This is a genomic window from Glycomyces buryatensis (assembly GCF_004912275.1).
Taxonomy (GTDB): domain Bacteria; phylum Actinomycetota; class Actinomycetes; order Mycobacteriales; family Micromonosporaceae; genus Glycomyces; species Glycomyces buryatensis.
This window is the reverse complement of the sequence record NZ_STGY01000051.1, coordinates 2825-60495: the sequence shown is the minus strand read 5'-3', so window position 1 is coordinate 60495 and position 57671 is coordinate 2825. Positions and strand designations below refer to the sequence as shown.

Genomic DNA, 57671 nt, shown 5'->3' with positions numbered 1-57671 from the left:
ACCGTCCTCGGCCTCGTAGACGGCGGGTTCGAGGACGTCGCCCGGTTCCACGGCGAGGCGGTCGACCGTCAGGCCCTCGGCGCCGTGCACCACGATCTTGTTGATGCCGCCCAGGAGGAAGGCGTCGACGGTGCCGTCCGATCCGTTCGGCGCGGTTTCGCCGTTGACGTCGATTTCGGCCGTGCCGTCGCCGGTGGTGTCGAGTTCGAGTCTGGCGCCGGCGTCGTCGGGCGAGTAGACCCAGAATGTGGCCGTGGCGCCGTCCGGCACGGAGGCCGCGCCGGGGCCGGAGCCGTCGTGGTCCTCGTACACCGTGTTCGCTCCGCCTTCGAGCTCGGCGAATTCGGCCTCGTACACGTCCATCTTGTGGTCGGGGTTCGCCAGTGACAGGTCGATCTTGTCGACCAGGGTGTCGCCCGCGATGGCGCCGTCTCCCGCGATGCTGGTGGTGGACAACGTGATGGTGTGTTCACCGGCGTCGAGATCGACGTGGGTGTCGACGTGGTCCCACACCACCCACTTGTAGCCCAACGGCAGGAACAGTTCCTGCTCGGTCTCGGCGTCGCCGTCCACCGTGAGGAAGAGGTTGGTCGGGCCCTGTTCGGCCACTTCAGGATCGGTATTGAGGGTGCTGGTGAAGGCGCTGAGGTCGTAGGTGCCGTCCTGGGGCACGTTCACGTCGAATGCGAGCCCGTTCTCGGTTCCGGTCCGCATGCCGCCGACGTTGTATCCGCCGGAGGTGTAGAACTTGCCGACGTCGCCGGGCGAGCCCTCGGGGCCGTTGATGTTCAGTCCCTCGCCGACGAATCCGGCGTCCTCCGCCTCGTACGTCGCCTCCCATGTGGTGCGCGGCTCGGCCGCCTCTCCCGGCGTCACGGACGGCGTGAGGATCACCTCGTAGGAGGACTCGGCGTCGAGTTCGGGGAGGTCGCCCGCGCCGAATTCGAGTCGGGCCGCGCCATCGGTGACGGGCAGGTCGAGTTCGGCGATCGGGGCCGGCGCCGCCGAGTCGCCGATCTGGCCGCTCCAGCCGATCTCGCGGACGGCCGCGTGAACGGTGTCCCCGAAGACGTCCGTGGGGACATTGTCGAGTGCGACCGTGGAGGCTCCGTCACCGCCGCCGAGGAGCACGCGGGCCTGCCGCTGCTCGCTGTCGAGTGTGGCGACGCCCTGGAGGGTGTAGCTGGTTCCGGGCTGCGGCGGTGTGACTTCCACCGTGGAGCCGCTCATCTGGCTGTAGGCGTTCAGCAGCCACCACTGGCCGTTGGCCCGGTTGGCCTGCACGGCCGAGTCGGACAGGTTGCCGTCGATGTTCCAGTACGCGATGTCGCCGTACACTTTGGAGTCTTCGAGCGCGGAGATCCACTGGATCATCTGGCCAGGAACCGAAGTGTGGTAGTTGAAGGCGTATTCGCTGATATTGATCGGCAGCTCGGTGCCCTCGTGTTCGGTGCCGGCGAAGAACTCGGCCTCCCAGCCGCGGTACTTGTCGACGTTCGCCCGGATCTTGGCCGGGTCGGAGAGTTCGTGCCAGACCATCGCGTCGGGGACGGTCCCGGCCTCGATGGTGTGCTCCATGAAGCCGTAGACCTGGTCGTAGAGCACGCTGGTGTTCGGCCCGCCGATCCGCGCGTCGGGCAGGACCGAGTGGATCACCTCGTAGGCGCGGTCCCAGGCGGCGAAGTAGTCCTGCGGGTCGTCGAGCCAGCTGGTGCCGTTGTAGCTCCATTCGCCGGTGCCGAACATATTGCCCTCGGGCTCGTTGAAGGGCATGAACACGACGTTGTCGCGCTGCTCCTCGGGCACCGTGGCGACCTGTTCGGCCTGGTCCCGGATCTTCTCGAGGTAGATGTCGAGCTTTTCCTCGGGGGTGTCGCCCGGCCATTGGTAGGGGAAGCCGCGGTGGATGTCGGTCATGTAGACGTAGACGTCCCCATTGGACGACTCGACCAGGGGTCCGAGGACTTCGAGGGCATCGGCGCCGGGGTGCTGCGGGCCGTCCTGGGCCTTGGTCGCGACGGTCTGGAGGTCGATGCCGTCGATGAGGTTCTCGGAGGGCAGGCCCTCGTCGTAGAGGCCGTAGAGGGTTCCGGAGGCGCCGCCCAGGAAGTCTCCAGTCGGCTTGGCCAGGTCGACCGTGACGGCGTTCTCGAGCACCTCGACGGCCGCCGACACCGCCAGGTCATGGCCGATCACCTTGCCCGACACGGTGAACGAACCCGCCCGGGCGTACTGCTCGGCCGGAATCTCGTCCCAGTCGATGCCGACCGTGCGGCCGATGCCGTCGCTGAAGGACGCCGGGGCCGCGGCGGGCAGCTCGGGAGCCTCGCCCGCGAGTGTCTGTACCTCGAACTCGGCCTGGTCCAGCGATTCCAGCGCCGGCAGTTCGCCGCCGTAGATCTCGGCGACCTGCGCGGCATCGAATGCGGTGTCGTAGACCTGGAATTCATCGATCGCGCCGTCGTAGAACGGGTGCCCGCCCCAGAAGGCCTTGCCGATGAAGCCGGAGGTCGACCCGTTCGGGTCGTGCATCACCGCGTCGAGGTCGAGTTGCGCCGCGGTCCGGCCGACCTCGACGCCATTGAGGTAGTAGACGATCTGTTCACCGTCGATCGCTGTGACGGCCTGGACCCACTGCCCGGTCGGCAGCTTGCCGGTGCCCGAGACCCCGACCTCGCTGCTGCCGTTCACCGGCTTGATCGAGGAGCGGTTCTTGCCGTCGCTCTGGAACGAGGGCGTCGCGAAGGTGGCGGTGTCCTTGTCGCGGCCGAGGTTGTAGATCCATTGGAAGTCGGCGCCGCCGTCCCATCGCAGCCAGGTCGCGATCGTCATGCCCTCCAGGCCCTCGAAGAGTCCGTGCGGGACTTCGACATAGGGCGAGGTGGCAGAAGTGGACCCGCCGCCGGTCAGCTCAAGAGCGGAGGAGCCGTCCGTCCGGCCGGCCACCAGGGGCGCCCGCTCGGGATTGACGAGCGTGCCGTCCAGACCCGAGGGCGAGAGGTCGTCCACGGTCCCGCCGTCGACTTGTCCATCCTCAAAGGAGTAGGAGAGGATCAGGTGGTCGTCAAGGTCCGCTGCCGCAGCGGCATCCGCCGCCAGCGGGACGATGACGGCCGCGGCCATGACCGCCGCCGTCGCCAATCCCGTGGCCCGCATCGCCGTGGGCGCCCGCAGTCCCGCGGCTCTCGCGGCCGGTCGTCTTCGTACGTTCATTGCGCCTCGCTCTCATCGTTGAGAAGTCCGCCCGAAGCCGATGGAGGGGTGCTGCGTGGTCACGAATCATCCCAAAGCCCTCAGCGAACCGGTTCGCTGATCACCATACCGGCCCCAATCGAACCTGGCAAGACCATGAGCCGGGACCATGGGCCGAGGCGCCGACGAAAGCCGGCGTCTCACGTCCGAACAATGAATGGGCGATAGGCACGAAAAAACCCGACTCCCTCAATTGAGGAAATCGGGTTCTAACCGTTTTTCTATAGTAGCGGGAGGCGGATTTGAACCACCGACCTCCAGGTTATGAGCGGCCAAGACACAACTTTTCTTAACGTTGGACGGTGGCCGTTTTCCGGACTAATTTCCTTCCTCACCTGCTGTTTTGAAGCAAGTTCAGTGCTGAAACGCACTGAGCCAGATCGATCCGTACTGATCCGTCTGAGCAACAAAACTGCAACAAGGAAGGATCCCGGATGGGACGCTGCATCAAACGCACGAACGACAACGGCAAGCCCCGATTCCTCGCCATGTACACCGACGCGCAAGGCGAGCGCCGCTCCGCCGGCACCTTCGCCACCCGAAAGGAAGCCGACCAGGCATGGCAGGACGCCGAGGCCAAGATCCGAGCTGGCAGAGGCAACCATCTCACCCGCGGCCGGAAGCGGTTCCGCGAATACACTGAGGAGATCTGGCTGCCGAACCTCACCGTCGAGGTCAAGACCCGCGAGAACTACACCTACAACCTCTACGCCCACCTCATGGACTTCTTCGGTGAGAAGCAGATGGTCAACATCTACGCCACCGACATCAAGGAATGGCAGTCGCGCCTCAAGCAGCAGGGCATCACCGCCGCGAACCGGAAGAAGCTCAAGCAGCTCCTCAGCTCGATCCTGAGCGCCGCCGTCGACGACGAGTACCTCGGCGCGAACTCATGCATGCTCGTCAAGGGCGAGCGCGTGGAGAAGAAGCCGCTGGAGATCATCTCCCCCGAGCAGTTCGACGTCTTCCACCAGGCCCTGCCGGACGAGATGTCGAAGCTGCTCGTGGAGACGGCGATCGAAACCGGAATGCGCTGGGGAGAACTCACCGAATTGCGCGCCCAGGACTTCGACCCCGACCGCAGCGCCTTCACCGTCCGCCGCGCCGTCCTACAGGTCAGTCCCGCCTTCCACCCCGAAGGCAAGCGATTCTTCGTCAAGAACTACCCCAAGAACGGCAAATACCGCTTCATCAAGATCGCGGGCGCCCTCCGCGACAAGATCCAGTCCCACATCAAAGAGCACAACCTCGCCAAGGACGACCTCCTGTTCTGGTACACCGGCACCATCCCGACCAAACCCGAGAACACCACGACACCCGACTTCGGTCACCTCGGCTTCACCGAACCCAACACCGGCGGATTCACCTACGCCCACGGCACCATGAGCGCCTACACCGCTGGGCGCTGTCGGTGCGAACACTGCCGAGGTGCCATGGCCGCCTACCGGCGACGGCGCCGCGCGGGCGGCAAGGACCGACCCCGACAACGCCGCGTCTGGGACACCGACGGCCACATCCCCAACCAGTGGTTCCGCAACCAGATCATCAAACCCGCCCTCGCCGAAGCCGACCTCCCGGTCGACATCCGCATGCACCTACTGCGCCACGCCCACGCCTCATGGCTCCTCAACGGCGGCGCCGACCTCGTCGTCGTGAAAGAACGACTCGGCCACGGCAGCATCGTCACCACCGAGCGCTACCTCCACACCATCGACAACGCCGACGAGACCGCCCTGACAGCACTCGACAAGGTCCGCAAGCAGTACCGACCGGACGGCCATGAAACGACCGCTCCTGCCGCGACCACTGTCGAGGAGCTAGGCTTGCTGTCGAACGGCGAACTGTTCGGTCAGATCGCGAAACTACAGGCCGAAATGGCCAAACGGCTCGGCAGCGATGCCTGGGGAGCGGCGTGATGTGGCCCTTCAAACGAAGGAGGCCCGGCTCCGGGGCCGCACCGGAAAACAACGCATACCCGCATGCAAAGCAGCAGGTCGATTCTCCCAATCCCGCGTTCATCGAGGTGCTGCCGATCAGGCCGGGCCTGATCTACCCGGACCTGTTGCGGGAGATCGTCTGGGGCTCGAACCTGCGCGGCATCCTCTCGAAAGCCGATTGGGATCGGGTTCTCATCCCGGTCCGCGAAACCAGTGGCATGCTCTCGGTGAACTGCCGCTGGTGCTCCGGCATCTGCGTGCGGTCAACTGTTGGAACGATGTCGAAATCCGGCTCTCACTAGAAAATGCCGAGTTGCGCTTCGCATGGCGCCGGAAGTACGAGTGGGATCTCGACCTGTCCCTGATGACGGGCCAGATCCGTATCGAGGGCCATCCGAGGCTCGTGATCCCCGCCAAGGACCGTGCGCGGCTCGGCAACTTCTTCTACAAGCGCTGAAGCCGACTGCTGCCACACCCGCTATCGCGGGACAGAGAATGTCGCATTCGTTGTCCCCCAATAGCCTCAGCTTGCCCCGACCGACCGTAAGAGCTGGCGGCCGGCCCACAATGCCGACAACGGCAGTGCGGTGAAATCGGGCCCGAATGGTCTGAGCTGGTCGCCGAGGTAGATCACGTATCCGGCCTTGAACCGTTCGCCCAGGCGTTCCTTCATCCACCGCAGATGTTTGAACGCGTCATCGCGGACGGTCGCGGCGGCCTTGACCTCGATGCCAATGACGGTCCCGTCGCGGCGTTCGAGGAGGAAGTCGACTTCTCGGCCGTCGCGGTCGCGGAAGAACGACAACTCGGCCCGGACCGCGCTGGTCGCCAGCTGGCGGGTGAGTTCGGTGAACACGAAGGTCTCGACCAGCGGCCCGGCGAGTTCATGGCCGGGCTGTGCGAGCGCGCCGGGTTCGGCGCCGAGAAGCGCAGCGGCCAGGCCGGAGTCAGTGACGTAGGACTTCGGGGTCTTGACCAGTTTGGAGGTCAGATTCGTCGACCACGGCGGCAGATTGCCGGTGAGGTAGACGATGTCGAGGTAGCCGAGGTAGTCGCGAACTGTGGCGTGGTTGAGTTCGAGGCTCCGCGCGAAGTCAGCCATCACGAGACCCGACCCGGTCCGGGCGGCGATGAGTCGCAGCAGGCGCGGGATGAGGTCGGCGCGGCGGATGTCGGCGAACGCGGCGACGTCGCGGAGGACGACCGTGGAGACGTAACCTTCGAACCAGTCGCCCCGGAGGCGGGCCGACCCGATCCGGACGGCTTCGGGGTAGCCGCCAGCGCAGATCAGATCGAAATAGTCCGCGCGTTTCCACACGGAGGCAAGCGGCAAGGCGCGGAGCGCTTCGGGTTCGAACAGCAGCGCTGGTGCGTCGATGTCGGCTCGGGTCCGCTCTGCGGCGCTGAGGGGCCACAGGTCGACGAACACCGCCCGGCCCGCCAGTGACTCCGACAGGGTCGGTACGGTCAGGAACCGGGTCGAACCCGAGAGCACGAACTGGCCAGCGGCGTCGTCGAGGTCCACGAGGCGTTTGATGGCGATGAGCAAGTCATCACCGCCACGCTGTACCTCGTCGATGATCCGCGGAGACGCCCCGAACTCGGCGAACCCGGTCGGGTCGGCGCGCACGGTCTGCAGGGTGGTGGCATCGTCGAGGGTGTTGAACGTGCCGCCGCGCCCCTGGTGCAGCAGCCGCAGGAGCGTAGTCTTCCCCGCCTGGCGCGGACCGCCCACGATGACGATCCGGAAGGCGTCCAAGCGCTCGTTCAGTCCAGCGAGAGCGCGGCGGGGCAGCAGTGGTGACATAATCGAAGCGTATACGACAACATCCTCATTCAAGTAACAGATTTGTCGATGGATTGGCAGGAGGTTCGTCGATCTGACAGTCGTGAGTTCGTCGGATCAGTCTCCGTCTACGCCGCCTCACCGGCGATGGCTGATGCTCTATTCGGAAGGAGCCGCGCATGGAACGCACCGGCCCACTGAACGACCGCCAACTCGAGGCCCTGCAACTCGTGGGCTCTGGAGACGACCTCAGCAGCACCGAGCGGGAACCTCTGCGGATCACCGCGCGGGCGTTGGAGTCGCGTGGCCTGGTGTCCATCAGCAAAAGCACTGGGCAGTGGCGAGCGACGATCACCGCCGACGGGCGTTTCTACCTCGAGCACGGCTACCATCCTGACGCTCGCCGGACCTCGAAGGACTCGGGGCGAACGACGGAGGAGGCTCGCACCGTTCCCTCTCCCGGGAAGGCCGTAAAGCCCCGCAAGACCCGTGAGATCCCCACGGAGATCCCCCGGGACCGTCGCGCGGACGCCATCGGGCTGATCAATCGCCTGTCCTCGGAGCGCACCGTCCGCCTTCCCGCCTTGAGCGAATCCGAGTTCGCCCGATGGCGCAAGACCGTCGACCACGCCAAGCGCAACGGTCTCGTGCCGGAAGGCCACCACATCGAATTCATCGGCAGCGCCGACACCAGTGCGACCATCAGACTGATCGCCGCCGTCCACCCCAATGCCGCCCGCAAACACGCCCAAGGACTCGAGCCGGTACCCGTTCCGGAACGATTGCAGCGCCCCCACCCGGTCGTGGCCCGCCTCCGTGATGACGTCGATCGCCTGACCATGCCCAAGGATCTCCGTCGTCGCAGTCTGCTGATCTTTCAGGCGATCGCCTCGGCCGCCCACGATCGTGGGTGGAAGGTCCGCGACCAACCGGTCGACCAGCGCCACCACTACGGCTCCGGAAGCCGCCGCAGGTATGACCGCAGAGAGGGAGCGGTCCAGGTTGGGATCGACGGATTCACCTACGCGGTCACGATCGATCAGGAGTTCCCCCAATCCGAGAACCCGATCAAGGCCAAGAACCTGAAGCTCGAATTGCCGTACTCCAGTTACGGCCAGCACAAATGGGCCGACCGCAAGACGATGACGTTGGAGGATCGCCTACCCGAAGTCATGGATGGGCTCGCCAAGAGCGCTGCAGGGGACCGCAGAAGCGCTATCGCCGCGGAGAAGGCCAAGGTCGAGCGGCAGCGTCAGTGGGAGACGGTCATGGCCAATGCGAAGGTTCAAGCCCTGGAGCACCACTACGCTTCCGCGCTCGAGCAGCAATCTCAAGCGTTCGAACGCTTCAAGAGGCTCACAGCGTATTGCGACCTACTTGAGGAGCGACTCCAAGAAGAGGAGGCCGACCACCCCGACAACGATGCTGCACGGCAGTGGCTGGCATGGGCCCGCACCTTTGCCGATTCGACCGATCCGCTCCGAACACTGCCGGCAATGCCGACTGCTCCAGAGTTCAAAGCCGAGGATCTCAAACCGTTCCTGGGCCGTTGGAGCCCTTACGGTCCCGAAAGCAGTTACGGCCGGAGATGAACGTCCAAATCGGCCCACCATGCACACCGGAGCTGTGAGTCCACAATTGGTTATGATGGCCGGCATGGCCGACACCCCCGACGCCTACGAGCAGATGTCCTTGGCTCGACTGCGTCAGATTGCCGAGAAACGCCCCGTCCGAAACTTGTACCTGCGTAAGGCCGAACTCATCGATGAACTCCGGACCTTGGATCAGCGGGTGGCGAACGGTGAGCCCGAAGATCATGTCGCTCACGCCTCCTGGAAGGTGGACCGCTCGATCGAGAAGTTCCGCGAGCATAGCCTTCAGGAGGGCCTCGACGAAGCGGAGCGCCGGATCAGAGACCTGCTGGAGCGACCCCAGCACAGTGCGTCGTTTCAGGCGGGTGTGCGGGCGGCGATCGCGGTCATGCGTTGGAAGGAAGGCCCCAGCGACGAGGACTGGGGCTCCTACGTCGACAGGCTGGCCGACCTGCTGTCACCCCTGGCATGGGCGGGGTGGGAGATCCCGGAGTCCTACGACAGCGATTTCGATTTCGAGCACGGGCCCTTCCTGTTCGGGTTTCTCACCCGCACGAACATGGTCATCACTGTCGGGTACGAAGTCAACGGCAACCGCCTGACGCTGGGACCCGATGAAGCCGTCAGCTTCGATTCTGACCTCGACATGCTTGACGATGTACTCGAGATCCACCCCAGCCCCGGCGGCGAGGGCCGTGCCGAGGTCGAAGCGATCGCAGGAGCGCACGGGCTGCTCGACCCCACACGACTCAAAGCCGCTGAGACCAGCGACGTGAGCACCGAGAAACTCCTCGGCCAGCTCTATAGCGAATTCGTGTTCGCTTCGGCGCAGCGGTCGAGCGGACTGCCGATCGAAACGATCCTCGACGACGCATCCCTGAAGCCGTACCTGGGGTTGGCCTGCTTCACCGCCGGCCACGGAGTGGTGCCGGACCTGGTTCCCAGCGCCGTAGCGCTCGGGATAGCCACATGGTGCTGGCGCAATAACACCGCTGTCGAGGCGCATCATCTACCCTCGGACGTCCTCATGGCCCGCGTGAACATCGCAGCCACTAAGGCGGTGCAGGATCTCATCGACCCGTATGAGGGCGTCGACTGGGAAGCAGTGGAACAGGCCCTGACAAGTGAGACCTGGCAGCTTGCAGACGGGCGCAGGATTTCAGCCTTGTTCGGTGACGGCTGGAATGAAGTAAAGCGAACGGTCCGCGACCAGGTCCGGTCCTGGAGGCGGCTCGATGAGGAAGTACTCGGTCCCGAAGCGACCATGCGGCTCTTCAGCGTCGGCGGCGCGACGAGCTACTCCGACCGGTGGTGGGGGCAGGGGCGGTGGACTGGGATCTGTCGGCGGGTCATCCTCGACGCGCAAACTGCGGGAATCCCACTGCCGTCCCCGTTCGATGAGCAAGGAGCGGAGTCGTTCATCGACGCCGCCGCCGACCCCGACAACTTGACAGATGCGGTCCTCGACTGGCTCATCGAAGTGCCGCCGCACGGTACCGCTGAATCGGACGGGCTCCGCTTTCACCAGGCGGCTCGGCCGATAGTCCGCGAGTTTGAACTCTTCGAGTTCACAAGCTGGGGTGATTCGGAGGACGACATCGAGCAGACGTAACGCTGCTCGGTCCGCCAGATCGGCCAGTAGCCTCGGCATGAGGCGTTCCTCCATGACAGCGCGGCCTCGGGTTCGCATCGCGTCGGTGAGTTCGTCGTCCCAGGGGCAGGCGGCTTCGCTGCCGTTCAGCTCGATTCCCGCTTCCGTCTCTCGATAGTCGCCGGCGCTCATGCGCCATGGAGTGGCCCTCGGATAGCGCTGCAATGCCGTGGCGCAGATTCGCAGTCCGGTCCAGTCGAAGTCGTTACGCCAGTGGATATTCGCTGTGTCGCCGGCGGCGAGGAGCCGGTGTGCGGCGGCGGAGGGGAATCCTTCGGTGCAGATCAGGGGCGGGCAGTCCGGACCGAGGGCACGGGCGGCTTCTCGCAGGATGGCGGGGTTCTCGGTGACGAACAGTTCCCGAGCATCAACGACAAGGGGCGCGAGTCGCAGTTGATGCAGGGTGATGCGCATCGGGATGCCGACTGCGGCCGCTTCAGTCAGCCACCGCCCTACCAGTCCCCCTTCGGCGGGCACGTTGAGGACGAGGACTTGGCTCGCAAGGTCGTCGGGCACGACGCCGGCCCATTCGAGGAGATCCCGTTCGGCTTCAGCTCCTCGCGGCGGGGTCATGCCACTCCAGGCGGCCAACGCGCTCATGAGGAGCGACCGGGTTCGTCCATTCGCGAGTGCTTTCGTGTCACCGAGGACGCGTTCGGCGAACGCGGGGAGCGGTTCATCATCGGCGGGCAGGGCGTCGAGTGCCGTGCAGATGTCGGTCAGGTTCCTGCCTTCGGTGACGAGTCGGGTAAGGCCGCCGCTAGTGGTGAGCTTGTCGAGCCAGGCGTCATACCAGAGGCTGCCGTGGTGTCGGCTTCGCTCGGCGGCGGTTCGGATCACGGCGACGGCGATTTGCCGGATTTCCGCTTCGGCACGTCGATCGCGGGGCGCTGCTCCGGTGACCGACGTGATGGTCTCGGTCAGGTCCATGCCGTGTGCGACGGTGAAGTAGGCATCGAGGTCGGCGAGTGCGACGCGGATGCGGGCAACATCGGTGTCACGGTGTTTGCCGGTGACGCCGATCAGGAGGCGGCGTTCGGTTTCGGTCGGGTCGCTGATCGAGATGGTGCGGCTGCCGCGTTCAATGCCGGCGCGGGCGCTGGTCAGGATCCGCATCCATCCTGGACTGTCGATGGGTCGGTTCACGGGCGGTCTCCGGATGGGACTCTACGGGTTTCGGGGGAGCCGAGCGCGGCCGCGAGGGTGCCGTCGGCGTCGTATTCCTCTTCTTCGCCGTTCCAGACCATGAGAACCGATGAGACGGTGTTGTCGAGCGCGGAGTGGGCGAGGTCGTAGTGGGCGACGCCTGGCACGGATTCGAAGGTGGCCCATAGGTCGAAGCCGGTCATGAACAGTTGCAAGTCGAACTGGCCGGCCAGGCTCATGAGTTCGGATCGGCCTTGTTCGTCGACGCCGGCGAATGCTTCGTCGAGAGCAATCATGCGGGGCGCATCGTCGCGGGCGGAGGCGAAGACGGCGTTGGCGGCGGCGAACAAAGGCAGGTGGAGGGACACGGACTGCTCGCCGCCGGAGAGCAGGGAGTGGATCGATCGGGTGAGAGTCTGCGTCTTACCTCCCGGCCGGTACAGCGTGAACGAGAAGCGCCGCCAGCGCCGGTAGTCGAGGACCTCGGCCATGAGCTCCCGGTAGGGGGTCTCGGGGGATTCGGCCCGGGCTTGCTTGATGCGGTCGGAGAAATGGCTTCGCAGTTCGGCGAATCTGGGCCCGAGCTGTGCGGGCGCGCTGTCGAAGATCGCGGCGATTTTCCGCTGCTCGTCGTCGATGCGCTTGTCGTCGAGGGTCCAGGAGACGCCGACGGTGAGTCCGGAGGACATCTTCCTGGTGCGCATGTGTTTGTCCATGTCGCGCACGAGGTCTCTGGCGTCGATGACGCGGTCGTGGATCTGGAGGGCGAGTTCGGTGAGGAGGGTGTCTTCCAGGACCCGTTGTTCGGCCTCGGAGAGCAGCGCTTCCTGTTCGCGAAGTTGCGCGCGTATGCGGTCGGCGAAGTAGACGACGGGGGCGAGGCCTTCGTCGTCGGCGATCTTGACGACGAAGACGCCTTCTTCGGTGTCCCATTCGACGCGGTAGTCGAGTCCGGAGGCGGGGAGTCGGTCCACGAGGGACTCGAGGGATCGGCTGAGTCGGGTGGCGCTCTGCTTGAGCGAGTTCTCGGTGGGGGTGAGGCCTTCGGTCGCGACTAGAATGGCCTGGTGGAGTGCGGTGACGGCCTGCGGCAGGTCGGCGCTTTCCTCGGTGCGTGTTTCGGCAGGGGGCCAACGTAGGTCGGTCGGGCATCCGAGGAGTTTGAGGCGGTCGGGTTGCGCGAAGGGCCGCAGCCGTAGTGCAGTGGCGGCGGCTTCAGCGGCGGCGGTCGCGACGTTCGATTCGGCGCCGGTGTGCCGTTCTTGGAGTTTGGCGTGTTCGCGGTCGGTGTTCTTGGCACGTTGTTCGGCTTTCGCGGCTGCTGCCGCGGCTGCTTTGATGGCCTGCTCGGTGGCGGCGATCCGGCGCAGGATCTCGTCGGCCTCGGCTCCGGAGGTCTCTTGAATAGACTCGTATTCGGCGTTGACGAGGGCCCAGCGCTCGGCGGCCTCTTCGAGATCACCGTCGGCGGTGTCACGTTCCTCGGAGGCGCGGCGGAGGTGCTCCTCGGCTTCGGTGATCCGGGCGCGGGCGCCGTCGGCCTTCGCGCGCTCGGAGCGGTGCTTGCCTGCGGCCGATTCGAAGCGTTGCACGTTGGCGCGCACGGTTTCGAGGCGGTCGGCGGGCAAGGCGCGTTCGGTGCAGACGGTGTGCAACCGCTGAGCGGCCTCGCTTTGCATCTGGATCGCGTCATCAAGAGCTCCCTTGGCACGTTTGACCGCCCGGTGCTTTTCGGCAGCGATTCCGGCGGCGGTCGCGGCCGCCTGGACCGCGGTGAGCAGCGTCCCTTGGAGAGGGAGGTTGTCGAGCGCGGCCGCGAACCGAGACAGGAGCCGGGCGGTGGCCTCGATCCGGGAGGTCACCTCGCCGAGCCGGATGGCGAGTTCGCTGAGCCGCGTGTCGATCTCGTCAATACGGGCGGCACGTCGGGCAGCTCTGGCGGAGGCGCCGATGAATTCGGGTTCAGGCTTGGTGTACCGGCCGAGGAGCACGGTGTTCGCGAATCGGCCCTGGCGGTCGATCGCGGGCCCGAGCCCTGGACTCGCCATGTTGTCGCTCACCGCTATCGAGGCAAGGATGTCGGTGATCATGGAGTGCGGGAGCGGCGCGTCCGGCTCGGGAACGAGGTAGTCGGCGAGGGTCAGTCCCGCCGGTCGCGCGGACGGCGACAGGGGCCGCAGATGAACGTCGGATTCGTCGCCGCCGGGGCCCTCTGCGCCGATCCAGGCGTCAATGACGCCTGCCGCTTCCAAGGCAGCTTCGATGGCGGCCTCGTCGGCTACGTCGATGCCTTCGGCGAAGTCCACCGCCCGCCACAGCGGTGCTCCGGGCTGCCCTGTGCGGTCGGCGGTTCGTGTGCGCGGCGCCGGTGGTGCGTCGTCGTGCTCAGCCTCGATCGCGGCGCGTTCGGTGCCCAGTCCGGCCGTGTCGGCTTCGATCGCCTCCTTGTCGTGGCGGTCGCGTTCCTGTCCGCGAAGTCGGCGGTCCCTGGCGTTGGCGGTGAGCTTTTCGGCGGCGTGGCGCAATCCGCGGCTGTCCGGGTGGCCCAGTTCGGTGACCGCCGCGTCCAGTACCGGGCGCACGGAGCCGATGCCGAAGTCGTCGAAAAGGCCGCGGTGTTCCTCGGCCCATGTGGCGGTGGCCTCACGGAGTCGGTCGCGTTCGGTCTCGACCGCGACGGACGCATTCTCCGCGGTCTGCTCGGCCTGTTCGGCTTCTCGTTCGGCTTCGCCGTGGCGCCGTTCGGCGCGCTCACGTTCGTCCACTGCGGTCTGCAGATGCCGCCCGGCGTCTTCCACTGCCGTGATGTCGCTGCGTCGTTCGATGAGTGCGACCTCTGCGGCGCGGTCGGGGTCAGCGGTCTCGGCTTCCCACGTGATGCCCGACGCTTCCGCGGTGGCCATCATGTCGGCGGCGTGCCACTCGACGGCCGCTGCAATCTCGCTGAGCGCACCGCGGCGATGCTTGACCTCGGTTTCGCTGTCGGTCTCCCGTTTCCGGGCGTCGGCGGCTCGCTTCTCGGCTTTGCTGCGGGCGGTCGCCAGGTCGCCGACTCGGGCGCGCAGCTGGTCGAGTGTCGCGACCGACTTGTACGCCTCGTTCTCCTTCAATCCGGTGAGGACGCCGCGGAGGCGTTCAGGCTCGCCGCGAAGTTCCCGGTGTGCGGCCTCGGCTTGTTCGGCCGTTGTTCTGGCGGCTTCGACGGCTTCGGCAAGGTCTGCGAGGTCGCCCCGCGCTGCGGTGCTGGTGTCGAGACGGGTGGCGACGTCGAGTGCGGCCGCTCGGGAGTGGGTGCGCAGGTAGGTCGTATACACGCCGAGGAAGTCGGTGACGGCCTCGTCGGCGTCTTTGAGGCCTTCCAAGACGGCGGCGACCTGCTCCATGTCCTCGAAGGACCGGGCGGCCTTGGCAACAAGCCGATCGTCGAGCGGCCTGAGCCCGGCCGAGAGTGTGTCCGACAGGTCGTCGGGTTTGAGGTCCTTGGCCAGTTGCGGGCGCCGCAAGGTGATCACGAGATCGAGCATCTGCTCGTACCGGTCCTGGGCGAGTCCGAACAGAGCGGCGTTGACTTTCTCGCGGTGCTCGCGGGACGTGTCCACCACGGATTCCGCGCCGAGCGCGTCCGTCAACTGCTTCTTGGACAGGGGCCGGTCCTGCTCGTCGAGAAGCCCGAAATCGACCCCGATCCGGCCTCGTGTGGTGAAATGCCAGCGTGGCACCTTGTCCTGGTGTCGGTGGCCACGAAGACCGATGCCGATCGTTTGGTAGGCGCCATCGCGTTCGAACTCCATCCAGACGTAGCCCTGGTTGACCTCCTGGCCCCGGTATAGCAGATTCGACTTCATTCCGCGGTCACGGCTAGCGAACGGGTTGAGCCGGGCAGCATCGATGCGGCCGTCAAACAAGAACGGGAACAACAGCTCCAGTGCCTTCGTCTTTCCCGATCCGTTGGGGCCGCGCAGGACCAGCCAGCCGTCGACGAAGCTGAACTCCTCGTCGCGGTAGTCCCAGAGGTTGATGATGCCAGCCCGGGTCGGCCGGTAGCGCTCGGTCATCGGTTCGCCTTCCCGGTCAGAACAGGGTCTCGTGCCGCGGTTTGAACTCGGCCACGGTGTTGCGGTAGCGGCCGGCCGCGGGCTCGACGAGCACACCGCCGTCGACGCGCCGCGCCAGTCCGAACCTGGTGAGCAGATCGACCGCTTCCCAGCACAGCCGGGCGGGGTTGGCGTGCCAATCTGCCCCGAATGCTTTTCCATAGCGCGCCAGGATCATCACTGTCGACTGCTGGAGGAACGCGTCGGTGACGAACGGCGCGTCGGCAGCGGGCCCGCGGGATGATTCGACGGCGTCGGCGTCGTCCACAGTCAACGTGTCCGGAAGGTCCACTCGGGAGCCTGCGGGAAGGGCACTGTCGATCCGGGACGCGAGGCGCTCCGAGGCGGACGCTGCGGGGTAGGCGACGGTCCGCACCGGATGATCGGGGTCGGCGGCCGCGTCGCAGGCCTCCACCGAGAGCAGGATCGCCGCCTGCGCTACCGCACCGGTTCCCGGGAACTGCTCGACAGAGAACCGCACCGTGTCGATCAAGGTGACTCCTTCAGCCCTGCGCTCCAGTCGAAGGCCCGTGAGCCGCTCGATGTCGGCGGCGAACACCGGGGAGCGCAGATGGTTGGCGACGCTGTCCGCGCAATCGTGGAAGTAGACGACTGGGTTCTCGACTACTGCGCGACGGGCGGCCCGCCCCGCTTCACGGCGCCGTTCGTTGTCGCTGCGTGCTTCGGGTCGGACATGCAGGTCCTTGACGCCGGTGATCGACTGCAAGGTCCTGCCCGGCCGCCAGAGCGCGAAAAGCGCATCGCGGTCGACGTCGTAAAGGGCCTCTCCAGTATCCGGGTTTGCGGCCCATGAGCTGGTCGAACCGTCAGCAACGGTGACGACGCCCCGTTCCTCAAGCCAGGTCACCGCGTCGTAGAACGCCCGTTTGTGGTTGATGTCCTGCTGGTCGAAGCCCAAGCCGTCGATGCGGGAAGCGTCGGCGCCGACGGAACGGGCCAGTTCACTCACCATTGTCTGAAGCCCGGCCCGGCCCAGGACGGCCAGCGTGAGAGCGAGGTAGGCGTAGCGTCGCCGGTCGAAGATGCGGGCAGGGCCGCCGCCCTCGGGTTTGACGAAGGCGGAGCGGGCGTCGTCCAGTGTGTCCTTGGCTCGGATGAGCCGGGCTATTGCTCCACGAAGTTCGAGCCGGTAACCGAAAGCCTCGGCGAGATCGGCTCGCAACGTCACCGCGTATTTGCGAACCTGCGGGAGCGCCTTCGAGTCCGGGTGGTTCTCGGTGATGTACCCGTGCTTCAGCAGGAGCCGGAGCGCCCGCTGGTATTCGTCGAGTCGCCCATCGGAGACCGCGGTCGCGAAGCGGCTCATCGGCGGCCTCCCGCCGTGATCGTGAGGCGAACGCCGTCGAGGTGCAAGGACCCGGACTTGCAGGCGACGGTCGTCCGGCCTCCAAGGTCGGGTTCGAGTCGCAGCCGGATGCCATGGGCGGTGGCCGAGATCGGGTGGTTCAGGGGGCCGTTCCGGGAGGCCAGCGCCGCGTCAAGCAGGCGCAGCAGTAGCGCGGTCTGCGCCTCGGTGAGGACGGGGCCGGCGAATCCGTCACGGGTCTGCTCAACCAGTTCGGCCGCAGCGGCGGTCCGTCTCGCGTTGTCCGTGAGTTGACGTTCGCGCAGACGTCGGCGTTCGGCGTCGTTGCGCTGCAGCTTGCCGGCGTTGCCGTTCCGGCTGCCTGGTTCGCGTCCTTTCTCGGTCAGGGTTCGTGACAGCTCGACTGCCGGAGCATCCCACCAGGACTTGGCGGTCGAGATCGCCTCGTGGTCCTCGTGGGCGACGCTGAGATGTCGAGGTCCCCCGAGCCCGAACACCGCGTCGAACAGAGCGTGGGCCGCTCTTTCCGTGGGCGCGGCATTGAGCCAGGCGGCGAGGTGCCGCAGCTGCGATTCCCGGCTGACGCCGCCACGCGTCGCCTCGGTCAGCCGGCGGAGCATCGAGGTGATGTCGCCGATGGCGGTCACAGTGGCGTCGGCGAGCCGCCCGGCCTCGCTGCGGCCGCCGACCGACGAAGGGGCCAGCCACGATTTGAGGCCTTCCCAGCGGTGGTTCCAGTCTTCGAGTCGCTCACCCATCGACGTGAACAACCGGTCGTCGGCGTCGGCGGCGTGCTGGATGAGCTGGTAGGGGCCGGTCTGTTCGACCTTCATGACCGCTTCGGCCAGCAGCGGCGAATAGAGTTGCAGCTCAGTATGGAAGTCGCGCAGGTGGGTGAGCAGGGCGTCCTTGTGCGACAGGAAGATCTGCGGAGAGGCCTCCTGCGTGCGGGCAAGGTCGGCGAGCATCGTGTAAAAGCGCGCGGCGCGATCGACAATGTCCGCAAGCGCTTTGTCGAGCCGGTTGAACCTGCTGTACACCTCGATGGAGTCGCCTGAGGCGTTGGCCGCGGCCAACGCCTCCAGGTCAGCGAGGAGCTCTCGGAACACGGTCCGGGACAGGCCCTCTTCACCGACACGAGCGTGGATCACCCGCTCCACCGCCTGATGGGCGATCCATCCGGCTTCGGTGAAGCAGTAGACCGAGTGGCGGTTGCGGTATTCCGCGAGCGACGCCGCGCGGGTGGCGTCCTCGGTGCGGTCAAGGACTTTCCAGTCATGGAGCTGGTCAAGTTTGACCAGGAGGTCGAGTTCGGCGGGGTCGGGGCATTCGGGATGTCGTTCACACAGCTGGAGCAGCGCCGCCGCCACTTCTTTGTTGGACAGGACGACTTGGTAGCCCGTGCGAGCCGACTCCATTGCCAGGAGGATCCAACGGTAGGCGGCCCGGTCCGGGCTGGAGGCGTAGGAGAACAGGCGCATGCGATCGTCGAGCTCGATCGCGTCGAGCCCGAAGGCGGCTCCGGCACCCTCTTCCATGGCCACACTCCGCAGGCAGTATGCAACACTCGGCCACCCACGTTACCCCGGGAAGTAGCGAAGGTGTGACCGAGCTGTCGGGGACTGATCCCGAGCCGACTGCAGAAGCGTGGAAGAGCCCTCCACGAGCTGTTGTTCTTCGGATGGGCAGACCAGTCTTGTCCTTGCCGGGAACCTGAGATTCAAGCCATTCGGGCGAGGACCAGGTCGAAGGCTTCGACGCCGACGACTGGGATGCCGTATTGACGGGCCTTCTTCGCCTTGCCCGACATCGAGTCGGCGTCCGCGGCGCAGACCAGCGCGGTCTTCTTGGTGACGGTCACGGCGACCTGGAGTCCGGCCTGCTCGAAGCGCTGGCGCCAGTAGTCCTTGGTCTCGGTGAACGTGCCTGTGAGGACCAAGATGTCGCCCCTTCTGAGTGCGAAGGCGCGCGCTGTGGGGTCGGGCCCGTGCCGGCTGCTGCAGCACGCAGTGCGGCGTCGACGGCCTCTGCTCCGAGTTCCAGGAGCGCAGCGACCTGTTCGAGGTCGGCGCACTCAGCCTCGTTGACCACACCGTCCTCCAGCGCGGCGACAGCGAGTGCCGCGAGGTAGCCGCGGTGGAGTTCGGTGGCGGTGGTGCGGTCAATGCCCATATCGGCAGCGATGCGCAGCAGCTCCTCACCTTCGGTAGCGCTGATGTGGCGGTCGACCAGGGCCCGATCAAGCTGCGCGAGGTACATGTCGGCCTGCGGCGGGTCGGGAACGACGGGTAGGCGGTCGACCATCCGTGATAGGAACGACTTGGAGGTTTCACCGTTGCCGCGGTGCACCGACTCGGCACGTCCGGTCTCCAAGGCCGGCCAGGTAGCAACTTGCGCGAAGGCCGACAGCGCCGCCCATGGCGGGACCGGACCGGCGTCGCGAAGGTAGCGCTCGAAGAGCTCGGCGGTGGCCATGACGTCGGAGAGTGCGTGGTGGGGGTGGTCGTTCTCAATGCCGTACGCCGCGCAACATGCTTCCAGGCCGCGACCGGCACCGGGCAGGAAGTGTCCGGCCCACGACATGGTGCAGACACCGTACGCGGCCAGGTCGGGGATCTGGAGGTCCAGGCGCTGAAACTCGCTTGCGAGCATGCGCGAGTCGAATGCGATGTTGTGGACCACCGGCACGCGTCCGAGCATCATGGAAGCGATGTCGCCGGCGTTCCGGTCAAACGTGGGGGCAGACAGTACTTCGGCCGCGCGGATGCCGTGGCGGTCCTGCAGCCCGAGGTCCCGTTCGGGATTGACCAACGTCTCCCAGGTCGCGGTGACGCGACCTGCCGCGTCGAGCTGGGCGATCGCGACCTCGATGACCCGGTCCTTGTTGTACAGCCCCGTCGTCTCCAGGTCGATCACGGCATACATCAGCAGGTCCCTTCATCATCGGAGCACGTCCAACATATCGGTCGGGAAGATCTCACGTCTTGTGGTCTCCGAGCGGAACCACCCACCATTGCCGAGCAACGTCGTCGGGCCGGAGCATCAGCGGTGGCCGTGCCGCCCACTGCCGTACCGACGGAAAGGCCAAGTCAATGGGCGCGTTCGATTCGATCCGGTTTCAGTACTGGCTCGTTGATTCCGTTGTTCAACTTCGCGAATCGCCGGGTCTTCAGATCGTCACCGTTGGTACTTCTCCGCCTTCGACGCAAGCGGGCACGGTCACACTCGTGGTTGCGTCCACCTACCAGCTCTGTTGCATCCGTTCGGGAGGGCTTGCGAACTGCTCCGCGAGTTTCCGAAGTTTCGCAGCGGTGCCTCCATCGAAACCGATCGCGATTGCGGCCACCGCCTCCAGGAGGTCGTGCTTTTCGCCGTCGGGTCGGTCTCTCACGAACTCGTAGAGAACCTCTGCGATCCGGATCGAGGGCGCGTCCGGTCGCATCCCCTCGACCGCGCGGATGAGCTCGACCACCTCCTCAGCGACCCTGCGAGTGCCGATGTCGGGCCGGGCCAGCAGGAGATGGGACGCGAGCCTACCCGGATCGCTGAAGACCTGGCGGTGAAAGAGCTCAGCACGTATGACTTCGGCAACTGCCGTGCTGCCCGCGAGATCACGGGCGGCACGGAGCGCGACGTGATCGGCGGTCTTCCTGAGGCCATCGCCGTCCGAATGGATGGTCGCCGTGATGCTCCTGACGAGGAGGCCCCGCACAACACCCGTCCTCCGGGCGACCGCAGCTTCGACTGCGATCCTGGCGGCATCCGGCCTGTCGAGTGGAAAGCCGGAGGAGGCCTTGTCGGCCAGCGCCTGGACGTGTCCGTAGGCCATGGCCCGCGCCTGCTCGAGCCGGACCCTGCGGGGGCGTCGAATCGTGATGGTGATTTCACTGTCGAACCGCAGGTCCGTGTCGACGCTGAGCAGTTGCAGCCGGAGCGGGGGCAGTACATGCTCGCGTTTGCGAAGCGGCGCAGGCGGTTCTGACCTATTCTCCGATCTGTTCTCAATCATTCGCATCGTTGCTGCGGGTATCTGTCTTCGTGTCCAAATTGAAGAAGTCATCGGACATCGCCGTGAGCTGCTCGGCGAGTCGCTTCGCTTGAACCGGGTCGGCTTCGGTCTGCTCTTCCCAGTTGTCCACTGCGATGATGAGGTTGCGGGGTGCGGTCCTCCAGTCGGCCTCGGTCGCGATGATCGATCGCCGCAGCATCTCGGTTAGGTCGTCGGCGCCGGAGGTGCGGACCGCCCCGTCGAGCCACAGCTGGATCGTCGCGCCGAAGTCCTTCGGCTTGCGGTAACGCAGTGCCGAGCCCCAGAGTTTCGCGGTGTGATGCAGGTGCTCAGGGGAGGCGAGCCCGTGCTGCTGCAGCGCCGGGATGCCGATCTCCTCGTCGATGACGCGTGCCGTCTCCAGGAAGAATCGCAGATTGCGGTCAACGATACTCTTCGACGGGGATTCAATCTGCTTCGCGAGGTCGCTGATGAGTGCGTTGGCGTGCTTCGGGTCTCGCGTGAGCATGGCGCAGGCCTGGAGGAGCGCTTCACTCTCAGCCATGTCGTCATGCGCGACCAGGTGCCTGATACGGACCAGGGCGTGATTGGGATAGGCAGACATGAATGCCTCGTCACCGCATACCGTAGCGACGGCTTCACGGAGGCCCAGCTCGGTGCTCTTGCTACTCGCCCAGGTGAGCATCTCGGTGCGGACTTCACGGCCGACATTCTCGTGCTGCGCAGCACGAAGCAGCAGCCGAACCGCGGCCTTCGCCGTCGCCGGATCCGCGGAGAGCGTCTCGATCGTGCTGGAAAGCACGGACCGGTCGCGGTGCTGCGATGCCAGTTGGATGGCGAAGTCGCCGATGCGCTTCTCAAGCGACGCGGCGGCTTCAGGCCGGTCGGCTCGTCGGCTCAGACAGCCGACCATCCACCTCACGAACTGCGGGCGCTCCTTCCGGCGGTCCTGCCAGTAGTACCAGAGCACGGCGTCGTCGAGTCCCGGAAGGTCGAACTCGACCCGGTCGTCGACGATGCGGGCCATCGCCCGCTTGGTGAGCAAGCGGGCGCCCCGTCCTTCGAAGGGGCGCAGTTCGGTCGATTCCTTGTAATCGGGATCTCGCAGCAGCCTGCTCTCATCGATCACCTCGTCGACTGGTTCGGTCGCCAGGACCGCGGCGGCGATCTGGAACGCGGCGAGTTCGGCATCGCCCTCGTTCGCCGTGTTCCAGTCGGTGAGCACGTCGTCCCAGGACTTGAAGCCTTCCAGCACGAGTTGCCGTACGACCCATTCGTCTTCACCGATGGGGTTCTCGGCGTCCTTCGCAAAGAGCGGGTTCTCGCGGTACTTCTCCCGGTGCGCCGCGCGCTCGGGCTCGGTCAGCCTGATCCAGGACTCGCTGACTTCACGCACGACCTCGGCAAAGCGGACGGCCTCGGCCGGGGGCAGGTCGTCGAGGAGCCTCTGCGCGGCTGTGAACGCTTCCCAGCCCGACGGATTCCCGACGGCCGGCGGGTGACTGTCGAGGCGTTTGCACACCAGCGCTGACCGGTCCAAGCGGAGGGCGTCGGCGTGGAGGTCGATGACGAAGGAGAAGGTCTTGACGAGGTCATCGGGCACCTCGAACCGGGGCACGACCGCGATCAGGACAGAATGCTGCCTGACGAGGGCCGGGGCGAGCGCTTCGAGTCTGCGCAGGTACGTGCCGGCGTCGGCCCGGAACCCATCCGCATCGGTCAGGTCGACCAGCCATGCGGTTTCCGGCGACCAGGCGAGGCGGTCGCCGGTCAGGTCGGTCTTCGACATCGCGCCGATGCCTTTGAACTCCAGGTCCTCCCGAGCGCAGAGCAGCGCCTCGGCGGTCAGGTCCCGCCCGTGATCGGCGTCCGCTGCGAGGACCATGAGGCTGCGCGTGGCGGCTGCGACGTCCTGGAGCAGTTCGCCGAAGCCGTTCGGCGCGACGAAGTCGTTCTTGACCCGGTCGCGGATCGCCTTCTCGTCGAGTTCGATGACGCCGAGGTCTCGCACCGTGTTGAAGGTGTTCGCGACGCCAGTGACGCTTCCTTCGTTGTGTTCGACGTTGATGTCCACCGCTGCGGAGGCTTCTTCAACGCTTTCGGTTTCGGAGGAGGCGACTGGTTCGAGGTGTTCGTCCACTAGGGATTCCAATGTTTCCACTGGGCTGGATAGCGGGATTCGCAGCTGCTCCATGCGATCAGGCAGATAATGCTCCACGTCCTGCTGCGATTCAGCGGGCGGAAGCGGGCTCGAGCGAGGCCATTCGGCTGCGAGCGGAGCGATCGGGATGCGGAGCTGGTCGTCCGGGGAAATGCCGGGCTGGTCGTAAGTCATCGGTGCTGCCTGTTCAGGTAGTGTAGAGCGGTAGCGGCGTTCAGGAAACGGGTTCCACCTGGGAGTCACCGGCGTTCCTCGTACTCGATGCCTACGACCGAGCCGTCCGGGCCGATACTCCGGCCGCGCTGCTCCATGTCAACCTCGGGAAGTTTCGTGCCGGTTGCCTTGAGCCCGACGAGTTTGCCGTCGATACGGTCGAATTCCTGCTTGAACCGGGTGCCCGACGACGCGCGGCCCGCCTCGCCCGCGAACGTGATGGTGATGCCGAACGCCTGCTCCAGTACGTCGCGCATCAGCAGCAGGTCCGAGACGAGGTTCGGGTACGCGGCCGGAGTGAGCTCGGAGTTGAGGTCGTAGCTTCGCGAGATGTGGTCGAGGACCGCAGCGAGCCGGTCTCCGGCCAGTTCGAGGTCTCCCCTAGTAGCCAGGAGCTCACCGATCTCGCCGTCGAGGTGCGCGGCGAGCACCTGCACCGGTTCGGGATCGAGAGGCAGCGGGCCGGCGATGAAGTCGCGGACCGTCTCCGTGATCGAGAGCACGGACCGGAAGAGGGTCGAGACGGTTTCGGGCTCGCCGAATGGGCCGAGATTCATTTGGGTCCTTCCTTGTTGCAACACAATGGCTTGATTCGGCAGTAGTCGCTTGGGGCCAATCCGCCGGAGTTCCCCTGTGGATGCCGACGGCGTCCGAGATCCAAAGAGTCCGGACCGTCCCGCCAGATACGTGACTGAATGCGAGGTGTTCGTCACATTTAAGGTGACTACCTGGAAGCACTTCTTCACTCGTGATGACTATGCTTCAGTCCCTTGGTATCTCACGGCCAGACGACCTCGATGGAGAAGGTGCGCCCTTGAACGAAGTGTTGGAGGAGCTCCACGCGCAGCGGCAGTTCGGGCCCAAAGCGCTCGAACTGCTGCTCAAGCTGGCGGAGAGCGAACTGCACCGCTTCCCCGAATTGCAGCGCGACAAGTCGAAGGACCACGTGGACTTCGCACTGGAGTTCTTCGGGAAATCTGGCAAAGCGCTGGTCACCGACGTCCTGGCCCGAGCGGAGGACGACAACGCGGTCGGTCGCATGATGCGCCGGTACCTGCGCAACCGGATGATCGACAAGGCCAGACAAGGCCCTCGAGGACGCCTGCGGGAAACGCTCCGCAAGAGACTCGAACGCGACCCCCGCTTCAAGCGCGTCCCGGGCACGTCCTTCTGGCAGCTCGCGGACGGCCCGTCAACGGCCTCCAAAACCGATCCGAACTCCCTGATTCAAGTCGCTCGCGAATGCCGCGTTTCCCCCGTGGGCCGGCATGGCAGCGGCACGTCGCAGCCGCGACTGGGAAAGACCGGCGAGATCGAGGCACTGCTGATCGCAGTGTTCGAGGCCGCGAAGGGCTCCTTGGACGACGAGAAGGTCACGACGGTCGTCGCGGCCCGGCTGCCCCTCCAAGTCCGGCCCGAGCACCTCCCCTTGGGACCGGGCGATGACTTCCCCTCAGCGGCACCGACTCCTGAAGAACAAGTTATCGCCGACGAAGAAGCTGCCCGGAACACCCTGGAAGCCCACCGCGTCTACGCCTCGCTGACGGGGATCGAGCGTCGGCTTGTACCGGCGATCACCGATCCCGCCGAAGCCTCGAAGATCCTCGGCAAGAAGCGGTCGAGCACCGCGGTGAAGATCAAGCAGCTCAAAGCCAAACTCGTGGAGCTGGCGGGCGACGCCGCAGCAGCACGTGGCACCCTCGGCCCGCTGCTCGAACTGTGCAGGGAAGCCTCCAGCTCCTCCGCAAGCAGCCTGGACGGACCGGTCGCGGTCCCGTCAGACCCGGTAGAAAGGCAGGCGCGATGACGACGGCAAGCGCACGGCAGCAACTGATCGAACTGGCCCGGCAGACGACCGCGCCACCAATGGTATACAGGACCACTTCCCCCCGCAACGACATCGACAGCCCGGACTTCGACGTCGCACCCGGTCAGCTCTGGATCGGACGGCAGGAATCATCGAGCGAACTGCTGATCGTCCTCGACGTGCACCGTGACCAGCGCACCGTGGCGGCCGCCCCAATCACCATCGAACCCGGCATCGAAACCGGAGACGCCGTCGTTTTGGCACCGAGCGTCTCACCGCTGGAGACGGCGACGGCGGTCTGGACCGGCCTGGTCCGCGACATACCGGTCCGGGTACTCGCCCGTCCTCTGGGAACACTTGGCGAGTCGTTGACCGGCTTCCTCAGGCTGGCCGCGGCGAACGGCGCGACATCCGCACCCGATCTCGGTGCACGCCCGGGCACACCGGATTTCGACCTCTACTCCCCCAGCGTCACCGCGCAGGCGGCCATTGAGGACCGCTTCGAGGAATGGGCGTCGAGCCTGGAGCCGCTGCCGGACTCGGAGACACCGGTCGAACCGGTGACCGCAAAGCTTCCCGTCGGACTCGCCGATGTCATCGCGATCCTCCGGGTTCCGCAGGCGACCGCCATGGCGATCCTGCGGCGGGAGCGACCACTCGACCCTCAGGAGCTGGAACGGCTCGCAAGCGCCACCGGCATACCCGAATCCGAGATCCAGCCGTTCGTACCGGACTTGCCACCCTCACTCCTGACCGAACTGGAGCAGCCCCGATGGCGCCGGCTCGTCGAGGCCGAAGCCGCGGCTTCGGGCACCGATGAGCGAGCTGCACGGCAGACGCTGGGCCGGGAGGCGTACGCGCTGGCCGCGAGGCAGCGAGGCGATGAAGACAGTGTTTGGCGCGGCAGAGTCAGGATGCTCTCGCTCGCCCGGCTCGACGAACACCCGACCGAGCGGTGAAGCGGTATGCGGATGCCCACGATCCACAATGCCGCCCAGGCCCAGGCCGGTGCGATGCTGAACCACCTGGACCAAGTCGCACCCGGTGCCGCCGCACGACTCGCCGATGACCCGTTCACCGAGCTCGCCTCCTGGGAGGGCATCCGCGTCAAACGCGTGCCCGAACTCGAAGGCACCACCGCAGGCAGCTGCTCCGTCAGCGGTGCGTACTCGACCAGGACCGCACCACCCGCATTGGTCGTCGCCGAGTCGCTGTCGCCGAGACGACAGCGCTTCACGCTCCTGCACGAACTGGGACACCACCTCCAGCAGAACGACCTCACCCTCGGCGAGGCCGCACTCGAACACGACGATTCCAAGACGTTCGAGGACGCCGCCTGCGATGCGTTCGCCGCCGCCGTACTCCTGCCCGAGCCGCTGGCGTCAGCCGTCATCGAGGAGCACGGCGCCACGGTGGAGACCGCGCTGGAGCTGTACAGTCGCACCTCGGCTTCCCGAGCGGCCATCTGCGTCCGGCTGGCCGCCGCGATGCAGCGACCAGGCGTGGCCGCCGTCATCGAGGAGTCCGGAACCGTCAGCTTCGCAGCCGCCCACGGCCGGATCTACCCGCCCGCGCGCGGCTCCGACCAGCGAGCGAACCCACTCGTCAAGGCCTCCTTGACGAACACGTCGTCCGCCGCGGTCATCCGCCACGGTAACGCGCTGATCCGGTACTCGACCGGACAGGACTCGGCCCCGCTCTACGGACAGGCGGCGTGGTGCGACGGACTCCTGCTCGCCGTGATGTACGAGTTCGACGCCCCCTGGCTCCCTTTCTCGCCGCCGCGGGAGCGCCAGAGCCACGACGTCGACGAGTCGACCGAGTGCGGTGTCTGCACCGCCTGCTTCACCGCTGCCGACTGGTGCGGGCAATGCCGGGAACCGCGCTGCCCAGAGGGGCACTGCGGCTGTACCCGCGACGCCGAACGCATCTGCCCAGGGTGCTTTCTACTGAGGCACCCTGCACAGTTCGCGACCGGGTTCGGCTTGTGCGTCGACTGCTGTTCCTGATGCCGCTGTGGACGAATCCTCGTCTGTCCCGTTAGTCCGAGTGACGGCGGGATAGTCCCGGCGCCACGTTCCAAGGAGGACGGCATGGGAAAGACGGCTGACATGCTGGCAGCGATCCGCAAGCAGATCGACGCAGAAGACAAGCCCCTGGCGGAAGTTCGGCTACGCCTCGCCATCGTGCGCACGGCCGCGCTCGAATTCGAAGGCGCGCTGAGCACGTACGCGAGCGGGTCGCTCGCCGCACACACAATGAACCACCCGGTGACCGACGGCGACGGCGGCCTGGTCCTCGACCGGCGCTGCTTCCCGCGGCTCGGCCCCGAAGGCGGCGGCGAAAACCCGCAGCAGATCGTCGACGCCCTGCGCTTGCAAATCGGGCCGCTGGTCCGCGAGACCTACCCCAACGCGAGGGTCGGCATCTCCAAACGCGGCCCCAAGTTCACGTTCGGTTCCCCGGTCAACGGCCAGGACCCGACCGTCGACCTGGTGGTGGCGCTGACCCGCCGCGAAGGCAGCGGCCTGTGGATCCCCAACCTCAAGAAGGGCACTTGGGAACCGTCCCACCCCGAAGGCCATGTGGCGCTGCTGAACTCCGGGACGCCTTCGCACCGCTCGATCCGCAGGAAGATCATCCGACTCGCCAAAGCCTGGAACAAGCAGTACACCGAACCGGGCGTCTCCTCGTTCATGCTCTCGGTCTGGGCGTACGAGTTCGTCACGCCCGGCATGGGAGTCGCGGACGGCCTGCTGGCCCTATTCAAGGGGGCTGCGCAGCGGATCAAAGCGCACCAGGCCACGCCCGACCCGGTCGGGGTCTCGGCGAACCTCAAACTGCTCATGCCCGCCGGCACCGTCCAGGTTCGGCTCCGAAAAGCCGCTGAGGGACTCCAGGACGCGCTTAGCGACGACAGCGACACCGACAAAGTCGCAAGCGCGCTCGCCGCCGTCTTCCCTCACTACGTGACCCCGCCGAAGTCCCGGCAACTCGCCGAGACGGCAGCGCTCTTGTCGCGCCGGACCACCATCCCGGCGCCCGCGCTCGGCGTGAGCGGCTCACCCGTCCTGATCCCCCCGACCCGCTCCTACGGGGAGGCGTAGTGGCAAGACCCGCCCGACAACCACCACCTTGGTTCGTCGACCCCGCGAACCGCCTCCGATTCCTCCGAACACTCGAACTGGACTGCCCGGAAGCGCGAATCACCGCGCCCCGCCGCGAGTTCCGCGGCAGATTCGCGGTCTCGACGAGGATCGAACCGACCGGCGTCGATCAGCGGGCCATCGTGATTGTCTTCACTCTCGGCAGGCCCGAGGAGCCGAAGGTGTTCGCCGACGGTCCCACCGATTCGCCGCACCGGTATGGGGACGGAAGCCTTTGCATGTGGTTCCCTTATGATCCACCTGAAGCGCGCTGGCACCGCTCCAACGGTCCGACAGCCCTACTCGGGCATATCGCAGCCCACCTCATCAAAGAGGAGTACCACCGGCAGACCGGAAGGTGGCCCGGGGCCGAAGCAGCGCACTGACGCTCTGCCCCCCACCTCGGATGGTCTGGATGATCACTGGAATCGTCACCAGTGCGGTCGTAGTCGCGCTCCTCACCGGCATCGTGAACATCAGCCTTGCCTGGCGGAAGAGCCGCAGTGAGGAGCGCGACCGGATTCGCACCGTCTTCGCCGAAGCATTTGCGGCGTACACCGAGTACCGCGAGTACCCGTACGCGATCCGCCGTAGGAACGCCGACAGCCCTGGCGAGGAACGTATCCGCATCTCTGAGAAGGTCCGAGAGACCCAGGAGCGGCTCAGTTACTACCTCGCCTGGGCCTGGACCGAGTCAACGGCAGTCGGCGAGGCCTATAGCGACCTGGTCTCAGCTACAAGAAGGATCGCGGGCGGCGCGATGCGAGAGGCTTGGCAGGCGCCTCCCATCACCGAAGACCGCGAGATGAACATCCCCGCCGCCCTCGTCGATCTCGCTGCGCTCGCCAGGTACGAGGAGTCGTTCATGGCCGCGGTTCACATGCACCTGCTGACGTTCACGCCATGGCCCGTCCGCGTGCTCAGAGCTCTTCGGAGTAGACGACACTCCCTAAAGGCCCTGAGTTCCAGTCAACGTCCCGTTCCGCAAGAGAATTCTCTCAGCACTGGCGAAGCCCCGGCCGCCGGCTGAGCCCCGATATGCCCCAAGCTACGGGTCAGGGCTGCTGCTGACGCAGGAGCCATCGAAAAGGTCCTATTCCGCCAGAACGCCGGAAGAGCTTGAGGCTTCCTAACTTCCACGCATCCGTTTGATAGCCGATGAAGTAACGTACGCATGCTTCCACAACAGACATCCAATGATAAAACATGCGACTCGTCGCTCGCATCATGTTAAGGTCGAAACCCCCATCAGCTCATCCACGTGAGCCTGACCGCAGTTGCCTGAGCCGGACCCGTCGTTCACCTTCCCTGGAACCGTCTGACCGAGCAAATTTGCCAATCACCCCTGGAGTCCTCCGGCGCTCCCGGACCTGAGACGAAGGTGAACAGACCAACGATGAACGCAACCTCGAACCCATCGGCGCCCTCTGCCAAAGCCTGGCTGGTCAGATCCGGCGCCAACCTGCAAGATGAGCAGACAATGCTCGACGAAGGCTTCGTGGCTATCCGCTGGGACCGGGTACCCGATTTGGGCCACTTCCCATACCGGGAGGAGCTTGATGACATCGTCGCTGACGAGTATCCGGAGGAAGCTCAGTCGACTCGGCGAATCTGGGTCGGCGAGTTGTGGCGGTTCGGCTCTGAGATTCGCAGCGAGGATTACATCGTGATGCCGCTCAAATACACCGGGGACCGGCTCATGATCGGTCAGGCGTCGAACGGTTACGAGTACTGCGCTGATGCCCCGTCTGGCCTTCGGCACCGGATCCGAGTCCGCTGGGTCCGGGACATAGAACGCGATGTTCCGCGACCCGACCTGCGGGCGAGTCTCCGTTCACTTCTAGCGGTCTGCCAGCTCAGCCGGAACGATTCTGCAACAAGAATCGCCGAAATCGCGCAGCTTGGAACCGATCCTGGCCACCCTGGCGAGCCCGAACCGGCGAAGGTCGACGACCTCCTCCAGCGAGCCGTTTCAGCACCGGCGGAAACTCCTGTGTCACTGAGCATTCGCCATCTCCTAGAGCACTGGGGCTTCGAACGGCGCACCGTAGCCGCGGTCGAGTCTGTCAAGGCCGACCTCGCCCAGTTCGGATTGACGACGAGACCTCCCTTTACCGAAGGGAGTGTTGACCGTACCGTCGACATCGTCCCGAACCGCACAGAACCGGACGATACCGCACCGGAAGTGGATGAAGACGTCGAAGACGTGGTCGAGCCCGAACCGTTGACCCGCCAACTCGGAACCCTGCCTTCGGCAGTCGTGTCGGTCGCCTCCACAGAATCGTTGACGTACGCCTGGACGCTCATGGCACAGCATGGATTTTCGCAGCTCCCAGTCATCGATGGGAACCTGTACCGCGGAACAATCACCTGCCAGTCCATAGCTGATGCAGCGCTTCGTCGCCCAGGAGATGCCACTATCTCGGATGCCCTGGTTCAGGCGCGAGTCGTGGACTTCGACGCCGAGCTGCTTGAAGTCATCGCTGTGCTGGAGACCAACGACTTCATTCTCGTTCAGAATCAGGCTCGAAGTATCACCGGCATTATGACCGCAGCTGACCTCGCGATCCAGTTCGGCACGCTAGCTCAACCGTTCCTCCTGGTCGAGGAGATAGAGCGACGGCTCCGCCAGGCGATCGATGAGGTGTTCACCTCAAGCGAGATCCGCGCGGCCTTCAAGGGGAACAGCCGGATCAAATCCGCATCCGATCTCTCCTTCAACGGATATCGGATCCTAGTCGAGGACAGCAAGCGCTGGGAGCAACTGGGCTGGCATTGGGATCGAGCCCTCTTCTGCGACAACATGGCCAAAGCCAACAAGATCCGGAATGAAATCGCCCACTTTGCCACCGACCCGCTCACATCCAGCCAGCTTAAAATCCTGACCAGTCTTCTCGAGCAGCTCCGAAGGGTCACCCCGAATTGACCCAGCACTCTCGTCCCGTCCAAGAGCATGTCTCAGTGGGGGGAGGTGAGGGCGGCGAAGGCGAAGCACTTGTGCGCGATCTGATGCAGACGCCGAAAAAGCCGGCAAGGCCGCCTGGCGACACTGCTAGCACACGCGGTGGTTCAGAGTTCCAGAGGCAATCCGCGATCTCGGCAGGCGTCGGTGGTCCATGCTGCTGGACTGCCGTCCTCGTTGGATTCCGGGATACTAGCGAATTGGTACGTGTAGGCGTCGTCTGGTAGCGGTGTGACGCGGACGAGCCGGTCCTCTCCGCCGTCTACAGGGCGGAGCAGGATCCATTGCCGGTCGGTGACAGGCTCGACCAGGCTAGCCGCATAGACGCGCTCTTGACACAGTCCCAGCGGGTCGTCTTGGAGATCGCTGCGGGCCATGGTGATCGGACGAAGTCCCTCGGGGTTGAGGTTCTCGAAGTCGCCAGGTAGCACGTACCCGTATCGTGCCGCTTCGACGCCCTTGTCCTCCATCCGCTGTTCCCAATGGGCCATAGCCGCAATCGGTACCAGCAGCCCCGCCAAGAGCGCGAGCATCATGGTAAAGAACTTCCTGCGGCGGCTTCCAAGCGTAACCGAGCACACATACTGGGCCAGAGTGCTCGCGGCATCTGCAGGATTCCCGACACTGGACCGCTCACCTCGGTGAACGAGCCATCGCGGACCTGCCAACATCGCGACCACAGTAGCGAGAGCTTGGATCAAAGCGGCCGCGGGCCCGGGCTCTCGAAAGAATCCGGTGAGTCCGAGCGTGAGCGCCAGGAACACTCCGATGAACACCATGTTGAGCTCGACCCTTCGCGGTCGGTGCCGCTCGGAATCGTTCGATGGCGCCAAGCTGCGCAAGGCAGCAGGAAGGTGCGCCAGCGCGGCAACGAATATTCCGAGAATGTGGCCGGTAATCATCACTTCGGCCAGTCCACCGGACGACGGCCAGTCGAAGAACGCCACAGCGATCACAACGACGAGCACCGTATAGGTGGTCAGAGGGTGCTCTTTGCGGAAAATGCTGTAGACCGCCACCGCGCCCGCCCAGATGCACGCGAGCACCAGTGCGACCAAGAATCCGAACGTAATGGCGAGCCGCAGCAGCGGGACCAGGGCCTCCTCGAATCCGAGGGACAGGTCGGACAGGTTCAATCCGATGCCGTAGTAGAAGCGGTCGTACCCGCCGAGCAACGCAGCATAGAACCACATTGCGAGGCCGGTTCCGGCGACACCGAGCAGGCCCCGGCTCACGGCGAACCGACTCGGTTCCGGTGATGGCGGCGGAGTCTTGGTGTTGACGAGGGTCATTGTCGAAATTCCGTTCGATGAAAAGGCAGTAGTTGAACGTGCGACCGCCTGGATAACGACCTGGAGGTGAGTGGTTCAAATTCCGCGGGATAGCCGAGCTTCACGATCGACAACTCAGATGATTTACACCTTTCCTCCCGGAACGAACCCGGAAGGAGAAGTGACACAGATTACTTCTGATGGAATTTCAGGACGGGCGTCGCCTGCGTCTCCATAATCGAGAGTTGCAACAAAGCAGCAACAAGAGAAGGAAAAACCCGGCTCCTCATCCGAGGAAACCGGGTCTGACCTGGTCTTACTTTGTAGCGGGAGGCGGATTTGAACCACCGACCTCCAGGTTATGAGCCTGGCGAGCTACCGAGCTGCTCTATCCCGCGCCGTATATACAAAGCTTACATCATGCGTTAAAGCCTGTGCCAACGAGGGTTCGGTGAGCGCAGTCACTACGCATCCGCCGTCCATTTCGCGCATACGATGCGCACAAGTGGGCCGATCCCCCGGTGCCGGCCAAGGTGTTCGACTCCGCGCCCGCTCACTGCTCGCGCTCCACGGTGTACCAGCGGGTCAGGCGCTCCAGGATCGCGGCGAGGACGCCGGTTTCCATGGCTTTCTGGAGACTGCCCTCGCTGAATCGTTCACGGCGGATCACCACCGTGGCGACGCGGGCGGCGAAGGCGGGGCCGGCCGCCGCGATGGCAGCGGGGTCCCGGTATTGCGGGTTCTCCTGGAACCAAGCAGGCCAGTTGAACGAGGTGACGGCATCGACCTCGTACAGCTGGTGGTGGATCGCACCGATCGCGGGGCTGTAGTTCGGGTACGGAAAATGGAGCGGCTCGTCCGGCGTCCCCTGACCGGTGGACCATTCGACTTCCATGTCGGCGTCGGTGAGATGGTTCGCGAGCTCGATCAGCCGCTCCCACGCCTCGGCGGGAGCGGCGGCCAGACCGGCGACGATGTCGTCGTCGGTCGGCTCGGAAGAGTCCGCGGTCATTGGCTCAGAAGCCGAGGCGCTCGAGCATCTTCGGGTCGCGCTGCCAGTCCTTCGCGACGCGGACGTGCAGGTCGAGGTAGACGCGGCCGTCGATGAGCTGGGCGATGCCCTTGCGGGCCTTGGTGCCCACGCGCTTGAGGCGGGCGCCGCCCTTGCCGATGATGATGCCCTTCTGGCTCGGGCGCTCGACGTAGATCTCGGCCCAGATCTTCTTCCGCGGGCCGCCGTCGCTCATCTCGTCCTCGACGTCCTCGATGACCACGGCGAGGGAGTGCGGAAGCTCGTCGCGGACGCCTTCGAGGGCGGCCTCGCGAATGAGCTCGGCCATCATGACCCGCTCGGGGTCCTCGGTGATCATCCCGTCCGGGTACAGCTGCGGAGACTCGGGCAGGTGGCTGCCGAGGACCTTGACCAGCTCGTCCAGGTTCTCGCCGGTCTTGGCGGAGACGGGGACGACATCGGCGAAGTCGGCCAGTTCGTTCACGTTCGTCAGGTGACGCATCAGCGCGTCCTTGCCGACGAGGTCGATCTTGGTGACCACCGCGACGACCTTGGCCTTCAGCGAGGCGATCTCGTTGGCGATGAACTTGTCGCCGGGGCCGGGCTTCTCGTTGGCCGGCAGGCACAGCCCGATGACATCCACTTCGGACCAGGTCGAGCGGACCAGGTCGTTCAGCCGCTCCCCCAGGAGGGTGCGCGGGCGGTGCAGTCCGGGCGTGTCGACCAGGATGAGCTGGGACTCGGGCCGGTGCAGGATCGCGCGGACGATGTGGCGCGTGGTCTGCGGACGGTTCGAGGTGATGGCGATCTTCTGGCCCATGATGGCGTTCGTCAGCGTGGACTTGCCCGCGTTGGGGCGGCCCACGAAGCAGGCGAAGCCGGCGTGGAAGGCGCCCAGCGTGGAGTCGGTGCGTTCGGCGTCGATGGGTTGTGAGTCGTTGTCAGACAAGGCGAGTGACCTCTTTTCGGATGACCGAGTAGACGGTGACGTCGGCGGCGATCTCTCGCGCGGCCTTGACGCCGTCCTCGTCGGGTTCGGTCCCGAAGACCACGGCGGCCTCGAGTGTGTCGGCCCCGGCCGCGAAGGCCTGGGCCACTGCGGCTTGGAGCGCCGAGAGGCGCAGCGAAGCCAGGTCGACCGCCGCCGAGGCATAGGTGCGGCCGATGCCGTCGCGGACTGCCGCGCCGGTGGTCTGCTGAACCCGTCCGGCCGCCCCTCGGGCGAGCGTGACGAGCTTCGCGTCCTCGGCGTCGAGCGCTTCGACGGTCAGGTCAGACATTGATCTTGTGCCTCTCATCGTTCGTGGCGGCCGCGTCGCGCGCGGCGGTGTCATCGGCCTCGGGCAGCCGGGAGATCCGCACCGTCTCGATGCGGTTGCGGCGGCCAACGGTACCCTCCGCGGTCAGTTCGAGACCGGCAAGGAGGGCGCGGTCACCGGCGAGCGGGACCTTGCCCAGTTCGCGGGCGAGCAGGCCGGCGACGGTGTCGACGTCGGCCTCGGGCAGGTCCACGGCGAACAGCTCGGCGAGGTCCTCGACCGAGAGCCGGGCGGTGACCCGCGCCGTCCGGTCGTCCAGCCACGCGACCGGCGGCAGCTCGTTGTCGTACTCGTCGGTGATCTCGCCGACGATCTCCTCCAGGATGTCCTCGATGGTGACCAGGCCGGCGGTGCCGCCGTACTCGTCCACGACCATCGCGATGTGGATGCGCGCGGTCTGCATCTCGCGCAGCAGGTCGTCCACGGGTTTGGAGTCGGGGACGAAGGACACCGAGCGCATCACCTCGGAGACCGGCGGGTTGACGCCTGCTTCCAGGCGGGCGAGGTCCTTGAGATAGGCCACGCCGCGCACGTCGTCCAGGTCCTCGCCGACCACGGGGATCCGCGAGAAGCCCGAGCGCAGTGCGACCTGCTCGGCCTCGGCCGCGGAGACGTCGGAGTCGACCCACACCATCGCGGTGCGCGGCACCATGACCTCGCGGGCGACGGTGTCGCCGAGGGCGAAGACGGACTCGATCATGTCCCGCTCGTCGTGGTCGACGGTGCCCGAGGCCTCGGCGGCGTCGACCATCTCGCGGATCTCGATCTGGGAGGTCGCGAACGGCCCCTCGCGGAAACCGCGGCCGGGCGTGACGGCATTGCCCACCAGGATGAGCAGCCGTGCCAGCGGACCGAGCGCGACGCCGAGGAGGTAGACCGGGCCGGACGCGGCCAGCGCGATCGGGTAGGCGTGCTGGCGGCCGATGGTGCGGGGGCCGACGCCGATGGCCACGAAGGACACGACGGTCATGATGGCGGCGGCGACGGCGACCGCGGCCCAGGATTCGTCCCAGGTCTCGAAGGCGACGACGGCGACCAGTGCGATGGCGGCGGCCTCGCAGGCGACTCGCAGCAGTATGAGCAGGTTGAGGTATTTGGGCAGGTCCTCGGTGATGCGCACGAGGACGGGGGCGCCGCGGCGGTGCTGTTCGGCCAGTTCGGCCGAGCGGGCGGGCGAGACTTCGGTGAGCGCGGAGTCGACCATCGCGGCGAGTCCGGCGAGTGCGATGAGTGCGGCGGCTGCCACCAGGAGCGCGTATGAGACGCCCATGAGTTCGTCCTAACTCTCTGCGGCCGAAGCGGCCCGCTGTTTGGCGCGCCAGGCGTCGAGGAGCCGGTTCTGGAGTCCGAACATCTCTTTGGCCTGTTCGGGTTCGGCGTGGTCGTAGCCGAGGATGTGGAGAACGCCGTGCACGGTGAGCATGTGGAGCTCGTCGGCGGTGGAGTGCCCGGCCTCTTTGGCCTGGGTCTCGGCGACGTCGGGCGAGAGCACGAGGTCGCCGAGCACGGGCGTGCCCGGCTCGGAGGAGTCCGGGCGGGCGGGCATGGCGTCGTCCATGGGGAAGGAGAGCACGTCGGTGGGCCCGGTGCCGCCCATCCAGCGGCGATTGAGCTCGGTCATGTGCTCGATGTCCACGATGAGGATCGAGAGTTCGGCGAGCGGGTTGACGCCCATCTCGTTCAGGGCGAAGTCGGCTACGGCGCAGATGCCGTTCTCGTCGACTTCGGTGCCGGACTCGTTAATGATCTCGATTCCCACTGTTTCCTCTGTGTCGTTTTCCCTGGTCACCCTTTTTGGCGTCCCATTTCTCGTAGGCATTCACGATATCGCTGACCAGCTGGTGCCGGACGACATCGTTGGCGTTGAGCATGGTGAAGTGGACGTCCTCAACCCCGTCCAGGATGTGCCGCACGACGCGGAGCCCGGAGGTGGCGTTGCCGGGCAGGTCGATCTGGGTGATGTCGCCGGTCACGACGATCTTGGACCCGAATCCGAGCCTGGTGAGGAACATCTTCATCTGCTCGGGCGTGGTGTTTTGAGCTTCATCGAGAATGATAAATGCATCATTAAGTGTTCTACCCCTCATGTACGCCAGGGGGGCGACCTCGATCGTGCCGGCCTCCATGAGTTTGGGGATGGAGGCGGGGTCGATCATGTCGTGGAGCGCGTCGTAGAGCGGGCGCAGGTAGGGGTCGATCTTCTCGCCGAGGGTGCCGGGGAGGAAGCCGAGTTTCTCGCCGGCTTCGACGGCGGGGCGGGTGAGGATGATCCGGGTGACTTCCTTGGCCTGGAGGGCCTGGACGGCCTTGGCCATGGCGAGGTAGGTCTTGCCGGTGCCGGCGGGTCCGATGCCGAAGACGATGGTGTGGCTGTCGATCGCTTCGACGTAGCGCTGCTGTCCGAGGGTCTTGGGGCGGATATTGCGGCCGCGCCGGGAGACGATGTTCTTGGTGAGCACGTCGACCGGCCGCTCCTGGGGAGCGCTCTCGATCATGTCCTCGGCTCGTCGGATGATGTCGGTATCGACGTTCTCGCCGTTTTCAACCAAGGCGAGCAGCTCCTTCACAAGGCGTTCGGCGGAATGGATTTCACCGTTGACGCCGGTGAGGGTGATGGTGTCTCCCCGGACGTGGACGTCGACTCCGGGGTGGCGGCGCTCGATGTAGCGCAGGTTCTCGTCCGCGCGTCCGAGCAGGGCCATGAGCGCCTGCTGGTCGCTGACGGTGATCGTGGAGGTGATCCGGCCGGTTTCAGCTCGATCCGTCATAGGCTTCGCCCGCGAAGGGCTGTTCGCCACCTGCTTCCCCTGGGAGTCCGGCGACGGCCCCTCGGCCGTCGCTTGTGATGCCTCAATGGTAGTTCCTGGCTACGACACAAGACAACGCGTAATCGCTCACGCGCGGCGGTCTCAGACCGCCAGCATCGGTCCGAGCGGTTTGCCGCCGAAGACGTGGAAGTGGACGTGGAAGACCTCTTGGCCCGCGTTCGCGCCGGAGTTGGCCAGCAGGCGCCAGCCGGACTCGGTGGCGCCGTCGGCATCGGCGACGTCGGCGGCGACGGCGAGGACCTCCCCGGCCAGCGCGGGGTCGGCGCGCGAGAGCTCGGCGACGTTCGCGTAGTGGTCTTTGGGAATGACCAGGACGTGTGTGGGCGCCTTCGGGTTGAGGTCCCGGAAGGCCAGGACGCGCTCGGTCTCGCGGACCTTCGTGGAGGGGATGTCCCCGGCGACGATCTTGCAGAACAGGCAATCTGAGTCGTTCATGCCCGAAACCTTACCTACCAGCGGCTGAAGCGGGCCTGAAGGACGGCCGCGGCGGCGGGTCCGGCGGTGGAGGTGCGGAGGACGGTGTCACCCAGGCGGATCGGTTCCCCGAACTCTTTGAGTGCGGAGAGTTCGTCGGGGCTGATGGAGCCTTCGGGGCCGATGACGATCGCGACTTCGCCGGTCGGGGCGAGCTCGACCTTGGACAGTGGCAGCCTCGCCGCTTCGTGGAGGACGAGGACTTGGGCGGCCTGGCGGAGGCGGGTGATGAGCTGTTTGGTGGTGTGGAGTTCGGCGACGTGGGCGAGGCGGGCGCGGCGGGCCTGTTTGGAGGCTTCGCGGGCGGTGGAGACCCATTTGCCGCGGGCCTTGTCGCCGCGCGGGCCCTTCCACTGGACGATGGAGCGGGAGGCGGCCCACGGGATGATCTCGTCTACGCCGATCTCGGTGAGCATCTGGACGGCCCGCTCGCCGCGGTCGCCCTTGGGGAGGGCCTGGACGACGGTGAGTTTCGGGTCGGGGGCGGGGAGGGTGCGCCGGGCGAGGATTTCGAGGCGCAGCGAGCCGCGTTCGACGGTGGTCACGCGGGCGTCGGCGAGGCCGCCGGCGCCGTCGGAGAGCAGCAGCGTCTCGCCGGGTTGGAGGCGCTGCACGTCGGCGGCGTGGTGCCCTTCGGGCCCGTCGAGGGTGTATTCGCCTTCGCCGGGAAGGGCTTCGACGAGGAAGACCGGATCGCTCACCTGGGTCCTGTTCCGTTGCTGGTTGCTGACCGGGGCAAGCCTAACGGAGGAAGTCGTGCGCGCGGTCCCAGCGGATGCGCGCGGTGGCGTGGCGGTACATCTCGCCGCCGAGGACGCCCTGCTTCCGCTTGAGGAAGCCCTGCGGGAGGTGGAACGGGGCGAGGTCGATGTAGCCGTCCTTGTCGGACGGCGGGCTCCACCAGGAGGCGTCGACCGGGACGCGCCAGTGGGCCTCCCGGGGCGCCTGGGTCGTGCACTTGAGCACCCAGTAGCCGGTGCCGGAGTAGCCGATGATCAGGCAGGGCCTTTCCTTCAACTGCGAGGGGTCGTCCTGGTGCGGGAAGTCGGCCCACCAGCGCTCGGTGACCTGCGGGCCGTCCGGTGGGGGCGGCACGTCCCGCCGTGCCTCGCGGGTCCCAGATGTCGACCGGTACAAGTGGACGACAAAGATGGCGATCACGCCGACTACGGCGATCAGGCAGAGGGTTCCGGTGAGGGATTCGATGAGGTTGTTCATCACCGCACCGGAGTGTAGCAGCGTTCGCGTTCGGGCGGAATACGCGCGAGCGGCGACGATCGCCGCTTTGCGGCGATCGTCGCCGTTCAGGCGTGGCCGTTAAACGCATCTCTCATTCTTGAAAAAAAACCGGAACCGGTTTTGATCTCCCGGATCTCTTCGTCGCGGAGGATGGCGAGCTTCTTGAGCAGTTCTTCCTGTTCGGCGTCGACCTTGGTGGGCGTTCGCACGTCGAGTTCGACGTAGAGGTCGCCGCGGATGCCGCCGCCGCGGAGCTTCGGGACGCCTTGGCCGCGGACCTTCTTGACGGTGCCGGGCTGGGTGCCGGCCGCGACGTCGACCTCGACCTGCTCGTCCAGGGTGTGGACGTTGAGTTTGGTGCCGAGGGCGGCCTGGGTCATGGGGACGCGGACGCGGCAGTGCAGGTCGGCGCCTTCGCGGGTGAAGATCTCGTGGGGCTTCTCGTGGACTTCGACGTAGAGGTCGCCGGCGGGGCCGCCGCCGGGGCCGACTTCGCCTTCGCCGGAGAGGCGGATGCGCATGCCGTCCTCGACGCCCGCGGGGACCTTGACGGTGATGCGCCGACGCGAGCGGACGCGGCCTTCGCCGCCGCACTTGCGGCACGGGTCGGTGATGATGCTGCCGTAGCCGGAGCAGGCCGAGCAGGGGCGGGCGGTGCGGACCTGGCCGAGGATCGTGCGCTGCACGACGTGGACCTCTCCGGAGCCGCCGCAGGTGGTGCAGGTCTGGGGGTCGGCGTCGCCCTCGGTGCAGGAGCCTTCGCATTCGTCGCAGAGGACGGCGGTGTCGACGGCGAGGGTCGACTCGGTGCCGAAGGCGACTTCTTCGAGGTCGAGGTCGAGGCGCAGCAGCGCGTCGTTGCCGGCGCGGGTGCGCGAGCGGGGCCCGCGCCTGCCGAATCCGCCCATGGATCCACCGAAGAAGGCGTCCATGATGTCTTCGAAGCCCATGAACGGCTGCCCGGGCGCCCCGCCGCCGCCGGCCATGCGGTCGAACGGGTCGCCGCCGGCGTCGACGATCGCGCGCTTCTGGGGGTCCATGAGGACCTCGAAGGCGGCGTTGATCTCCTGGAGCCGCGCCTCGGCGTCGGGCTCGTCGCTGACGTCGGGGTGGTATTTGCGCGCCAGCTTGCGGTACGCCTTCTTGAGCTCGTCCTCGGTGGCGTTCTTCTCCACACCCAGGATGCCGTAGTAGTCCTTTGCCACGTGCGCTCTCATTGTCCCTTTGTCAGCGGTTCTGTTCCAAAATCTCGGACACGTACCGGGCGACGGCGCGGACAGCCGCGATCGTGCCCGGATAGTCCATGCGGGTGGGCCCGAGCACACCCATGTGCCCGACGACGGCGCCGGGACCGTACCCGGCGGCGACGACGGCAGTCTCGCGGAAGTCGGCGATCTCGTTCTCGTCGCCGATGCGGACGGTGAGGAGGGCGCCGGAGCCGGCGTCGGTGCGGCCGAGCAGCTGCATGAGCACGACCTCCTCCTCCAGGGCTTCGAGGATGGGCCGAAGCGAGCCGGCGAAGTACCCGCCGTTGCGGGTCAGGTTCGCGGCTCCGGCGACGGCGACGCGCTCCTCGGTGCGGGAGACGACGGTGTCCAGCAGGACCCGCGCGAGCGCCGAGGTGGTGGTCTTGAGTTCGGGCCGGGCCAGTTCGGTCAGGCTGCCGATGGCCTTGGGGGCGTCGGTGAGCGGCTTGCCCTGGAGCTGCTCGTTGATGAGGCGGCGCAGTTCGAGCACGTCGCCCTCGCCGAGTTCGGCGGGCGCCTCGAACTGGCGCTGCTCGACCCGGCCGGTGTCGGTGATCATGACGAGCATGAGCCGCTGCGGGGAGAGCGAGACGAGTTCGAGATGGCGCACCGCGGAGCGGTTCAGGCTCGGGTACTGGACGACGGCGACCTGGTGGGTCAACTGGGCGAGCAGCCTGGTCGTGCGGGTGACGACGTCGTCGAGGTCGATGGCCTCGGCGAGGAAGCGGTGCACGGCGCGCCGCTCGGCGACCGAGAGCGGCTTGATCTTGCCGAGCCGGTCCACGAACAGCCGGTAGCCCTTGACGGTCGGGATGCGCCCGGCCGAGGTGTGCGGCTGGTGAATGTAGCCGGCCTCTTCGAGGTAGGCCATGTCGTTGCGGACGGTCGCGGCCGACACCCCGAGGGCGTGGCGCTGCGCGACGGCCTTGGACCCGACCGGTTCCTGCGTGGCGACGTAGTCCTCGACGATGGCACGCAGCACTTCAAGCTTGCGATCGTCCATCGCGCCACGTCCCTTCGCTCAGTACCGATGCAGTTGGTGCTCACCGTGCCGGACTCCAGTTTGGCACTCCCCGGCTAGGAGTGCCAGTCCAGGGGCGGCCGGGGCGCGCCGCGAGTGGCGTCAAGCACTCGGTATGACGAGTGCGCCGTCGTCGTCGACAGTCACTCCCGCGTCCCCGAAATCCCCGGCCAGGTCGTTGAGCGAGGCGATCGCGGTGCCCTCGGAGTCCAGTTGCGGGTTGCCGTCCGAGTCCATCTTGCTGGGCACGATCTGGCCGCTCTGGATGGCGCCCTCCTCGTCCAGGGTCACCTTGAGGATCCCGGAGATGCCGAGGGGCCCGTCGATGCTGAACAGGTTCTGGCCGCCTCCGAAGTTGCCCAGCGAGTAGGCGATGAGCTTGCCGTTGTAGACCTCCATGCCGCGCAGGACGTGCGGTCCGTGGCCGACGACGAGGTCGGCGCCGGCGTCGACGCAGGCGTGCGTGAACGCCCGGGTGTCGCCGCGGTCCTCACCGAAGTAGATCTCGGAGCCCTCGGGGGTGTGCTGCTGGTCGGAGCCTTCGGCACCCAGGTGGGCGGTGGCGACGACCAGGTCGGCCTGGGACTTCGCCTCCGCCACCAGCGCGGCGACCGCTTCGAGGTCGCGCACGTCGGTGTAGAAGTCGTAGGGCGCGAAACCGACGATGCCGACGGTGAGGCCGTTCTCGACCTCGACGTAGGCGACCTCGCCTTTGACGCCGGCGACCTCCATGCCGGCGTCGCGGATCGCGGTCTGGGTCTCGGCGGCGCCGTCGGGGCCGGCGTCCCAGCCGTGGTTGTTGGCCTGGTTGAGCGCGTGGAAGCCCGCGTCGGCGAATATGTGGGCGTACTCGCCCGGCAGCCGGAAGTAGTAGGCGTCGCAGCCGCCGCACTTGTCGTATTCGAGGGTCGACAGGGCGCCCTCCAGGTTGGCGATGACGACGTCTCCGGTGAACTCGTCCTTCACGCCGTCGAAGAAGCTCGCGCCCTCGTCGTCGGGGAGCTGGTTGGGGTGGGAGCCCGGCATGGTGTCGCCGACGTGGGTGATGGTGATGGTGCGCGGCTCCGAAGGGGAGGGGGACTCCTCGACCGTCTGCACCTCCTCGCCACCGCCGCCACCGGTGTCGGTGGGCTCCTCCTCGGAGCAGGCGGCTACGGCGGCGACGCTTCCCAGCGAGGCGGCGAGGAGGCCGCGGCGGCGCAGGGAAGGGGTACTGGGGAGTGGGCTTCGCATGGGTGTGAGCTCCGGGGATAACGCAGGGGTGTCGGATGTATTGATCAGGCCGTGAGGTCCCTCACGACCGCATCGGCCAGGAGCCGTCCCCGCAGCGTGAGCTGGAGGCGGCCCGCCTCGATGACGGCCAGGCCGTCGTCGGCGGCCCGCTGGGCGGCGGCCTCGCCATTCGTACGCAGCAACGTTACCGGCAGACCGCCGGACAGTCGCGTGCGCAGCATCACCTGTTCGAGATACCGGTCGTCTTCCGTCAGGGTTTCGTACCCGGCGAGCGGAATATCCTGCGCCAGCGCGGTCGCGTACGTCGAGGGGTGCTTGTGGTTCCACCAGCGGACGCCGGGCAGGTGGGAGTGGGCGCCCGGGCCCGCGCCCCACCAGTGCCCGCCCTCCCAGTACAGGAGGTTGTGGCGGCAGCGGGCTTCGTCACTGCGGGCCCAGTTGGAGACCTCATACCAGGAGAACCCGGCCGCGCTCAGGGCCGCCTCGGCCGCGAGGTAGCGGTCGGCGGCGACGTCGTCGGAGGGCTGCGGGACAGTGCCGGCGCGAATGCGGCGGGCCAGCTGGGTGCCGTCCTCGACTATGAGGGCGTAGGCCGAGACGTGGTCGACGCCGGAGTCGATGGCGGCGGCGAGGCTCGCGGCGAAGTCGGCCTCGGTCTCCCCGGGCGTGCCGTAGATGAGGTCGAGGCTGACGTGCTCGAATCCGGCCTTGTGCGCGTATTCGACGGCGGCCAGGGCTTTGGCCGGGGAGTGTTCGCGGTCGAGGATCTTGAGCACGTGCGATGAGGTCGACTGCATGCCGACGGACAGTCGCGTGAAGCCGCCGTCGAACAGCTCGGCGAGGTAGTCGGCGTCGACGGATTCGGGGTTGGCCTCGGTGGTGACTTCGGCGCCGCGCGCGAGCCCGAAGGCGGCGTCGATCTCGGCCAGGATCGCGGCCAGGTCCCCGGCCGGCAGGAGCGTCGGGGTGCCGCCGCCGAAGAAGACGGTGTCGACGCGCGGAGGCGAGTCACGGTGCTCATCGTTCACTCCGCTGCGCTGCGTGAACCGCGCCGCCGCCGCCCGGATCTCGGCCCGCACGATGCTCGCGTACGTCTCCCGCGAGACCCCGGCGCCCAGTTCAGAGGCCGTGTAGGTGTTGAAGTCGCAGTAGCCGCAGCGCGAGACGCAGAACGGGATGTGCACGTAGAGACCGAACCCGTCCCGGGCGGTCTCGGGGGAATTCGCGGCGGCGGTAATGACTTCGGAGGACACGCCCACTACGGTACTGGCGTGGACAGCAACGACGCTCTCATCCGATACCAGGACGCCCACAAGGTGGCCCTGATAACCCTCGACGCGCCCCAGCGGCGCAATGCCCTCTCCACCTCGATGATCGCCCAGATCCGCGAGGCACTGGCGCGGGCGCGGTCCGACGAGCGGAAACGGGTGGTCGTGATCGACCATGCCGGGCCCTGGTTCTGCGCCGGCGCCGACCTGGCCGAATCGGCCCGCGCCACCCGGTTGGAGGAGCTGCCCGCCGCGCATCTGGCCGAGCTCCTGGCCGACATCTGCGAGTCCCCCAAACCCGTCGTCGCGGTCGCCAGGGGCGGGGCGCGGGGCGGCGGCGTGGGCCTCCTGGCCGCCGCCGACCTGGTCGTGAGCGACTACCGGGCCGAGTTCGCCTTCAGCGAGGTCCGCCTCGGCGTGGTCCCGGCCGTGATCGGTCCCGTGGTGGCGCGCAAGCTGACACGGGGCTTGATGCGGCGGCTGTTCATGACGGGCGAGTCGTTCTCGGCGGTCGACGGCGTCGGCTGGGGCCTGGTCACGAAGGCGACGGCGCCGGACTCGGTCGAGCGCCACCAGGCCGACACCGTCGAGAAGCTCCTGGCGGGCGGGCCGAAGGCGCTCGCCGGTGTCAAGGCTCTCACCGCCACCCCCGGGCTGCGGGACGAACTCCGTTCGGCCGCAGCCGTAACGGCCGAGTACTTCTTCTCCGAAGAGGGCCGCGAAGGTGTCCGTTCGTTCATTGAGAAGTCGTCGCCACCCTGGGTAGATTAGGTCGCCACCGTTCTATTCGGAGGCACCTTGCGCACTGTTCCAGTCCTGCTGTCGCTCGCGCTCCTCGCCGGAGTCGCGGCCTGCGCCGACGATCCGATCGACGACCTGTTCACCCCGGCCCCGACCGGCTGCTTCATCGGCGAGGGCGCCGAGCAGGTCCACCTGACTGCCGAGCAGACCTACCACGCGGCCACCATTGCCGCGGTGGGCCAGCGCGACGGGATGGACGAGCGGGCCGTCGCGGTCGCCGTCGCCACCGCGATGCAGGAGTCCGAGCTGGTCAATGTCGACTACGGCGACCACGATTCGCTCGGTCTGTTCCAGCAGCGGCCCTCGTCGGGTTGGGGCACCGAGGAGGAGATCCTCGACCCCGTCTACGCGTCGTTCAAGTTCTACGAGAAGCTGCGCCGCATCGACGGCTGGCAGGAGATGGAGATCGGCGATGCCGCGCAGGCGGTCCAGGTGAGCGCCTATCCCGACGCCTACGCCCAGTGGGAGTCCGACGCGCTCGCCATAGCGGCCGTCTTCGCCGGCGGCGCCGAGGCCGGAATGACGTGCATCGCCTCGAACGGGGAGGACTCGGTCGACGCGCAGGCGCTGGCCGAGGCGCACGCGCACCAGTGGGGTACTGATGCCACAGTGGAGGACCTCACGATCGCGATCGAGACGGATGGCGATTCGGGTTGGAACCGGGCGGCGTGGGCGGTGGCGAAGTCCTATGAGTTCGGGATCGCGTCGGTCGAATTCGGTGGCATGCGGTGGGAGCCGGGCGAGGAGGGCTGGGCCGCGCCGGATTCGGAGGCCGCGGAGGTCACGGAGTCCGCCACCAGCGATTCCACTGTGTTCATTACCCTGATTGCCCCGGAGTAGCTGAACTGTCACCTTTCGTGCCGGTGAACGGGCCCGTTCACCGGTGCGCCATGTTCTGCGGCGGTTCATCGAAGCGCTATTCGCGTTTCGTGGTGGCCTCATTCGCGCTTGTTGGGCTGGAAGCGTCAACCCGCCTTCCCCCGCAAGCGAGGTCTCCACATGCGTCTTTCCCGCCGCACCCTGCTCACTTCCTCCGCGGCCGGCGCCGCCATCGCCGTTCCCTCCGCCGGTTGGGCCGAAACCCGCCGCCACGCCACCGTCACCTCCGATCCGTTCACTTTGGGCGTCGCCTCGGGCGACCCGACCCCCGACGGGGTGGTGCTGTGGACGCGCCTGGCCGTCGACCCGCTCGCCGAGGACGGCATGGGCGGCATGCCCGACGCGTCCTTGGACGTGAAGTGGGAGGTCTCCACCAGCAAGCGCTTCAACCGCCGTGTCGCCTCCGGCACGGAGGAGGCCAGCCCCGAGTGGGGCCACAGCGTCCACATCGAACTCGACGATCTGGAGCCGGACACCAAGTACTACTACCGGTTCAAGACCGGCCGGTGGGTCTCCGCGACCGGGACGACCCGCACCGCCCCGGCGGCGGGAGACATGCCCGAGTCGCTGACGATGGCGTTCGCCTCGTGCGCGCAGTACGAGCACGGCTTCTTCAACGCCTACCGGCGCCTGGCCGAGACCAAGCCCGACCTGGTGCTCCACCTGGGCGACTACCAGTACGAGTACACGAAGAACACGTACGTCTCCCCCGACGGCAATGTCCGCGACCACGAGGGACCCGAGACGACCACCCTGGCCGGCTACCGCCAGCGCCACGCGCAGTACAAGGCCGATGAGGACCTGCAGGCGGCGCACGCGGTGGCGCCGTGGCTGGTGGTCTTCGACGACCACGAGGTGGACAACAACTGGGCCGACGAGGTCTACGAGCACCCCGAGATCCCCCAGCCGGACTTCCTGGCCCGCCGCGAGGCCGCGTTCCGGGCGTACTGGGAGAACATGCCGCTGCGCCGCTCCTCGCTGCCGTCGGGCATCGACATGCTGGCGTACCGGCGCATCCAGTGGGGACAGCTGGCGAACTTCCACATGCTCGACACGCGTCAGTACCGCGACGACCAGGCCTGCGGCGACGGCGCGCAGACCGACTGCGCCGAGGCCTCCGACCCGGAGCGCACCATCACCGGCCAGGAGCAGGAGGACTGGCTGCTGGACGGGCTGCACGAGTCCGAGCAGCGGTGGGACGTGATCGGCCAGCAGGTGTTCTTCTCCCGGCGCGACAGCATCGCCGGCGACTCGGAGCGGGTGAGCATGGACGCCTGGGACGGCTACCAGGGGTCGCAGGAGCGGATCACGCAGGGCATGATCGATTCGGGCGCGCTCAACCCGGTGGTGCTGACCGGCGACGTGCACCGGCACTGGGCGAGCGAGATCAAGTCCGATTGGGACGACCCGGACTCGGCGGGCGTCGGCGTGGAGCTGGTGTGCTCGTCGATCACGTCGGGCGGCAACGGCACCGACGAGGTGCCCTCGGACCACAACGACCTCAAGGTCAACCCGCACATCAAGTTCCGCAACTCCCAGCGCGGGTTCGTGACCACCCTGATCACGCCCGACCAGCTGGACGTGGACTTCCAGGTCGTCCCGCGAGTGACCTCGGTGGACTCGGCGGTGCACATCCGCCGCTCCTACTCCGTGGCCAGCGGGGACCGCACCCTGCACGAGACGTACGACCGCCCGGTGGACGAAAGCTCGATCCAGTCGGACGAGACGTACAACCCCGAGACCGCCGACGACCTGCTGTAGCCGCAGTCTTTGCTGATCCCAGTCCCACATGGGAAAAGGGCCGGCCCCGACGCGGGAGCGTCGGGGCCGGTTCGATCGGACCTGTCTAGTCCTCGTCGGTCCGGAGGGCCTTGATGAAGGCGTCCTGCGGGACTTCGACGCGGCCGATGTTCTTCATGCGCTTCTTGCCCTCCTTCTGCTTCTCGAGGAGCTTGCGCTTTCGCGAGATGTCGCCGCCGTAGCACTTGGCGAGGACGTCCTTTCGCATGGCGCGGATGTTCTCGCGGGCGATGATGCGCGATCCGATGGCGGCCTGGATGGGCACCTCGAACTGCTGGCGCGGAATGAGCTTCTTGAGCCGTTCGGCGAGCTTGACGCCGTAGCCGTAGGCCTGGTCCCGGTGGACGACCGCGGCGAAGGCGTCGACCCGCTCGCCCTGGAGGAGGATGTCGACCTTGACCAGGTCGGCCTCCTGGCCGCCCTCGATCTCGTAGTCGAGCGAGGCGTAGCCCTTGGAGCGGGACTTGAGCTGGTCGAAGAAGTCGAAGACGATCTCGGCCAATGGCAGGGTGTATCGGATCTCGACCCGATCGGTCGAGAGGTAGTCCATGCCCTCTTGAACGCCGCGCCGCTGCTGGCACAGCTCCATGACCGTTCCGATGTATTCCTTCGGGGTCAGGATGGTGGCCTTGACGACCGGCTCGGTGATGGACCGGGTCTTGCCCTCGGGGAACTCCGAGGGGTTGGTGACCTCGATGATCTCGCCGTCCTCCATCGTGACCTGGTAGACCACGTTGGGGGCGGTCGAGATCAGGTCGAGGTCGAACTCGCGTTCCAGGCGCTCGCGGATGATCTCCAGGTGGAGCAGGCCGAGGAAACCGACGCGGAAGCCGAAGCCGAGCGCGGCGGAGGTCTCGGGCTCGAACTGGAGGGCGGCGTCGTTGAGCTGGAGCTTGTCGAGCGCTTCGCGGAGGTTGCCGTAGTCGGAGCCGTCGATCGGGTAGAGCCCGGAGAACACCATCGGCTTGGCCTCGGTGTAGCCGGGCAGCGCCTCGGCGGCGGGTTTGCGCAGGTTGGTGACGGTGTCACCGACCTTGGACTGGCGCACGTCCTTGACGCCGGTGATGAGGTAGCCGACCTCGCCGACGCCGAGGGCCTTGGACGGCACCGGCTCGGGGCTGATGACGCCGATCTCCAGCAGCTCGTGGTCGGCGCGGGTCGACATCATCTGGATGCGGTCGCGGGCGCTGAGCTTGCCGTCGATGACGCGGATGTAGGTGACGACGCCGCGGTAGACGTCGTAGACGGAGTCGAAGATCATGGCGCGGGCGGGAGCGTCGGCATTGCCGACCGGGGGCGGGATCTGCTCGACGATCGCGTCGAGCAGCTCGGCGACGCCCTCGCCGGTCTTGCCCGAGACGCGGAAGACGTCCTCGGGTTCGCAGCCGATGAGGTTGGCCAGCTCGGCGGCGTACCGGTCGGGGTCGGCCGAGGGCAGGTCGATCTTGTTGAGGACGGGGATGATCGTCATGTCGTTGCCCATCGCCAGATACAGGTTGGCGAGGGTCTGCGCCTCGATGCCCTGCGCGGCGTCGACCAGCAGGACCGCGCCTTCGCAGGCGGCGAGCGAGCGGGAGACCTCGTAGGTGAAGTCGACGTGGCCGGGCGTGTCGATCATATTGAGCGTGAAGCCGCCGCCTTCGGCCTCGCCCGAGCGCGCCTTCCACGGCATCCGGACGGCCTGGGACTTGACGGTGATGCCGCGCTCGCGCTCGATGTCCATCCGGTCGAGGTACTGCGCGCGCATCTTGCGTGCGTCGACGACCTCGGTGATCTGCAGCATGCGGTCGGCCAGGGTGGATTTACCGTGGTCGATGTGCGCGATGATGCAGAAGTTCCGGATCGACTCCGGAGCGGTCGAACCTGGCGCGTTCGTCACGTTGGCCTTCCTTGCTCGTGTGGGGTGGGCGCTCCAATTCTGCCTTACCGGTCGACGTATCCCCGCTCACCCGTGGCAAAAGGCCGCCCCCACCACGCCGCCGTTCCAGATCCTATAGGATATATCCTATAGGATCTGGTATTCGGTGCGACGCCGCGGAGGCGACCCTGACTCGCGTATATCTAAACGGCGACCCCGACCGGTTCCGAGGCATCGGCTCCGACGGCCTTCACCTTGGCGCGGACGGCGCCGATGGTGAACAGGACGATCCCGCCGGCCAGCCAGGAGGCGAGCACGACCACGGCGGTGGTGGCGCCGTAGTTGTCGAAGAACGCCACGGACTTCAACAGGGTGGCCCCTGCTCCCGGTGTCAGGAACTGCCCGAACTCGCCCCACGGGGCGGGCAGCATCTCCGGCCCGGTAACCATGCCCGACAGCGGATTGCCGACCAGCATGATCGTGGCCGCGCCGAGGATCAAACCGATGCGGCCGAAGACCTTCTGCAACCCGAGCACCGCCCAGGCCGCCGCCAGCAGGGTGAGCGACACCGCCCCGGCGACGACCAGGTAGTCGCCCTCGATGGCCTCGAGGACGTAGAGCAGCAGCGCCGCAACGGTCGCGCCGACGGCCAGCGGCGCGAGGACCGCACCGACGATCTGGCGACCCGAACCGCGCACGTTCATGCCCAGGAGCGCGGCGATGATGATCCCGCCGACGGCCATCGGGAACGCCGAGGCGCCCAGTCCGGCTCCGTTGGGGTCGTTCGCGGGCAGCGGGGCGACGTCCTCGGTGGTGACCGTGACGCTGCCGGGCTGCCCGGCCTGCTCGCCCATGCCGGCCGCGATCTGGTCGGCGATCCCGCCGACCAGGCGGGCGATGCCCGGGGAGGCCGCCGAGGCGGTGTAGAGGTTCACACCGTCGGGGCCGATCGCCAGCGCGGCGTAGACCTCGCGTTGCTCGATCATCTCGATGGCCGCGTCGGCGTCGGCCGCCGAGATGACGTCGAAGCCGTCGGGCTGGGCCTCGTCGAGCTGCCCGGCGACCTGGTCCGCGGCCTCGGGCGGGCCGACGACGGCGATCGGGACCTCGCCCGGGCCCATGTCGGTCGAGGGCCAGGCGAAGGCGAGGGTGATGACGCCGACGAGGACGGCCAGGCCGAGGCTGATGCCGAGGACCTTGCCGACGGGGGTGCGGGCGGGTGTGGGTGTGGTGGGTGCGGTTTCCATGTTCGCTTCCATTCGTCCGTAAGATACGGCTCGTATCTAAGCTATGATCTAGGTATAGCATAAGAAACTGCTCGTATCTAGAGGGGGCTCGATGGGGCGCGAACCCGCGGCCAGACGCCGGGGCAAGGAACTCGAAGAGGCGATCTACCAGGCCGTCTGGGACGAACTCCAGGAAGTGGGCTTCACGAAGCTCACGATGGACGGCGTCGCCAAACGGGCCGGCACCAGCAAACCGGTCCTCTACCGGCGCTGGCCGGGACGGATCGAGCTCCTGGCCGCCGCCGCGGTGCACTTCATGCCGGACCGCGAATCGATCCCCGACACCGGTTCGATCCGGGACGACACCGTGGCCTTGCTCTCCCTCATGCGCACCCGGATGCTCACGCTCGGCCGGTCGCCGATGCTCGGCCTGCTCATCCACGTGAGCCAACAGCCCGAGGCCGAGGAGTCCCATTTCCTGGAGCAGCTCCAACGAAATATCCGGAACCTCATGACCAATGTGGTGATCGCGCGCGCCCTCGAACGCGGCGAAGCCACCCCCGAGCAGTTGAACGACCGGCTGCAAATGCTGCCGATCGACTTGGCGCGCAGCCAGTTCCTCCTCACCGGCGATCTCCCCGAGGGGGCGATCACCGAGATCGTCGACGACGTGTTCATGCCCGCGCTGGCGGGCCGGGCGGGTCAGGTGCGCGACAGCGGGGCTCGCCCCGGGCGGGAAGGCAAGTGACCTGGTGTAATCTGGCTCGCGGTCAGACTCCCGAGCCGTGTACGTCGCTCGGCTTCTGCTAACGTTGATCGTCGCGCGGTGCTGTCATTTGCCCGACGCGATTCTGTAAGGAACCAAGTAATCACGAGACTGAGGCTTCACGCGTGGCGAACATTAAGTCCAAGGAAAAGCGCATTCTGACGAACGAGAAGCGCCGGATGCGTAACAAGGCCGTGAAGTCGTCGCTGAAGACCGCCGTCCGGAAGTACCGTGAGGCTGCGGCCACCGGTGACGTCACCGCCGCCGAATCCCACCTGCGCGCCGCCAGCCGTGAGCTGGACAAGGCCGCCACCAAGGGTGTCATTCACAAGAACCAGGCCGCCCAGCGCAAGTCCAAGCTGGCCGCGTCCTACAACAAGCTGGCCAGCGCCGCGTAAAGCGGGCCCGCCCAGCACACAAGCTTTAGAGACCCTGACGGGCCCTCCCGTCGGGGTCTTCGGCTTGCCTTCGTAAGCCTTGTCGGAGGGCGGGCTGTCAGCGGTCGACGGTGCCGGCGATGAAGTCGTTGAGCTTCACCATCGCGGCCACCGCCAGCGGCAGCACCGGCACGACCCACCACGACACCAGCTCGGTGAGCGCCATGAGCAGTCCGAGCGCGATCGAGCCCTCGAAGAACACCACGCACCAGGCATGGGACAAGTACAGGTTCCGCAGGCGCAGCGCCCGTGAGTACCAAGGACGTTTGGGACGGCTCACACGGCCGTGACGATACTCAGACACCTCCACCCGTCTCCCCGCGCATAAGGTCGAACCGGCCCTCGGGCAGTCCCGCGCCGTCCATCTCCTCCGTGGTCCCGAACCGGGCCGAGAACCGCCGGGTCATCGGCCACCGCTCAATCGTGTGATCTTCAGGATCGCGTGTTCCAGGGCCCAGGCCCGGTCGTCGGCGCCGCCCTTGACGTCGCCGTTGAGCTTGGCGCACACCCGCATCGCCTCGGCCAGCCCGTCCGCGGTCCAGGTGCGGGCCTGGCGGCGGGCCTTGTCGATCTGCCACGGCGCCATGCCGAGCTGGCCGGCCAACTGGTTCGCCCCGCCCCGCTCTGCGGCCACCCGTGAGAGGTTGCGCACCGCCATGGCGAGCGCGTCGGCGATCGGAACGGGGTCCACGCCGACCTGCATGGCCCATCGCAGCGCCCCCAGGGCCTCGCCAGCGTTCCCGGCCACGGCGGCATCGGCGACGCTGAAGCCGGTGACCTCGGCGCGGCCCGAGTAGTACTGCGCCACGGTGTCCACTGTGATATTGCCCTCGGTGTCGGATACGAGCTGGGCGCTCGCCGAGGCGAGCTCGCGCAGGTCAGAGCCGACGGCCTGAATGATGGTGTCGGCGATCTCGGCTGAGGCCGAACGGGGCGAGGCCCCCGCGGCGCGCAGCTCGCCGCGCACGAACGCGACCCGGTCGGGTTGGCGCTTGATCTTGGAGGCGCGAACCAGGTCGACATCGAGCTTCTTGAGCCCTTCGGCGAGGGCCTTGCCCTTGTTGCCGCCGTTGTGGCACACCGCGAGGTAGATGTCGGGTGCCGGCTGCTTCGCGTAGGCGAGGATCGCGGCGATGGTGTCCTTGTCGGCGTCGTGGGCCGAGGCGATGACGGCGACGACCGCGCCGCCGAACAGCGTCGGACTGGTCAGCTCGGCAATAGCACCGGCGGTGAGCTCACCGCCGGTGATGCGGTTGACCGCCGGCGGGGGGTCGGAGGATGGGAACTCGGCGCGAACCGCCGCAATGTATTCGGCGGCGGCCCGCTCGGCGAGGAATTCGTCGTCGCCCAGCACCAGGCGAATCGATTGGAGTGCAGCCACCACACCATCCTCCCACGCGCACGGCGGCCCGCCCCGGTTCGACCACGCGAACGTCGCCCGCAAGACCCCCGCGTCCAGCGCCGCAGCCCGTTCCGGCCCGAAACGCCGCCTTTGCCGTTCACTCGATCGGCATCGCCAGGTGTTCGTCCCTCGGAAGGTCCCAGTTCGTCTCATGCTGCCCCACATCCCTTCGTCCACCACAGCTCCGGCAAGGAGCTGGGGGTGCTGCCATGTCTCCACCGGCGCCATTCGAGGCGCCGTCCGCCACCGCCGCTTTCACTGCCTGCTTTCGGGCATCGGCCGCGCGCGTCCGTGCCCTTCAATGCCGCGCTCTCCCGGATGAGGACGTACCCCCGCGCGTGGTGCGCGTCCTTGAACGCGAGCGCCAGGTTGGCGACCTCGTCCCATAAACTCCCGCGTGCGTCCAGGCGCTTCTCCCCCCTTCCCCTTCCCCTTGCCCACCCACCGCCACCGCCTCCGATTTCCTAACCGCCTCCTCTCTCGGTCGTCACCTGAAACTCGTCGCCGTTGCGGGCGACGGTTATCCGCCCCGATTCATCGGTGCGGAAGACCAAACTCCCGGCATCCCTCAACAGGGCCAACGGCCCCGGGTCGGGGTGGCCGTAGTCGTTGTCCTGTCCCACTCCGACCAGCGCCACCGTCGGGTCCACCGCCGCCAGGAACTCGGCGTCCTGGAATGCCGAACCGTGGTGCGGGAGCTTGAGCACTTCCGCTTCCAGCCGCCCCGCCCCGAGGAGCGCTCTTTGGCCCTCCAGCTCCACGTCACCGGTCAGCAGCACGCTCGAACCGGCCACCTCCGCGCGAAGCGCCACCGAGTTGTTGTTCGGGTCCGAGCGCGTCCCGCTCAATGCCAACTCGGGCGGCGCCAGCACCTCCAATCGCGTCGCCCCAAATCGGAACTCCTGGCCGGGCACCGCATCCAGCATCGGAATTTCTCCGGCGGCCTCGCTCACCAGCTCGAAGCCGTACGCGGCCTCACCCGGCGGCGGCGCCAAGATCGCATCCACCTCCCGGTCCTCCACCACCCCGCCGATCCCGGCCGTGTGGTCGATATGGAAGTGGGACAACACCAGCAGCGCGATCCGATCGACCCCCAGGTCGTCAAGGCAGGCGTCCACCAGCGCCGCATCGGGACCGACATCGACCACCACCACCGCCTCCCCGGCGGGCAGCACCAGCGCATCTCCCTGCCCCACATCGCACATCGTCACTACCCAGCCCGACGGCGGACCGCCCCTGATCAGGCAGGCCGGGAGCATCCCCAACGCCGCCACCGCGATCAAGGCCAGCAACGGCCTGCGCAGCCGCCGGACGTGCAGCAGCCCGATCACGAACGCCAAGCAGAGCGCCGCGAGCAGGCCCCACCACAACCCCTTGGGCCACGGCAGCATCGCGCCCGGCACGTCCGCCCCGGTCTGGGCCAGCCACACCAGCCAGCGCGCCGGGATCGCCGCCAATCGGGCCCACCACTCCCCCGCGGGCAGCCACACCGCCGCCATGACCGCCGCGAGCACCGACAGCACCACCACCGGCGCGGCCACCAACGCCGCCAGCAGGTTCACCGGGATCGACACCAGGCTGATCCCGCCGACCAGCATCACCAGCAGCGGCGTCACCGCCACCTGGGTCGCGGCCGGAATCGTGACCGCCAGCGCCACCGGTTGCGGCCAGCCCCGGTGCTCCAGCGGCTTCGCCCACCTGAACGCCAGGAGCAGCAGCCCGGCACACGCCGCCACCGAGAGCGCGAACCCCGGCTGCGCGGCCATGTCCGGATCGACCAGGACCAGCACCAACACGGCGGTGGCGAGCGCCGGCATCGCCGCCGCTGGCCGCCCGGCCGCCAAGGCCAGCAGCATCATGCCGGCCATGACCGCCGCCCGCAGCACGCTCGGCTGCGGCCCGGCGATGAGCACGATCGCCGCAATGGCGATGGCGCCGACCGCGACCCGCGCCCGAGGCCCGGCCCGGAAGAGCAGGGCGACCGCGAGTGCCGCGCCGACCACCAGGCTCAGGTGGTATCCGGACACGACCACCAAGTGCACCAGTCCGGTGGTGCGGAAGTCCGCGGCGAGCCCGGCATCCATTCCGGTCGCGTCGCCGACCGCCAGCGCCGGAATCAGTCCCGACTCCGGCTCGGGCGCTGCGGCCGCAGCCTCGGTGAGCCGGTCCCTGACGTGGTCGGCCAGGAGGTACGGCGCCGCCGACCGACCCTCGGGCTCGGGCGGACCCCGCGCGCTGACCACGGCCGCGGTCAGGCGCCCCGGATCGGCCTCCCGCAGGACCGCGTCCACGCCGATCCGCTGCCCTGCGATGACTTCGGACCATTCCTCCCCGCTGCCGACCAGCAGGACCCGCCAGTTCCCCTGGAGCTCGCGCTCGTCCTCGGTGAAGCCCCGCAGGTGGGCACTGGCGGTGTAGACGCCGGGGCTGCGGGTGGAGGGTTTGGGGACGGTGTCTACGACGAGCTCGGCATTGCCGCCGGCTTCGGCCTGTACCAGGCGCTGGAGATCGTCGTCGTCGCGTACGTGGGTGTGGACGGAGGTGACGGCGGCGGCGAGCGCGCCGCCGAAGGCGACCGTGGCGAATGCCGCGGCGGCACCGCAGTCCCTTTTGATGCCCAGCCTTTTGAGGTCCAGCCATTTGAAGCCCAGCAGCGCCATTGCGGCGAGGCCGCACGCGGTGAAGACTCCGGTGAAGGCGGTGCCGTAGAGCCCGGCCAAGGCCGCGGCCCAGGCACCGATGGCGGCCAAGGGAAGTCGCCAGTCCCGGCGAACGACGGCCGCCGCATCCCGGTGGCCTTCCGCGAAGGTCGTCACAGCGTCACCTGGTCCCGGATCTGCTCCAGCAGGGCCGGCCCGATACCGCTGACCTCCGTCAGCTCATCCACTGATTGGAAGCTGCCGTTGTCCTCCCGGTAGGTGACGATCCGTTCCGCCAGCACCGGGCCGATGCCCTTCAAGGCATCGAGGGCGGTCGCATCGGCCACATTGATATTGACCAGATTCCCCGCCGAGGCACCGCCACCCGTCTCGCCCTCCCCTGTGGCCGCTTCGCCGCCGGGGGCCGCCTCGGTCTCGGTGACCGCCACCAGGTCACCGTCGGCGACCACCCGCGCCAGGTTGAGGAACCCCGGATCCGCTCCTTCGGCCAGGCCCCCGGCGGCCTCGATCGCATCGGCGACCCGCGCACCGGACTCCAATTCCACGATGCCCGGCTCATTCACGGCGCCGGCCACCGACACCACGATCATCTCCGGCGCCGCGGCCGTCTCGACCGGTGCCGCGGGAACGGTGGCGGCCGGTTCCGTTTTCGGCCACGACAACACCGTGACCGACAATCCGACCGCGGCGACAACGATCGCCACCCCCGCCAGCACCCACCGATTGACATGGGACAGACCGAGACGGGCCTGAAGTTTTTCGGCGCGGTCGGCCACACCGCTCCGCACCGGGGAATCGTCGACAGAGGTGCGTTCGGGCTCGACATCGGGTTCGGCAGCGATCTCGCCGTCGCTCGCGTCGACAGTCTCCCGGCACACCGGGTCCCGCGGTGGCGGAGCATCGGCCTGGTCGAGTTTGAGGCGGAGCCTCGCGGCGAGGGCCGCGGGCTCGATTTGGTTTCGGCGTTCCATACCCAGCTCAACGAGCAGGGGGTACGGCCGTGACCGACTATTTTTCGGCCTGTGGATAACTCGGAAAACCCTGTGGATAACCACGATCGGAGTGGACGATCACTCCCCCGGGCTGTCACACTGCGCCGCTGCGCCTCAGGCCAATCGCCTGGTGACGACCCCGACCAGTCCGGGACCGCAGTGAGCACCGATCGCGGCGCCGACCTCGACCACATCCATGCGGCGCAAACGCTCGCCGAACCGCTCGCGCAGCCAGCCCGCGAGGGCCTCGGCGCGCCGCTCGGCCCCCAGGTGGTGCACGGTCATCTCGACGGGGGCCTCCCCGGCGTCGGACACCGCGAGGGCGGCCAGCCGCTGCAGCCCGCGGGTCGGCGTCCGCACCTTCTCGATCATGTCGATGCGCCCGTCGTCAACGCCCAGAATCGGTTTCACCGACAGCGCGGTCCCGACGAACGCCTTGGCGGCGCTGATCCGGCCGCCGCGCCGCAGATGTTCGAGGGTGTCGAGGTAGAAGTAGGTGGTCGTCCGGGCGATGGTCTCCTGCGCGGCGGCCGCGCAGGCCAGCTGATCGGCGCCCTTCGCGGCCGCGTCCAGGGCCGCGAGCGCCGGGTACCCGATGCCCATGCCGGCCCCCAGCGAGTCGACCACCGCGACCCGCCCGCCGAATCCGGCGGCAGCGGCCTCAGCCGCGGCCACCGTCCCCGAGAGCTTCCCGGACAGGTGCACCGACACGATTCCCGACGCGCCCTCGTCCAGTAGCCGGTTATAGGTCTCGCGCAGCAGTTCCGGCGCGAGCCGCGACGTAGTCACCTGACCGCCGTCACGCAGCGCCTTCACCACCTCGTCGGAACCGACCTCGCCCACGCGACTGGGTTT

At 67.1% G+C, this 57671-nt stretch carries 48 protein-coding genes, 1 tRNA gene and 1 pseudogene (1 of these 50 cut by a window edge); 17 read left to right on the top strand and 33 right to left on the bottom strand.

Annotated features, from left to right (window positions below):
* Positions 1 to 3213, bottom strand: the 5' portion of a protein-coding gene (locus tag FAB82_RS13105; RefSeq protein ID WP_136534982.1) for a LamG-like jellyroll fold domain-containing protein. Its footprint begins 465 nt before the window's first position; only the first 3213 of its 3678 coding nucleotides appear in the window; it begins with the start codon at positions 3211 to 3213; its stop codon lies beyond the left edge, outside the window.
* 473 nt (positions 3214 to 3686) lie between these two features.
* Between FAB82_RS13105 and FAB82_RS13100 the strand changes: the two genes are divergently transcribed.
* The 3 genes from FAB82_RS13100 to FAB82_RS27120 are packed head-to-tail and all read left to right on the top strand — an operon-like array spanning position 3687 to position 5646.
* The gene (locus tag FAB82_RS13100; protein ID WP_136534981.1) at positions 3687 to 5168 is read left to right on the top strand and encodes a tyrosine-type recombinase/integrase; all 1482 of its coding nucleotides are present in this window, start codon (positions 3687 to 3689) and stop codon (positions 5166 to 5168) included.
* Positions 5168 to 5491: a hypothetical protein gene (locus tag FAB82_RS13095; protein ID WP_136534980.1), complete on the top strand. Its 324-nt coding sequence runs from the start codon at positions 5168 to 5170 to the stop codon at positions 5489 to 5491. Before FAB82_RS13100 ends, FAB82_RS13095 begins: the two co-directional genes overlap by 1 nt.
* Before the next feature lie 11 nt (positions 5492 to 5502).
* Positions 5503 to 5646, top strand: coding sequence for a hypothetical protein (locus FAB82_RS27120; protein ID WP_168801581.1), 144 nt, complete (start codon positions 5503 to 5505; stop codon positions 5644 to 5646).
* A gap of 66 nt (positions 5647 to 5712) precedes the next feature.
* Here FAB82_RS27120 and FAB82_RS13090 read toward each other — a convergent pair whose 3' ends face one another.
* Positions 5713 to 6996, bottom strand: coding sequence for an ATP-binding protein (locus FAB82_RS13090; RefSeq protein ID WP_168801580.1), 1284 nt, complete (start codon positions 6994 to 6996; stop codon positions 5713 to 5715).
* Between the two features lie 158 nt (positions 6997 to 7154).
* On the opposite strand from FAB82_RS13090, the gene FAB82_RS13085 reads away from it, so the two are divergent.
* Together FAB82_RS13085 and FAB82_RS28000 are read left to right on the top strand one after the other, a co-directional pair.
* Positions 7155 to 8567, top strand: a complete 1413-nt coding sequence (locus tag FAB82_RS13085) for a hypothetical protein (protein WP_136534979.1) — start codon at positions 7155 to 7157, stop codon at positions 8565 to 8567.
* Between the two features lie 64 nt (positions 8568 to 8631).
* Positions 8632 to 10179 carry a hypothetical protein gene (locus FAB82_RS28000; RefSeq protein WP_246039631.1) on the top strand — a complete coding sequence of 516 codons (1548 nt, stop codon included), beginning with the start codon at positions 8632 to 8634 and terminating at the stop codon, positions 10177 to 10179.
* Positions 10180 to 10254: 75 nt separating this feature from the next.
* Here FAB82_RS28000 and FAB82_RS28880 read toward each other — a convergent pair.
* The 9 genes and pseudogenes from FAB82_RS28880 to FAB82_RS13035 form a co-directional block, all read right to left on the bottom strand.
* Positions 10255 to 11334: pseudogene (locus tag FAB82_RS28880) on the bottom strand (TIGR02679 domain-containing protein); the annotation flags it as partial.
* Positions 11335 to 11360: 26 nt separating this feature from the next.
* Complete coding sequence (locus FAB82_RS13070) at positions 11361 to 15419, bottom strand: TIGR02680 family protein (protein WP_136534976.1); 4059 nt, start codon at positions 15417 to 15419, stop codon at positions 11361 to 11363.
* Positions 15420 to 15435: 16 nt separating this feature from the next.
* A complete protein-coding gene (locus FAB82_RS13065) occupies positions 15436 to 16785 on the bottom strand; it encodes a DUF2398 family protein (RefSeq protein WP_136534975.1) in 1350 nt (449 codons plus the stop codon).
* Positions 16782 to 18323, bottom strand: coding sequence for a TIGR02677 family protein (locus FAB82_RS13060; RefSeq protein WP_136534974.1), 1542 nt, complete (start codon positions 18321 to 18323; stop codon positions 16782 to 16784). The genes FAB82_RS13065 and FAB82_RS13060 overlap by 4 nt, the downstream gene beginning before the upstream one ends.
* A gap of 182 nt (positions 18324 to 18505) precedes the next feature.
* Positions 18506 to 18724, bottom strand: coding sequence for a BRCT domain-containing protein (locus FAB82_RS13055; protein WP_136534973.1), 219 nt, complete (start codon positions 18722 to 18724; stop codon positions 18506 to 18508).
* Complete coding sequence (locus FAB82_RS13050; protein ID WP_136534972.1) at positions 18643 to 19710, bottom strand: 3'-5' exonuclease; 1068 nt, start codon at positions 19708 to 19710, stop codon at positions 18643 to 18645. Before FAB82_RS13050 ends, FAB82_RS13055 begins: the two co-directional genes overlap by 82 nt.
* Positions 19711 to 20026: 316 nt before the next feature.
* A complete protein-coding gene (locus tag FAB82_RS13045) occupies positions 20027 to 20794 on the bottom strand; it encodes a hypothetical protein (protein ID WP_136534971.1) in 768 nt (255 codons plus the stop codon).
* Entirely contained in the window at positions 20787 to 23129 is a 2343-nt protein-coding gene (locus FAB82_RS13040; RefSeq protein ID WP_136534970.1) for a hypothetical protein, read from the bottom strand. The genes FAB82_RS13045 and FAB82_RS13040 overlap by 8 nt, the downstream gene beginning before the upstream one ends.
* Before the next feature lie 65 nt (positions 23130 to 23194).
* Positions 23195 to 23725 carry a hypothetical protein gene (locus FAB82_RS13035; protein ID WP_136534969.1) on the bottom strand — a complete coding sequence of 177 codons (531 nt, stop codon included), beginning with the start codon at positions 23723 to 23725 and terminating at the stop codon, positions 23195 to 23197.
* A 257-nt stretch (positions 23726 to 23982) separates the two neighbouring features.
* On the opposite strand from FAB82_RS13035, the gene FAB82_RS13030 reads away from it, so the two are divergent.
* The 7 genes from FAB82_RS13030 (at position 23983) to FAB82_RS13005 (ending at position 31047) form a co-directional block, all read left to right on the top strand.
* The gene (locus FAB82_RS13030; protein ID WP_136534968.1) at positions 23983 to 24975 is read left to right on the top strand and encodes a hypothetical protein; all 993 of its coding nucleotides are present in this window, start codon (positions 23983 to 23985) and stop codon (positions 24973 to 24975) included.
* A gap of 59 nt (positions 24976 to 25034) precedes the next feature.
* Positions 25035 to 25934, top strand: a complete 900-nt coding sequence (locus FAB82_RS13025; protein ID WP_136534967.1) for a hypothetical protein — start codon at positions 25035 to 25037, stop codon at positions 25932 to 25934.
* Positions 25935 to 25940: 6 nt separating this feature from the next.
* Positions 25941 to 26984, top strand: a complete 1044-nt coding sequence (locus FAB82_RS13020; RefSeq protein ID WP_136534966.1) for an ImmA/IrrE family metallo-endopeptidase — start codon at positions 25941 to 25943, stop codon at positions 26982 to 26984.
* Between the two features lie 84 nt (positions 26985 to 27068).
* Positions 27069 to 28082 (top strand): hypothetical protein, encoded by a 1014-nt coding sequence (locus FAB82_RS13015; RefSeq protein ID WP_136534965.1) that lies wholly within the window; start codon positions 27069 to 27071, stop codon positions 28080 to 28082.
* Positions 28082 to 28507, top strand: coding sequence for a type II CBASS E2 protein (locus FAB82_RS28990; protein ID WP_484103621.1), 426 nt, complete (start codon positions 28082 to 28084; stop codon positions 28505 to 28507). The genes FAB82_RS13015 and FAB82_RS28990 overlap by 1 nt, the downstream gene beginning before the upstream one ends.
* A gap of 29 nt (positions 28508 to 28536) precedes the next feature.
* Entirely contained in the window at positions 28537 to 29151 is a 615-nt protein-coding gene (locus FAB82_RS13010) for a hypothetical protein (RefSeq protein WP_136534964.1), read from the top strand.
* Between the two features lie 366 nt (positions 29152 to 29517).
* Positions 29518 to 31047 (top strand): CBS domain-containing protein, encoded by a 1530-nt coding sequence (locus FAB82_RS13005; RefSeq protein WP_136534963.1) that lies wholly within the window; start codon positions 29518 to 29520, stop codon positions 31045 to 31047.
* A 143-nt stretch (positions 31048 to 31190) separates the two neighbouring features.
* Here the strand turns inward: FAB82_RS13005 and FAB82_RS13000 are convergent, their stop codons facing one another.
* From FAB82_RS13000 to hemW, 15 genes are all read right to left on the bottom strand, one after another.
* Positions 31191 to 32375, bottom strand: a complete 1185-nt coding sequence (locus tag FAB82_RS13000) for a hypothetical protein (protein WP_136534962.1) — start codon at positions 32373 to 32375, stop codon at positions 31191 to 31193.
* Between the two features lie 303 nt (positions 32376 to 32678).
* Positions 32679 to 32752 (bottom strand) — tRNA-Met (locus FAB82_RS12995).
* 155 nt (positions 32753 to 32907) lie between these two features.
* The gene (locus FAB82_RS12990) at positions 32908 to 33366 is read right to left on the bottom strand and encodes a DUF6508 domain-containing protein (RefSeq protein ID WP_136534961.1); all 459 of its coding nucleotides are present in this window, start codon (positions 33364 to 33366) and stop codon (positions 32908 to 32910) included.
* A gap of 4 nt (positions 33367 to 33370) precedes the next feature.
* Complete coding sequence (gene era, locus FAB82_RS12985; RefSeq protein ID WP_136534994.1) at positions 33371 to 34264, bottom strand: GTPase Era; 894 nt, start codon at positions 34262 to 34264, stop codon at positions 33371 to 33373.
* Positions 34265 to 34307: 43 nt separating this feature from the next.
* The gene (locus FAB82_RS12980; protein ID WP_136534960.1) at positions 34308 to 34646 is read right to left on the bottom strand and encodes a cytidine deaminase; all 339 of its coding nucleotides are present in this window, start codon (positions 34644 to 34646) and stop codon (positions 34308 to 34310) included.
* The gene (locus FAB82_RS12975; RefSeq protein WP_136534959.1) at positions 34639 to 35955 is read right to left on the bottom strand and encodes a hemolysin family protein; all 1317 of its coding nucleotides are present in this window, start codon (positions 35953 to 35955) and stop codon (positions 34639 to 34641) included. Before FAB82_RS12975 ends, FAB82_RS12980 begins: the two co-directional genes overlap by 8 nt.
* 9 nt (positions 35956 to 35964) lie before the next feature.
* Positions 35965 to 36444, bottom strand: coding sequence for an rRNA maturation RNase YbeY (ybeY, locus tag FAB82_RS12970; RefSeq protein ID WP_136534958.1), 480 nt, complete (start codon positions 36442 to 36444; stop codon positions 35965 to 35967).
* Positions 36425 to 37453, bottom strand: a complete 1029-nt coding sequence (locus FAB82_RS12965) for a PhoH family protein (RefSeq protein ID WP_136534957.1) — start codon at positions 37451 to 37453, stop codon at positions 36425 to 36427. The genes ybeY and FAB82_RS12965 overlap by 20 nt, the downstream gene beginning before the upstream one ends.
* 141 nt (positions 37454 to 37594) lie before the next feature.
* Positions 37595 to 37948: a histidine triad nucleotide-binding protein gene (locus tag FAB82_RS12960; RefSeq protein WP_136534956.1), complete on the bottom strand. Its 354-nt coding sequence runs from the start codon at positions 37946 to 37948 to the stop codon at positions 37595 to 37597.
* 14 nt (positions 37949 to 37962) lie between these two features.
* The gene (locus FAB82_RS12955; RefSeq protein ID WP_136534955.1) at positions 37963 to 38688 is read right to left on the bottom strand and encodes a 16S rRNA (uracil(1498)-N(3))-methyltransferase; all 726 of its coding nucleotides are present in this window, start codon (positions 38686 to 38688) and stop codon (positions 37963 to 37965) included.
* Positions 38689 to 38728: 40 nt separating this feature from the next.
* The gene (locus FAB82_RS12950) at positions 38729 to 39205 is read right to left on the bottom strand and encodes a hypothetical protein (RefSeq protein ID WP_136534954.1); all 477 of its coding nucleotides are present in this window, start codon (positions 39203 to 39205) and stop codon (positions 38729 to 38731) included.
* A gap of 86 nt (positions 39206 to 39291) precedes the next feature.
* Positions 39292 to 40431 carry a molecular chaperone DnaJ gene (gene dnaJ / locus FAB82_RS12945; RefSeq protein ID WP_136534993.1) on the bottom strand — a complete coding sequence of 380 codons (1140 nt, stop codon included), beginning with the start codon at positions 40429 to 40431 and terminating at the stop codon, positions 39292 to 39294.
* Between the two features lie 22 nt (positions 40432 to 40453).
* Complete coding sequence (hrcA, locus tag FAB82_RS12940) at positions 40454 to 41476, bottom strand: heat-inducible transcriptional repressor HrcA (RefSeq protein WP_136534953.1); 1023 nt, start codon at positions 41474 to 41476, stop codon at positions 40454 to 40456.
* Positions 41477 to 41596: 120 nt separating this feature from the next.
* On the bottom strand, positions 41597 to 42727 hold the full coding sequence (locus FAB82_RS12935) for a CapA family protein (RefSeq protein WP_136534952.1): 1131 nt from the start codon (positions 42725 to 42727) through the stop codon (positions 41597 to 41599).
* 44 nt (positions 42728 to 42771) lie between these two features.
* Positions 42772 to 43980, bottom strand: a complete 1209-nt coding sequence (gene hemW / locus FAB82_RS12930; protein ID WP_246039629.1) for a radical SAM family heme chaperone HemW — start codon at positions 43978 to 43980, stop codon at positions 42772 to 42774.
* Positions 43981 to 43998: 18 nt separating this feature from the next.
* Here hemW and FAB82_RS12925 point away from each other — a divergent pair, with 18 nt between their 5' ends.
* From FAB82_RS12925 to FAB82_RS12915, 3 genes are all read left to right on the top strand, one after another.
* Positions 43999 to 44766 carry an enoyl-CoA hydratase-related protein gene (locus FAB82_RS12925; protein WP_168801579.1) on the top strand — a complete coding sequence of 256 codons (768 nt, stop codon included), beginning with the start codon at positions 43999 to 44001 and terminating at the stop codon, positions 44764 to 44766.
* Positions 44767 to 44793: 27 nt separating this feature from the next.
* Complete coding sequence (locus tag FAB82_RS12920; RefSeq protein WP_136534949.1) at positions 44794 to 45636, top strand: hypothetical protein; 843 nt, start codon at positions 44794 to 44796, stop codon at positions 45634 to 45636.
* A gap of 159 nt (positions 45637 to 45795) precedes the next feature.
* Positions 45796 to 47436 (top strand): alkaline phosphatase D family protein, encoded by a 1641-nt coding sequence (locus FAB82_RS12915; RefSeq protein WP_136534948.1) that lies wholly within the window; start codon positions 45796 to 45798, stop codon positions 47434 to 47436.
* Positions 47437 to 47521: 85 nt separating this feature from the next.
* Here the strand turns inward: FAB82_RS12915 and lepA are convergent, their stop codons facing one another.
* Both lepA and FAB82_RS27525 read right to left on the bottom strand, forming a co-directional pair.
* Positions 47522 to 49354, bottom strand: a complete 1833-nt coding sequence (gene lepA / locus FAB82_RS12910; RefSeq protein WP_136534947.1) for a translation elongation factor 4 — start codon at positions 49352 to 49354, stop codon at positions 47522 to 47524.
* A gap of 182 nt (positions 49355 to 49536) precedes the next feature.
* A complete protein-coding gene (locus FAB82_RS27525) occupies positions 49537 to 50580 on the bottom strand; it encodes a hypothetical protein (protein WP_211116572.1) in 1044 nt (347 codons plus the stop codon).
* A gap of 91 nt (positions 50581 to 50671) precedes the next feature.
* Between FAB82_RS27525 and FAB82_RS12900 the strand changes: the two genes are divergently transcribed.
* Both FAB82_RS12900 and rpsT read left to right on the top strand, forming a co-directional pair.
* Complete coding sequence (locus FAB82_RS12900; RefSeq protein ID WP_136534946.1) at positions 50672 to 51307, top strand: TetR/AcrR family transcriptional regulator; 636 nt, start codon at positions 50672 to 50674, stop codon at positions 51305 to 51307.
* A gap of 143 nt (positions 51308 to 51450) precedes the next feature.
* Entirely contained in the window at positions 51451 to 51723 is a 273-nt protein-coding gene (gene rpsT / locus FAB82_RS12895; RefSeq protein ID WP_136534945.1) for a 30S ribosomal protein S20, read from the top strand.
* A gap of 97 nt (positions 51724 to 51820) precedes the next feature.
* Here rpsT and FAB82_RS12890 read toward each other — a convergent pair whose 3' ends face one another.
* From FAB82_RS12890 to FAB82_RS12870, 5 genes are all read right to left on the bottom strand, one after another.
* The gene (locus FAB82_RS12890; RefSeq protein ID WP_136534944.1) at positions 51821 to 52042 is read right to left on the bottom strand and encodes a hypothetical protein; all 222 of its coding nucleotides are present in this window, start codon (positions 52040 to 52042) and stop codon (positions 51821 to 51823) included.
* A 123-nt stretch (positions 52043 to 52165) separates the two neighbouring features.
* The gene (holA, locus tag FAB82_RS12885; protein ID WP_136534943.1) at positions 52166 to 53146 is read right to left on the bottom strand and encodes a DNA polymerase III subunit delta; all 981 of its coding nucleotides are present in this window, start codon (positions 53144 to 53146) and stop codon (positions 52166 to 52168) included.
* A gap of 482 nt (positions 53147 to 53628) precedes the next feature.
* Complete coding sequence (locus tag FAB82_RS12880; RefSeq protein ID WP_136534942.1) at positions 53629 to 55980, bottom strand: ComEC/Rec2 family competence protein; 2352 nt, start codon at positions 55978 to 55980, stop codon at positions 53629 to 53631.
* The gene (locus FAB82_RS12875) at positions 55977 to 56795 is read right to left on the bottom strand and encodes a helix-hairpin-helix domain-containing protein (protein WP_136534941.1); all 819 of its coding nucleotides are present in this window, start codon (positions 56793 to 56795) and stop codon (positions 55977 to 55979) included. Before FAB82_RS12875 ends, FAB82_RS12880 begins: the two co-directional genes overlap by 4 nt.
* 135 nt (positions 56796 to 56930) lie before the next feature.
* Positions 56931 to 57671: DegV family protein (locus FAB82_RS12870; protein WP_136534992.1), on the bottom strand; the 741-nt coding region annotated here is incomplete at its 5' end.

What these genes read in the sequence shown, in the direction of transcription:
- FAB82_RS12935 (WP_136534952.1), bottom strand. Translation starts at nt 42,727, where the DNA reads ATGCGAAGCCCACTCCCCAGTACCCCTTCCCTGCGCCGCCGCGGCCTC.
- FAB82_RS13025 (WP_136534967.1), top strand. Translation starts at nt 25,035, where the DNA reads ATGGTATACAGGACCACTTCCCCCCGCAACGACATCGACAGCCCGGAC.
- FAB82_RS27525 (WP_211116572.1), bottom strand. Translation starts at nt 50,580, where the DNA reads ATGGAAACCGCACCCACCACACCCACACCCGCCCGCACCCCCGTCGGC.
- FAB82_RS13090 (WP_168801580.1), bottom strand. Translation starts at nt 6,996, where the DNA reads ATGTCACCACTGCTGCCCCGCCGCGCTCTCGCTGGACTGAACGAGCGC.
- FAB82_RS13005 (WP_136534963.1), top strand. Translation starts at nt 29,518, where the DNA reads ATGAACGCAACCTCGAACCCATCGGCGCCCTCTGCCAAAGCCTGGCTG.
- FAB82_RS12875 (WP_136534941.1), bottom strand. Translation starts at nt 56,795, where the DNA reads ATGGAACGCCGAAACCAAATCGAGCCCGCGGCCCTCGCCGCGAGGCTC.
- FAB82_RS13100 (WP_136534981.1), top strand. Translation starts at nt 3,687, where the DNA reads ATGGGACGCTGCATCAAACGCACGAACGACAACGGCAAGCCCCGATTC.
- FAB82_RS13060 (WP_136534974.1), bottom strand. Translation starts at nt 18,323, where the DNA reads ATGGAAGAGGGTGCCGGAGCCGCCTTCGGGCTCGACGCGATCGAGCTC.
- hrcA (WP_136534953.1), bottom strand. Translation starts at nt 41,476, where the DNA reads ATGGACGATCGCAAGCTTGAAGTGCTGCGTGCCATCGTCGAGGACTAC.
- FAB82_RS13065 (WP_136534975.1), bottom strand. Translation starts at nt 16,785, where the DNA reads ATGAGCCGCTTCGCGACCGCGGTCTCCGATGGGCGACTCGACGAATAC.
- FAB82_RS13050 (WP_136534972.1), bottom strand. Translation starts at nt 19,710, where the DNA reads ATGTATGCCGTGATCGACCTGGAGACGACGGGGCTGTACAACAAGGAC.
- FAB82_RS13070 (WP_136534976.1), bottom strand. Translation starts at nt 15,419, where the DNA reads ATGACCGAGCGCTACCGGCCGACCCGGGCTGGCATCATCAACCTCTGG.
- FAB82_RS13015 (WP_136534965.1), top strand. Translation starts at nt 27,069, where the DNA reads ATGGGAAAGACGGCTGACATGCTGGCAGCGATCCGCAAGCAGATCGAC.
- FAB82_RS12900 (WP_136534946.1), top strand. Translation starts at nt 50,672, where the DNA reads ATGGGGCGCGAACCCGCGGCCAGACGCCGGGGCAAGGAACTCGAAGAG.
- FAB82_RS12990 (WP_136534961.1), bottom strand. Translation starts at nt 33,366, where the DNA reads ATGACCGCGGACTCTTCCGAGCCGACCGACGACGACATCGTCGCCGGT.
- FAB82_RS12980 (WP_136534960.1), bottom strand. Translation starts at nt 34,646, where the DNA reads ATGTCTGACCTGACCGTCGAAGCGCTCGACGCCGAGGACGCGAAGCTC.
- FAB82_RS13035 (WP_136534969.1), bottom strand. Translation starts at nt 23,725, where the DNA reads ATGAATCTCGGCCCATTCGGCGAGCCCGAAACCGTCTCGACCCTCTTC.
- FAB82_RS12975 (WP_136534959.1), bottom strand. Translation starts at nt 35,955, where the DNA reads ATGGGCGTCTCATACGCGCTCCTGGTGGCAGCCGCCGCACTCATCGCA.
- FAB82_RS13085 (WP_136534979.1), top strand. Translation starts at nt 7,155, where the DNA reads ATGGAACGCACCGGCCCACTGAACGACCGCCAACTCGAGGCCCTGCAA.
- FAB82_RS28000 (WP_246039631.1), top strand. Translation starts at nt 8,632, where the DNA reads ATGGCCGACACCCCCGACGCCTACGAGCAGATGTCCTTGGCTCGACTG.
- FAB82_RS12960 (WP_136534956.1), bottom strand. Translation starts at nt 37,948, where the DNA reads ATGAACGACTCAGATTGCCTGTTCTGCAAGATCGTCGCCGGGGACATC.
- FAB82_RS12915 (WP_136534948.1), top strand. Translation starts at nt 45,796, where the DNA reads ATGCGTCTTTCCCGCCGCACCCTGCTCACTTCCTCCGCGGCCGGCGCC.
- FAB82_RS13000 (WP_136534962.1), bottom strand. Translation starts at nt 32,375, where the DNA reads ATGACCCTCGTCAACACCAAGACTCCGCCGCCATCACCGGAACCGAGT.
- FAB82_RS13040 (WP_136534970.1), bottom strand. Translation starts at nt 23,129, where the DNA reads ATGACTTACGACCAGCCCGGCATTTCCCCGGACGACCAGCTCCGCATC.
- FAB82_RS13010 (WP_136534964.1), top strand. Translation starts at nt 28,537, where the DNA reads ATGATCACTGGAATCGTCACCAGTGCGGTCGTAGTCGCGCTCCTCACC.
- FAB82_RS13045 (WP_136534971.1), bottom strand. Translation starts at nt 20,794, where the DNA reads ATGATTGAGAACAGATCGGAGAATAGGTCAGAACCGCCTGCGCCGCTT.
- FAB82_RS12965 (WP_136534957.1), bottom strand. Translation starts at nt 37,453, where the DNA reads ATGACGGATCGAGCTGAAACCGGCCGGATCACCTCCACGATCACCGTC.
- FAB82_RS13095 (WP_136534980.1), top strand. Translation starts at nt 5,168, where the DNA reads ATGTGGCCCTTCAAACGAAGGAGGCCCGGCTCCGGGGCCGCACCGGAA.
- FAB82_RS12950 (WP_136534954.1), bottom strand. Translation starts at nt 39,205, where the DNA reads ATGAACAACCTCATCGAATCCCTCACCGGAACCCTCTGCCTGATCGCC.
- FAB82_RS13020 (WP_136534966.1), top strand. Translation starts at nt 25,941, where the DNA reads ATGCGGATGCCCACGATCCACAATGCCGCCCAGGCCCAGGCCGGTGCG.